Below are 56,543 nucleotides of genomic sequence, written 5' to 3' on the forward strand. Positions count from 1 at the left end.
AAACAAAAACTCAAGCGCTTCTGTAGTGAAAATAGTGCTTGATAATAGTTAATAGCGTAAAAATAAAATTGTAAAAAAAGTTGTATATACAGAAGAAACCAGAACAGAAGGAGCAGACTTGCTCAGAGGCCTAATTGATCAGATTGTGCTTACGCCCAAAGCGTCTGGAACAGAATATGCCTGCGACTTGCTTGACGACCTTGCCGGAATTTTAATAGTTGCGGCTGGTAAGCAGCAAAAGATCAGCGATAACGATCCATTGTTGCAGCAAGTCAAAATGATGACCGAAACAGGTGATCAAAACCTTGGTTGGCAGGATAAATCTTGTACTGACGAAAATTCAGAAGGAGGTTTTTTAGACAAGAGTGAGATGGTTAATCTAAATGCACATTCATTCCGTAAAGCTGAATTCTCTGGAAATCCGCATGAAACGGCTATTCACAGCAAGGATAAGCTGGTTGCGGGGGCAGGATTTGAACCTACGACCTTCGGGTTATGAGCCCGATTATAATAGTGTTTATTGGTGTTGATCGGTATTCGTATAAATAATTAAAACCTTTAATAACAATATAGTTATAAAAACTACCCTTTTATTTGCGTTGATTAATATTCAGTTGTATACTGCAAAAGCGGTTACAAAACGGTTACAAATCTTAGGGTGGAATAATGGCAAGAATAAAATTCACGGCTGGTCGTGTTAGTGGCTTTAAATGTCCTGATGATGCGACACAAGCATTTTTATGGTGCGATGAAGTGCCCGGTCTTGCTGTACGAGCTACACCCGGATCAAAGCGAAATCGTTATATTTTCCAAGCCAAGGTTAACAAGCAAACACGACGAATTACCATTGGTGATGTAAGCGTCTATAGCATTGACGATGCAAAAAAAGAAGCCCGTCAACTTCAAACCATGATTGATCAAGGTGATGATCCACGCGAAGTTAAGGCAGATAAAGCCGCTGCAAAAGCAGCCGCCGCCGCTATCAAAAAAGCGCAGGAAACACGCGAAACTCTGACGGTAAGTTCGGCATGGGTAAATTATCTAGATTACCAAAAAGACAAAATGCAGCATGCTCATATTGAACGCGGGAAACGATGGGGAGCGCGTCATTTAATAGATCATGAAAACCTATCACAAGCCGGAGGCGAACCAAAGAAGCGCGGAAAAGGATTAAAAGCACAAGGAGTGCTGTACCCGCTATTGCAGATGCGTATGGTTGATATTAAAGCCAATGTTTTGAAAGAATGGCAGAGGAAAGAAGCGCAAACACGAGCAAATAATACACGCCAAGGCTTTGAAATGTTCCGTGCATTTTGGCGTTGGTGTGCATCACAGCCGGAATATAGCGCGGTTATCGATCCGCAAGCCGTGGAAAGTAAAGATTTGCGTGATGAAATACCCAGCCGGAAAAGTAAACAGTTTGATGTACTGCAAAGGGCACACCTTCCCGGATGGTTTGCCGCCGTTCGATCACTTAACCCCGTTATTAGTGCATACCTTCAAGCCTTGTTATTGACCGGTGCGCGACGTGAAGAAATGGCAGGCATAACTTGGCAGGATGTAGACTTTCAATGGAGTAGTATATGGGTTAAAGACAAAGTACATGAAGAGGGCAGGAAGATTCCATTAACGCCCTATCTTGCCAACTTAATAACTGCTTTACCACGCCGCAATCAATGGGTTTTTAGCAGCATGTCCGCAGCCAATGGCCGGATAGCAGAACCACGCATTCCCCATAATCGAGCCTTATCAATTGCTGGATTGCCACCAGTTACCTTGCATGGGTTGCGACGCACTTTTGCCAGCCTTGCTGAATGGGTGGAAATGCCACGAGGTATTGTTGCACAAATCATGGGACACGCACCAAGTGCAACGGCTGAACGTCACTATATTAATCGCCCCCTTGAATTGTTGGCAGTATGGCACGGAAAGTACGAAACATGGATATTGCAGGAGGCAGGAATAAAATTTACACCTGGTAAGGCCGGTTTAAGAGCAATAACCGCCACCTGACGGAATCAGGCAAAAGCGGGGTTATCAAGTGTTATAGCACTTGAGCCCCTAACCACAACGCAACACTAATATGGAGTGTCAAATCATGGCTAGAAAAGATTTTACCTCAGAAGTACAAATCAGGGGAATTAATGGGGTATGTGATACTAACAATATATTGATGGAATTATGGAAGCGAGTCGCCCCATCATTAACTAAAGAAGAATTGCAGTGGTTTTCTGGGGCTTCTGATTATGCTGAAAGTATAACTATCTCATTACAGTAAACAATTGTTGGTATTGGTTGTTTGGTTTTTGCAGATGGTAGTGCTGGTAATTTTAAATCTAGCGAAGATATACCAGATTTACTTTTTAAAATTGATAATTCACTAAACCAAATTCGCTGTCTCTATAATGTTGGGAAAAATGCGGATGAACAATTGAAACACCCAGAGCTTTATCGTGACTCGAAAGATATCAAATCAGTTAAGTAATTTTTAGCGGCACACCTCCTTTAGCCTGACGGGGCGAAAAGCGGAGACCTTCACCGCCTGGGGGGGTTAATATGAAGGCGAACTGAAAGGGGTACAGTAATGGCAGAAAAAGATGGTTTGCAAGAATCTATCCGCATACTAACAAAAGAATGGCCGTCGGAAGATACTGATTTTTTTAACGTAAAGATTACGGCAATTGAATCTTATATACCCCCAGGAAGCCAACACAAAGATGCAATTAAAACCATGGAATCTGCCAAATTGGCTCGTAAGTATGGATATTCTGATAAAGGTTTGATGTACATATTAGAAGCTGAATCTGCAAGAAAAGATTTTTTGCTTTATGACGCGGCAGTCAAAGGAGGACTATTTACCCGTCCGCTACAACGTGGGATTGATAGGCTAAGCAAGATTCTGCTTGAGATTTTAAAGCAGTTGGGTAAGGAAGTATCTTCAAAGGATGTTTTAAAAGAATTGCGAAGAATAGCGGAAGACCGTTTGCCTAATGCAGTAATTTTAGAAGTTGATGATGATAACTCTGTTTGCTGGAAGAGTAAAAAAGGTATTACAGATACACCATTCAGACATCTTGAAAACCGTTTGTCAAAACTACGCAAAAAAATTTAATTTCATTTTCACGCTTTCCGACAAAGCGTGAAACCACTTCATTAATATACAAACATCAACACCGCAACATAGTTGAAAATACCGCTGTATTCATTAATAGCGTGACAGGTGAAACTAGATAGACAGCGGACACCAAGTCACGCAAAAACGCCGTGAGGCGCAGGAGAAATAAATGACCCTAAATGTTTTTCCACCATTAGATTCAAACACACAGCCCACTTTACCCACAGACGCAACCGCATTTTACTTAAATAGAAAATCGCAAACACTACGTTCCTGGGCATCCTTAGAGAACGGTCCCATACGTCCGATACGTATCAATGGGCGTCTTGCCTGGCCGGTGCGTGAGATTAAGAAAGTTTTAGGCGTGGAGGTGTAATATCATGGTTGAAAACACCGCCAAAGCGCAGCGTATGCGCATTCTTGCTTATCTCCATACCAAACCCCTTGATACATTAGCCGCACGCAAAGAGCTTGATGTGATGCACCCGGCCGCACGTGTAATGGAACTGCGTAAGGGTGGAATAGGAATCAACACAATTTGGATAGACCGGCCAAGCGATTGCGGAAAAATTCACCGTATTGCTTGCTATGTATTGGTTGGAGCGGGAACAACCGCACCAACCGATAAAGGCAAAATCGGAAAGGAAGCCGACAATCAAGAGCATAGCATAGAGGGTAATTTATGAAAACCTCCATTCAATTAATAAAAGATAAATCATTTTATCAGGCTGGCTTGATAAAACGTAGAAGACGTACAAAAGCACAGCTAGATCAGTTAGATAATCAGATTTTTGAGGCGTTAAAGAATGATCATCCTCAAAGTGTGAGACACATTTATTATCTAATGACCGATCCGAGATTAGCAGAATGTGTTCCCAAAACTGATGAGGGTTATAACCAAGTTCAAGATCGTTGCGTGAAGTTACGTCGATCAGGCCGCATTCCATATGCCTGGGTAGCTGACATGAGCCGACGAGGCTATTTTGTTAATACTTATTCCAATGCTAGCGAATTTATTTCCCGTATGGCTGGGCTGTATCGGTCTGATTTATGGGCAGATGCAGATTACTGTTGTGAAGTCTGGTGTGAATCCCGAAGCATTGCCAGCGTTATCCAGAAAGATTGTACCGAGCTGGCAGTTGATTTATTTCCAACAAGCGGTTTTGCAAGCTTATCGTTCGTTAACAATGCAGCAGAACAGCGCAATCGTTCCAATGATGAGCGCCCCTTAATTATTCTATACGTAGGTGATTATGATCAGAGTGGGGTACTTATAGATGTAAAACTGGAAAAAGAATTGCGCTTGCATCTTAATAGCAATATCGATATGCAGTTTATTCGTTTGGCAATTAATGAAAGTCAAATTAAGCAATATGACTTACCTACGAAACCCCGCAAAGTAAGTGATACCAGATCAAAACATGTAACCGCTACCGTTGAAGCCGAAGCAATGCCTGCGCATATTTTGCGTAAATTACTTAGAACCAACATTGAAAGCTTACTTCCAAGAGGTGCACTACAGGCTGCAAAAGTAGCTGAACAATCAGAACGTGAAGGGCTGAAAATTCTTGCAAAGAACTTGCGAGGTGCTCATGAGTAAGAAACCTAAAAAGCCAGCTGAAACCTTTACAGGAGGGTTTTCACGCATCCCTCATGCTGTTATGGATAGTCAGGCATTCATAGGGTTATCAGATCGCGGCAAATCGCTTCTATTCGCGTTGATAAGGCAAATCAATGGTAGTAACAATGGAAGGCTGCAATTAACATACAAATGGCTTTCTCAGCATGGTTGGCAATCTAATTCAGCAAACAGAAAAGCGATAGCCGAACTTATTGAACGAGGATTGATTGTATCTACTCGCCTGGGTGGCTTGAATGCTGGCTGCAATTGGTATGCGGTGACATGGCTTCAAATCAGCAGCTATGTAGGATTGGATATTTCAAATCAGACCTACAAGCAAGGTGCATGGGCTGACTGCAAATTGCCACCTATCGGCAGGAGAACCCCACCTCAAAAACAAAATACCCAGGCCGGTAGCCGGACTAGTGCAAGGCCGGTGGTCGGCTCAGGTGAGCAATTCACTAGGCCGGTGGTCGGCTCAGAAAAGACAGTTTTTGACCAATTCACTAGGCCGGTGTACGGACACAATGTATCTATACCATATACACCACGGGAACACAGTAAGAGAAGAGTAGTTGGTAAACCGCTGAAAGGGGTAATTCAGTGATGGCTAATTATGAAAAGTGCAAAAGATGCGAGATTCGATTCTTGATGGTTAGATTTCTGGATTACCGCACTTCTGGCTATTGCACATGGGAATGCTCAATTGGTGAACCGCCTGGAGCTCCCACGGCTGAAAGTATGGCATGGAAAGATAAAATTTCAGTGCATTCATTAAGGGAGAGAATGCCGGAACCGCCAAAGAATAATGTGGCCGTCAGGAAATGGAAATTTGACATGGTGCATTATCCACCGTCCAAAGGCTGGCAGATTGAAAATTGGAGGTGGGTAGATGAGGCAAAGAGGTCATGCCCCCTTCAGTCTTCAGAGTAAAAAACTCAAAGTACCGCCCTTAGCATTTCTTTTAATAATCATAACCAAAAAAAAATTCAGAAAGTGGGCGGCCTTGGATCTTTAGAGAAAAAAAACTTAAAGTATCGCATCGCTCCCATTTATTTGCACAGTCAATTGAAAAAAAGAGGTTAGTATGAGACCACGAAAGCCACAAACTTTAAAAATAGTTTCAGGGACCGCAAGAAACGATCGTCTTACTGAATCAGTTAAATTTCCACTTATTGTTGATATGCCGGTCTCACCTGATTGGCTACCTAATGCTTATGCTGTTAATGAATGGAATAGACTCGTACCGCTCTTAATGGCCAATAAACTGCTTACTGAGGGAGCTTTATCTGCTTTGGCAATACTTTGCTCACTACATGGGAAGATAGTCCAGTTATATTCGACTGGTGACACTCCTACCGGCCACATGATTTCACAGTATAGAAATCTTATTAATGATTTTGGTTTGACTCCTGTTTCACAAGGAAAGGTTAAAGCATTTGGGGGAGAGGATAAACCAAATCCATTTGCAAATAATGGTAAGCATCCTAGTGCCTAGTCTTGTAGGTTTTGATTTAACGCTAGCTAAAAATAAATAAAAACAAAACTACCACGTCAGATATTAAGCATGATTAATCTCTGAATTAGAGCGTTTAAGGGATGATAGAAGTATTAATTAGTGATATATTTTCTAAAGCAACATTCTTGAAAAGGAATTAACCGACTCAAGCTCCAATTCAGAAGAAGATGAAGCTCAAAAGAAGTAGCGGGCACAAGGAATCAATATATTTTCAAAAAAAATGTCACTGTCGCTGTAAAAACAAGAATAATTAGGGAGTCATTATGAATAAATTAACACTAGGGATCGTAGCTGCGATCCTCTCAACGTCTGCAAATGCGGAATATAAGTTTATTGATTTGCATTTCAATGGCGCTCATCCAAATAGCCAAGCATTAGCCATCAATGATCTCAATCAAGTTGTAGGGTTTGAGTGGGTTAAAGATGGCCCAGTTACCTGGCAAACTCCAACCTTATGGGATGTAGAAAGTAAAACATCAACTTACTTGTTAACACCGAGAAATAACCGTGATGCAAAAGCATTAGACATAAATAATAGAGGGGATGTGGTTATTAGGGCATCTGATAATTTTGATCCAAGCGTGTCTGGTTACATACATAGGTCTGATGGTATTGAAAAGCTCAGTTTCCCATCAGGTATGCCAAACGGAGTTTTGAATCTTGATCTTAATGAAAATGGATATTTCATAGGTACAACATCTAGATTCACAACAACATTATGGAATAGTTCAAACAAGCCAATAGCTGTATATAACATCAAAACAAATGCTTTAAATGATAGAAACCAAATGGTTGGTCAAATTGATATTGGAGGACCAAGCCATGAAACAACAGCGGCACTATTTGATGTCGGTGTAACCGTAAGTTTAGGCAAAGGATATGACTGGATATTTAGCTCTAGAGCGGTAGATATTAATAATAATAGTCAAGTTTTAGTTAACGGTATTGGTTTTTCTGGAGGATCAAAATCATTTATTTGGGATGATGGCGCCGTTAGATCGTTACAATCAATAGGAGGGCCATCTCAAGCAAATTCTATTAATGACTTCGGTATCGTTGTTGGAAATAAGTTTGTAGACAGAGGATATAATTCTGAGATATTGGATTCAGCAGCGGTTATATGGGATGGACATAATCAATACAATTTAAATGACTTTCTCGACCAAGAGACTAAAGATGCTGGCTGGATTTTACTTTCAGCGAATGATATAAATAATAACGGTTGGGTTGTTGGTTATGCGATTAATACGATAACAGAGGGAGGTCACGCCTACGCGTTATCAACCGATGAGATGCTTTCACCAATACCCGAGCCATCCACTTACCTCATGCTGCTGGCGGGTCTAGGTTTACTGGGGTTTGTGGGGAGAAACAAACAGTTATAAGTAAGTAATCTAAGAAGCATCGAACTAACCCTGACGAGCGGGTTTTTATTGCTTTATTTGATAAGTTTTTTCCTACACCAAGACTATTTTGAGCAAAAATGAGAAAAGTATTTATCAATTTAATCTTTAAGTGGTTTAATTTATTGGTTGGTCTGGCTGAATCCGAAACAGCGATCAAGAGATTATGAGTCCTATTTCAATCAGTATTAATAACTAATATCAAGATTGCAATCTAGGTATTTAAAGCAGATGATGGTTGTTATTGCTTTTCACTGATTCTTACTACAAGAGTAACCAGAGGGATTCTATTGAACCCCCCTGGCTTTCGTGGAGGGGTACACGAAGCGCAAATATAAGCGCATTCTTTATATCGGCACTGGATCGAAAAAATTATGCATTCAAGAGAATTAATAATTATTTTGAGATAAGTTAGCCACCGCACAGAAGATAATTAAGAATGACGGATAATTGCGGCTGTGATCATTTATATTCTTGCCCTATAAAAAATTCACTTCCCTTCCAAATGGCGCGTGTAAATCTCCCCCCAGATTGCACGCGCTATTTCTTATGGGCGAAACTGTGCTATGGGTTAAAAGAAGTTTAATCCTCCTTTAGGTTAACTCTTCCCTCACAGTTTTGCCCACTCCATTCAATCAGGTATAAATCAATATACCCTAGTGGCAAATTTGCTACAAATCGAAACAGGCAAGACTAGTGATAAACTATTTAGGAAATGCATAAATGCGGTTACAAAATGGTTACAATCCTCAAGAAATGAAAAAAGCACTTATGGTTATTATCCTATAAGTGCTTGTTTTATTTGGTTGCGGGGGCAGGATTTGAACCTACGACCTTCGGGTTATGAGCCCGACGAGCTGCCAGACTGCTCCACCCCGCGTCAGAAGCGGAATTATAACACAAGCAATTGCATAGCAGTCAATGAACATCTTTGTTCTATTCTTTTATTTTTGAAAAAATTCTCATCATTGTGAAAAAAAGCATTCCATTTCGTTTCTTTATGATGTTGCCAAGTGATTTCTTTTCTCAGTACTGAATCAATAATCTGAGAACACTACTAACAATCCCGGTTAAACGCGCTTGTGGCGACTGACCACGCCGGTAATAGGACCATAGGCAGAACGCCACAAAAAATTATAGCAATCGGAACAGAAGCTTTTCTGCAGTGGTTATACAATTCGGATGCTTAATCTAGCACCACACGTTCATGAAAATTCGTCTAAAATGACGTGAAAATTTATTGCCTTGCCTCAATAGATTCACACTCTTTGCTGAATGGGCGGAATAGCAAAGGCTTTACTGCCTCACATCTGATGGAAGGAATGTCATGCAATCGGAAGAAGATCTGTTTACACATCAGGACACGCTAGCCAATTTGCATGAAAATTTGCCGCTGACAGAAAAGTTGCGCTTCTTGCATCAGGTCATGCGTGAGGATTTTCCCTTCATTGATCGGCTCTCTATTGCTTTGTATGATGAAAAAACCGAGATGCTCAAGACCTATACGCATAGCACCGAAGGCAACGAAAGTCCGGTGACTACCTACGAGGCACCGCTGAGTGCAGCGCCATCATTGTCGAGTATTATCGAACATCGCCGCCCGCGCCTGGTGCAGGATCTCAATATTTTTTCTCAGGGTACACATGAACATACCAAACGAGTAGCTGCTAAAGGATATAAATCCAGCTACACGATGCCACTCTATCAAAGTGGTGTTTTCGTAGGGTTTCTTTTTTTTAATTCGCTGCAAGAACATCCATTTACCCCGCAGACACTGCGTCAGATTGATATTTACGGTCATTTGATCGCTTTGATGGTCATCAGCGAATTGACTGCCATTCGCACTTTATTGGCTGCAGTCCGTGCGGCTCGAAGCATGACGCATTACCGTGATCTTGAAACGGGTTCGCATATCGACCGAACGGCCCACTATGCACGCCTGATTGCACGTAAGCTCGCATCCAGTTATGGCATTACCGATGAGCAGATTGAACATATATTTCTGTTTTCACCCATGCATGATGTTGGCAAGATTGGAATTCCAGATAATATTCTGCGCAAACCCGGCAAATTAGATGCGGCAGAATTCGATATTATGAAAACCCATCCGGTAAAAGGGCGCGAAATCATCGATTCCGTGCTGGATGATTTTGGTCTGGGGGCGTTTGGCCACACCAACATTCTGCGAAATATCGCTGAATATCACCATGAGGCAGTAGATGGCAGTGGTTATCCCGATGGCTTGAAAGGCGAAGAAATTCCGATAGAGGCACGCATCAGCGCCGTTGCGGATGTGTTTGATGCATTGACTTCGCGCCGCTCGTATAAAGCACCATGGAGTAATGAAGAAGCTTTTGCGGTATTAAGGCAAATGTCCAATTCCAAACTGGATCGTGACTGCGTTGCAGCATTGATCAATAATGCTGATAAGGTTCTGGAAATACAGCAGCGCTTTCGTGACAATGATCTGATTTAGTAATCCCAAGAACTTAAACTATTTACCAAGCTTATCTTTATTGATCCAATGCTGCACCACCAGGCTTCCTACCATATCCCCTTCCACATTAACCGCAGTACGAAATGTATCAAGTATACGATCAACGGGTAACAATATTGCGATCGCTTCAACCGGTAATCCGACAGACTGCAATACTACTACCATCGTCACCATACCAGCGCTTGGAATGCCTGGTGCACCGATTGCTGCCAGCATGGCAGTCACAAATACAATCAGTTGTTGCGAAAAGCTGAGTTCAATACCAACCAGATTTGCAATAAACAAGGCAGCAACCGCTTCATACAGTGCTGTGCCATCCATGTTCATAGTGGCACCCAGTGGAATTACGAATCCGGCAACATCACGTTTGACATGCAAATGCTGTTCAGCGCAGCGTAATGTAACCGGTAACGTTGCGGCGCTGGAACTGGTCGCGAAAGCAGTGATCAATGCCTCGCGCGCGCCCAGCCAGAATTTGAGGGGTGTCATGCCGGTAGTGAGATAGAGAATCATTGGCAGCACTACCAATCCGTGCAGCAAAGTGGTTCCCAGCACTATCCCTACAAACTTAATCATCGTTGACAGCAATCCGGCATCTTGCGTAGCTATCAACTGCAATACCAAGGCCATAATTCCAAGTGGTGCGAGGCGCATAATCCAGCCAACCAGCATCAGTATCAATTCCAGAAACTCTTGCATCAATGTCAGGATGTTGCGATAACGTTCCCCACCCACTACCAAGGCAATGCCCAATAACAAAGCAAATAATACCACCGCTAGCACGTTGCTTTGCGCTAAAGCAGCGATCGGATTTTGAAACAGTGAACGCAGGAATTGTGCAAAAAAATCAGGTAACGACATTTGTGTTGCCTGAAAACCCTGCATCGCATCCTGGAACATTGCAATCTGTAATTCGCCCCCAGGCTGCAGCAAGTTGGCGGAGGTCAGTCCCAGAATCAGTGCAAGCATCATCGTAGAAGTAAAGAAAATCAGCGCTACCTGCCAGACGCGATTCATTTGCCGATGTGTACGTAAATTGGCCACCCCGACAACGATCGATGTAAACACTAATGGGATCAGTATCATACGCAATAAATCAGTAAATAATGTACCCACCAGTTTTGCAATATACAGCCCACTTTGTGTGATAGCCGATTGCTGCTCCAGCGCTGTGAACCAGAAACCCAGTAATGCACCCGCTACAACGCCGAGAAGGATTTGGTTATTAAGTGATATTGTGTGCATGGATTGATTACACCCAATCCTTACTAATCAGAAAGTCCGTATATAATTTTTCCTCAGCGCTACCTGCCGCTGGTTTCCAGTCATAGCGCCATTTTACAATTGGCGGCAAGGACATCAGGATGGATTCGGTGCGGCCACCGGATTGTAAACCAAACAAAGTTCCGCGATCCCATACCAGATTAAATTCCACATAACGTCCACGCCGATAAGCCTGAAAATCCCGTTCGTGATCGCCGTAAGACGTATCCTTGCGTTTTTCCAGTATTGGACGGTAAGCGTTGAGAAAGTTTTCACTCACATTACGTATGACCTTAAAGCAGGTATCAAAATCAGGTTGATTCAAATCGTCGAAGAACACACCGCCGATTCCGCGAGGTTCTTTGCGATGTTTCAAGTAGAAATACTCGTCACACCATTTTTTAAAGCGTGGATAACAATCATCGCCAAAAGGTTGCAGGGCGTCCTTGCAAGTTTGGTGAAAATGAATCGCATCTTCTTCATATCCATAATATGGTGTCAGATCCATACCGCCACCAAACCACCAGACGGGTTCTGCGCCTTTCTTGTGAGCTTCTAAATAGCGCACATTCATATGTACGGTTGGCGCATGTGGATTGCGCGGATGCAATACCAGCGACACACCCATTGCTTCAAATGAACGGCCTGCTAATTCAGGACGAGCCGCCGTAGCTGAGGCGGGTAATCCGGCACCATACACATGGGAAAAATTGACGCCACCGCGCTCCAGCACATTTCCTTCTTCAATGACACTGCTCATGCCGCCGCCACCTTCCGGACGATCCCACTGATCTCGTTTGAATGTTTTGCCGTCCAACTGCTCCAGTTCGCTGATGATATTGTTTTGTAAATTAATAAGAAATTCTATGACTCGTGGCGTATTCATGCAAAACCCTGATTTTATTGGATTAATCAAATCCCGTATGCGTCGGACAATAATTTACTTAAGATATTCATGCATCAAATTATTTCTGCATCGGTCAGTTAATCGCATTTTAGCGCAAGGTATAGCAAGAGGAATGAATTTCATTCCTGATCTGTTGCAAGTTTAACCTTGATGACTTACATAAATCAGGCAAGAGGCGAAGCTCAAATGCTCCTTTCAGAGCCAAAAAACTCAAGTACATATGATAGACTCGCACCATTATCCTTAACCCAACAATAGCAATTATATGTCTGGTAATACATTTGGCACGCTTTTTACTGTCACTTCATTTGGTGAATCGCACGGCCCTGCAATCGGGTGCATTGTGGATGGCTGTCCTCCCGGGCTAACCATCAGCACCGAAGAGATCCAACTTGAATTGGACCGGCGTAAGCCTGGAACATCGCGTCATGTCACGCAGCGGCGGGAATCCGATACGGTAGAAATTTTATCAGGTGTATTTGAAGGGCAAACCACTGGCACACCCATTGCATTGTTGATACGTAATGAAGATCAACGCAGCAAGGATTACAGTAAAATCATGGATACGTTTCGTCCCGGCCATGCGGATTACACCTACTGGCAGAAATACGGAATTCGCGATTACCGCGGCGGCGGCCGCGCATCGGCGCGTGAAACCGCGGTACGTGTCGCGGCCGGTGCGATTGCAAGAAAGTGGTTGCACGAAAAATACGGCATTGTGATTCGTGGCTATATGGCGCAACTGGGACCGATCGAAATTCCATTCAAATGTTGGGAGGATATTAGCCAGAATCCTTTTTTTATTGCTGACAGCAGTTATGTCAATCAATTGGAAACATTCATGGATCAACTGCGTAAGTCCGGCGATTCGGTCGGAGCCAAAATCAGCGTGGTAGGGCAGGGGGTGCCGGTCGGTTGGGGCGAACCAGTGTATGACCGTCTGGATGCTGAAATCGCCTACGCTATGATGAACATCAACGCGGTAAAAGGCGTCGAAATCGGTGCGGGTTTTGACAGCGTGACGCAAAGAGGCACCGAACATTCGGACGAAATGACACCGAATGGTTTCTTAAGTAACAATGCAGGCGGTATTCTGGGGGGTATTTCAACTGGTCAGGATATCATCGCTCATGTTGCGATCAAGCCTACATCCAGCATTCGCATCGGGCGGCGTTCAATTGATAAGAACGGCAATCCGGTCATCGTCGAAACGCACGGTCGACACGATCCGTGCGTGGGTATTCGCGCCACGCCGATTATCGAAGCCATGCTCGCACTGGTACTTATGGATCATGCTTTGCGCCACCGCGCGCAAAATGCCGATGTACAGTGCAAAACACCCAAAATTCCCGGTAGTCTGAATGCTGCACAACAATCTACAGCGGTTGCTCAAGCACTGGCGAGAGAAGACCCTGAGCCTGAAGAAGATATGTAGGCGTGAAGGGAGTGCATGGGCTCTGCTATTCAGGTAATCTTTCTAACTATTGATTTGGGAATAGTATTCAGCCTTGATTCCGGTTTGTTTTGCGAGCATTGTCCCGACCTCATGAGTTTACCGGTGATTTGACACCCTTGGTCACATCAGGTCATAAACCAACAGTGCAGGATAGTATGTTTGATGCTCCAGTGATTGCACAAAGCACCTTTTGTTAAGTGTTGCTCAACTTGTTGCGCCAATTGCCATACTGCCTACTTTAATCTTGCCATTCCAGGTCGCGCCATTGAAATTATAAGTCCATAATAAGCTATCAGTGCCGACAACAAACTAGTAGTCCTGAGATCATTTTGACGCAACTTGTAGCTGACCTGAAAATATCACTCAATAGACATCCGACTACTCTAATTCGCCGCACTCCAAGCACCTCTACTAAAACGATATACAAATCTTATGCAGTTAGCCACCAGCGCAAATAAGTTTTCAGAAATACAAACAAATCACTATCTTGGTACACTCTCCAAAATGGGAAAGTCGATTTTTTAATTGCGGCTTTAAGGACATAATGAACACCATTGATATTTTTTATTTTGCCTTCCGGTCGCTAATAGCCCATCGCCTGCGTACTATATTATCAGCGTCTGGAATCGCCGTTGGAATTGCCGCGGTCATTCTCCTGACTGCAATTGGCGATGGTGTGCAGCGTTTTGTGTTGGCTGAATTCACCCAGTTCGGCACTAATATCGTTACGATCACACCGGGGAAAATCAATACACATGGTGGTTCTCTGGGTGCTATCGGCAGCGCGCGATTATTGACGATAGAAGACGCGATGGCGCTGAAACAGAGCCGTTACGCAGAATATACTAACGCCAGCGTAATCGGCAATGCAGAAATACGTGCGCAGGGCCGGAGCCGACGTGTAACCGCATATGGTCAGGGGCCTGATTTTGCAAGAGCATTTAACATGCAGGTCGAAATCGGACAATTTTTGCCCGATGATGATCCGCGTAATCCTCGTGCGTATGTAGTACTTGGTGCCAAAGCACGCACGGAATTATTCGGTGATACCAATCCTCTTGGAAAACTGGTGCAAGTTGGGGGAACGCGCTTTCGCGTTATCGGTGTGATGGCATCCAAGGGTCAAGTGCTCGGCTTTGATTTTGATGACACGGTTTTCATACCCACGACTCGAGCATTAGAAGTGTTCAATCGGCAAGGTGTGATGGAAATTCAATTTTCATACTTATCTGATGCAACGGTGCAGATTGTTGTCGAAGATATCCAGCGCATCCTGATCGCGCGTCATGGACGCGAGGATTTTACAGTCAAATCACAACAACAAATGCTCAGTACCTTATCTACCATTTTAAGCATATTAAAGTTTGCCGTTGCTGCGCTGGGCGGTATTTCTTTGATCGTCGGTGCCGTCGGCATGGTTACACTGATGCATATTGCGGTTTCCGAACGTGTGTCGGAAATTGGTCTGCTTACTGCCTTAGGCGCGACACGTGCACGCATCCGCATCTTATTCTTGCTGGAATCTATTGCGCTTTCTACGTTGGGTGGACTGGCAGGATTGCTCATCGGCTCTGGTATTTCCTGGCTGCTCAAACTGCTGATCAGCGACCTGCCGGTGAATATTCCATGGGATTACGTGCTTGGCGCCGTGTGCATATCGATGCTGATTGGCCTTGCTGCGGGTGTAATTCCGGCCATGCAGGCGGCAAAATTAAATCCGGTCGATGCATTGCGCACGGACTAGCCGGCAAGAGCTATCTAAACATGATCCTTATCTGCACCACTTCAGGTACAGCAGCATTTGTGCTCTGAAGCTGAAATATATAGTCTGGATATGCTTTATTCGTTCTAAAATTCCAAGATGCCATTCGTCACAATCCAATTGGTATATGAAGCGTACTTTAAAGTTTTGTAGTCTCATAATACTGACAAATATGAGCATTGGCTCATGTCTTGCGGTTAATTTTACCTACAATGGTGGTCCTAGAATCAAGACCGATGATGGTAATTTTGAAATAGGGTTGAACGGTCGTGGACACTTCGATGTACATTCATTATATCCAGATCAGGAGAGCCCAGAATACCCGGCATTTGGCAGCCAGCTTTTGAATGACAATGATCGTGAGGGCTTCAATTGGCGTAGAACCTACGCCACGATCACCGGAAAAATATACGGTGTTAATTTCAAGTTCGAAAACGACTTTGCAGTCAATGCGACTACCGCCTTCCCGCACAGCCTTCGAGAAGCCTGGTTGGCAACCAAACTAGGGTCTGGCCAGCTTACCATCGGACAATTCAAGCCGTATCGGGGATTGGAAGAAATAACCAGCTCCAATGAAATTACCCTGATGGAGCGACCATCGACGTCATCTACCGGAATCTATAACAGTCGACAATTTCTAACCGGCATTGGCTACCGGGCAATGATCAAGGATAATCTGGGTTTTGGCATTCATGTGATGAGTCTGTCGCATTTTGGTTTACCTCTGGAAGGCATTAGCTTTGGCGGCCGCGCTGTCTGGTTGCCGATTGACAGACAAGGTCACATTCTACATCTTGGATTTTCTGCCAGTCGAGATACCGCGAACAAAGACTCGCTGGCAGCCGGAGCCGTCGATGTTTATGGCGGGCGTCAAGGTATCCATCAGTCCTTGGGAGTCGCTGGAACCAGTGTTGACTCACCCAGTCACAATAGCCAATCGACTTTTGCCGCAGAAACAGCGTATACCCTCGGGTCGCTCATGCTACAAGGCGAATACGTCATCTCAAAACTCGATAATACCCATCAAACATCTGGGAGCAGCAGGGATTCAACTGTTCAGGCTTTCTATGTGCAGGCGAGCTGGTTTCTAACCGGGGAAACTGCAGTTTACAAGAAAGAACGTGGGGCTTTTGGCAAGCCCCAGCCCAACGGTCAATGGGGTGCGCTAGAATTTGCAGCACGTTACGATCTTGCGGAAAACTTAAATCAAAGCCTCATCGCAGACCCATGCAGGACTGGCACGTCAAAATGTCAGATTCAAGTCGTCACGCTGGGTGTGAATTGGTACCCCCGTACGAATATCCGGTTTATGCTGAATTACTACTTGACCGATGCCCTGATTGGAAATGCCGGTATTGGTACACCAACACGTACAGATCATTTTTCAGTGCTTTCATTCCGAACTCAAGTTAGTTTCTAATATACTAATAAGATAGATACAGATACTCTCTGTTTTCTGTCTGTCCATTAATTAAGGAGGTGCCTCATGCGTATTTTATTCATTTTTATGATGATTTTTCTGATCAACCCCGTTTTTGCCTGTAGCTCACTATTGGATCAGAATTTTCGCAAGCTTGCAGGATCGGAAATGGTGAATTTATGCGAAGCCTACACAGGTAAAGTACTGCTGATTGTGAATACTGCCAGCAAATGCGGCTATACGCCGCAGTATGAAGGATTGGAGCAGTTGTACGATAAATATCACCAAAAAGGATTGATCGTACTGGGTTTTCCATCCAATGACTTCCTAGGGCAGGAACCTGGAACCGAAGCCGAGATTCAAGATTTTTGTCGCTTGACCTACGGTGTGAAATTCCCGATGTTTGAAAAAACCACGGTGAAAGAAGGACAGGCTCATCCATTTTATGTGCAACTGGCTGAATTGTCCGGCACCTATCCGACCTGGAATTTTCAGAAATATTTAATCGGTCGTGACGGCAAGTTCATCACACAATTTAGCCCACACACCAAACCTTTTGATCCAGTCGTAGTGACAGCCATCGAACAAGCCCTAAAACAATGAGTTAATGAAGAAACAAGCGCAATCTTCTGCTGACTCACCAGAAAAACAGGAACCGAAAATAAGCGTCTTTTCGATCCTGATCATGTCCTTGTTTATCGGGTTGATAGCCGGGGCGGGTGTAGACACGTCGTATATACTTCCGATAGCGCTCATCTCTGCGGTAGTGCTTATTGTCAATCGAAACAAAATCGTTACTGTAGATCAATCGGATAAAAATGCGCGGCCACACGTCAATCCAGTGCAAAGCTATTACACGTGGCCTGAATTGGATCAGTTTGCTTGTACTATTGCAGCAGCTCCGTTTCAGAAAGTGATTTCGCAGTTGATACAGGAAAATGTCATCAATCCAGATAACAATTCGATTACACAAACGCATATCTTGAAAGCTCATCTGATACCCGACAGTAGCAACCCTTTCGACACTGACGTGGTTCACATCGATATTAACGGCCGCTCTATTTGTTATCTAAGTCGAGAGGAATCCACAAGTTTATGCAGCAGATTGAACGAAAAGAAGCTCTCAAATCAGATTACTATTTGTAATGCAATTATTTCATGGAGTAGTGAAACGAATAAAAAAACTCTATGCTACACAGTAAAGCTCGACATAGAGCCATTTTTAAAAAAATAATGTCTAACATAGGGCTATCGAAACTGATCAATTAAAATCCCCGAATCTTTCGGGGGCATATCGGGCCATATCGTGTTCCAGCATTTGTAATTTTTCTCTCATCAAATTGCCTACAGACAATTGGGAATTTGAAGGAGTGAGATTTTCCGATTTTTCGCGTTGCTTGATTCTTTCTATTGCTTGATTAAAGCCGTCAATGAATTGGTATGATCTTCCTTCTACATTTTTAAACAACGCTTCGCCAAAATAAGTAAATTCATTCTCACTTGAGCATCCAAAAGATGCGCTATCAGCAGCTGTGGCAGTCAAAATTAAACTGGTTTCATTTTTTAGTGTCTCAATAAAACCGCCCGAGTAACATGCCGAAACCAGGATGATACGCCATTTGATCCCAGCATCATCCAGATAAGCACTAAGAACTTCCGGACCTATGTCGTTGAGCTCAAGCGGCCACATGTTCACTGCAAGCTCATGATCGTAGGAACCATGACTGGTTAAGTACAGCAACACAATATCTTCTTCAGGATTTATTTTGCTACCTAAATGATTCAATGCAATTCTTAGGTTTGTTGATGAAGCAAGCGGTGTGATGTCGATTGTTTTTAAGTTATTAATCAACGCAACTGAGCGACCTGTGGTTCCAAAATTATGGCTCATGACTTGCTGCACATTGTTAATTTCTTTCATAAATACATCTTGCGAGGAATCAGCGCCAAATCCAATAAAAAATAGATCGGTTACGCCTTCTACCCCGGGTTCAATAGAATTAAGCGCATTATTCAACAATTGATACTGATTATAGTAAACCTCCTCTTGATTAACGTAACTTAAATCATCATTATATGCAGTCAACGCTTCTGAATAATCAAAATCTTCATGCCAGAAACTCAATGGAACGTTAGCCAATGGATACGAAGCAAATATCCACAGCATGACAATCATTACAGTTTTAATCTTTTGCCAATCCAGTAATTGTAGAACAACGTAGAAACATACACATAGGATCCATAATGCATAAACCATATACCCGGTTTCAAAGTAGGCATCTGGCAAAAATGGTAATACCGCGATAGAAACGAGATAAAGAAAAGGTAGAATCGAGTAGGTGACAGTCAGAAATCGTAATAAGTGGTCTTGATGGTCACAGAGTTTTGTTAGAACAAATCCCACCAGAAGCACACCCAATAATTCCACTCCTATGTATCCTAGTCCGAATAGTCCGAAAACCGGATTAGGTGTCATGACATACGAAGCTACAAACGCTGTTATGCCATAAAAAAACAAGAGCAAGATGAATTGATCATGAGAAACTGTCACTTCGCCAATGATATTGCGACGAAACACAAGCAGTTTTATCCCACATGCAAGATTCATAAATAATATCTGAAGTTCTTTAATTATCCCAGGTTGCTTTAGTTCTTTGGGCATGCTTGCATCTAAGTCCATGTCTATCTCCGGGATTGATATCGGTTAATACAACAGACTAAGTACGGCAAAAATTTATCCAGATGAAGGAGTTGCCGAAACACTTGTAGTCATTTTCTAGCGAATTTGTCGCTCAGGCCCACTTGGAGCGATTCTCCAGAAATCAAAAAAATAATGAAAACAGTCCTTATTCAATCAATGAAAAGGCGCTTGCTGAGTTGATAATGTGTTGCAATAAAATTCACTGGAAACCGCTCCTGCCAACTCAAATAATTTGACAAGAAATGCCCCGATTGGTTGACAGTCATACAATTTAGTTCATGAAGGCGCGGATAAGCAAACATTTTGTCGTATTTTTCAAGATTCTCCAACTTTAGCCGATACCGCACACTTACAAATTCCGTCTTGCTTAACAAATATTGGAGTATATTCCATGAGTACAGCCTTGCATGATATTGACGAACGCACCAATCTGACTGCCAACAACAAGTTCGAATTATTATTGTTTAGATTAGGCGAGGCTCCTGGTGCCCATCATCGTGAGTTATTTGGCATTAACGTTTTTAAAATTCGTGAAATAATGGTTATGCCTAGCATCACTGAGATAGCTAATGCGCCTCCCAATGTAATGGGCATAGCCAATATTCGCGGCCAAGTTATTACGGTCATCAATCTACCTGGAATTGTAGGTTGTACGCCAAGGAAAGGAACTTCGATACTCCTGGTTACCGAATATGCGCGGTCGACGCAAGCTTTTGCAGTTGAAGAAGTCAATGAAATAGCACGTCTGGATTGGAATCAGGTAATCGCTGCAGAAGGCAAGGGCGGCAGCCTGATAACCAGTATCGCACGGCTCGATGGGGATAAAGAAGGTTCCCGCCTGGCCCAGGTGCTGGATGTTGAGCAGATTCTGCGTGATGTACTGCCCAGTGCTACCGGGAATATGATGCCTGGAATTATTGCCAGTAAAATAAAGCTCCCTGCTGGGAAAGTTGTATTAGCTGCGGATGATTCACCTTTGGCACGCAGCATGATTGAGAATGCACTGAATGCATTAAATGTGCCTTATGTAATGACTAAAACCGGGCTCGAGGCTTGGTCCAAAATTCAATCCATGTCGGATATCGCCGCGACCGAAGGTAAAACTATTCAAGATAAAGTTGCTTTAGTCTTGACCGATTTGGAAATGCCAGAAATGGATGGATTTACGCTTACACGCAATGTCAAAAACGATCAGAGATTTAAATCTATTCCAGTGATTATTCATTCATCACTCACGGGTGAAGCAAACGAAAATCACGTTAAATCGGTGGGTGCAGATGCTTATGTTGCTAAATTCGCCGCTGAGGAACTGGCCGATGCAATGCGAAAGGTGTTGGCGTAGCAAGAGTAAGCATCTGCTTTCTTACAACCAAGCAATATTCGAGCAGGCAGGGTTGCCGCTCATTGCCAGCCTGTAACTTCGTAGCCTTTCTCCTCCAAACAACGTGACACAAAGTTGGCATAAGCTTGGCTGGGTTGTGATGGCCTGGCCGAGAACAGGATTCCCCGCAGCAATCCGGCAACAGCCCCGCTGGCAGCACCAATCAATGAGCCTTGACCTGCCGATCCGTATATGGCTCCCCCCGCAGCACCACTCGCAGCACCAACACCTGCACCCATGGCTGTACTGGTTGCAACATCCCCCGCTTTACCCTTGCCTTCTCGAGCACCCGCCGATTCGGCTAACTGTTTACAAACATCAACATCCTGCTCAGCAGAATCTTTTCCTACGGATAAAAAATGCGTGTTGGGGTATAGCACTGGCCCAGTACTAGAACAAGCCGATAGTCCAATAAAAATTAATCCGATCAAGAATATCATTGTGAATTTCATCGTTTAATCCTCGTTTCATAAATATTTTTATCTGAATAAGCAGTATAACTGGAATGGATTTAAGTATTCTTAAAGCGGATCAGCCGATAGGCAAAACCAAAACCAAAACCAAAACTATTGATCTATCTCTGCACAAGGCTATTTACCCATTATGAATTTTTATGCCGCATGGAAATCTGATTGTGACTTACGACTGAACTGGTAAATTTATTAGTAAGTGCTGGCCTCAATAAGTCATTACTCAGAAACCTTAAGTTGGTTAGCTTTTAGTCATATTCGATTATACGGATTAATTTTTATGACAAGTTGTTATATAAAATAAACTGACTGAATGATCTAATCTTTTTTGACATAATGATCCGAGCTATCGGAGACTTGTTCTAACTCAGGCAATGATTTCTGGGTGGTATTATTGGTTGTGGTAGCCTGATCATTAGCCCCCTCCATCGGCAATTCAAACCAAAAAGTACTTCCAATTCCCAGTTCACTTTCTGCACCGACGTGACCACCCATCAATTCAATAATTTGACGCGTAAGCGACAATCCTATTCCTGTACCTTCAATAGTGCTTCCTGCAGCATCAAGACGATTAAACGGTTGAAACAATTCTTTCATTCTATTGGCAGCAATACCGATTCCTGAATCGGTAACAATTATTTTCAAGTACCCTGGATGATCGGATTCACCGAGTTCGATATGAACCCAGCCTCCTTGGCGATTGTATTTAATCGCATTGTTAATCAAATTAAGAGCGATTTGTTTGAAACGGACTCGATCTGTATATAATACTTTATCCGTCGTACCACTTTGTGTCAGTTTGATATTTTGCTGATCGGCTTGTATTTTTACCAAGCTGATGCACTCCTCTAAAATAGAATCAATCTCAACCCACTCCAGTCGCAAATCAATGCGTCCCGACTCAATCTTTGCTGAATCAAGCACTTCGTCAATCAATGCTAGTAAATGAATGCCCGCCGACTTGATTTCTTTGATGTATTTCAGATGCCGATCATCAAAGCTCTCTAGTTCAAGTAATTGACTAAAACCAAGAATCGCATTCATCGGTGTCCGCAATTCATGACTCATGTGGGAAAGAAATTCGGATTTTGCCTTACTTGCCCGTTCGGCTTCATATCGGGCCTTAATGAGCGCCTGTTCAACAGCTTTGCGTTCGGTAATATCTTCAACCATCGACCAGATTAATTTTCGACCCGAAGTATCGTGAATCATAATTCCGTTTAGCTGGACCGGATAGCGACTGCCATTCTTGCGAATATATTCTCTTTTATAAGGACCAAATCTACCTTTTATTTGCATGCTCTCACGTTGTTGAGCTTCCTGTTTTATGTAGTCTGCTGGCGTAATGTCCCAATATGTAAGACTTAATAACTCCTCTCGCGAGTAACCGGTCGGCGCCAACAGTGCATCATTGGCTTCGATAAATTTTCCGGTTTCAAATTCATTCAAGGCAATGCCGATAGGCGACATTACAAACAGCGCTTCAAGCCGGGCTTCACTATCGCGTTTCTTTAATTGGATTTTTCCGATCAGAATGATCGGCAACAACATCAAAATACCTGTCAGTATCAAGCCCAAACGAAAAATTGCACTATCATAGTTTGTGTTAACCCATCCTCCTTTCGGAATGGCAGCTATCTGCCAAAAGCCATTCGGTAGAGAAATATCCAGCAATACGGGGTGCTGTTCAAATATTTGATCATCGCCAAAAAACACTTCACCCGCTTCACCTAAACCATCTTTTCCACGGATCGCAATATCTAATTCTTTTGCAGAATCCAGTAAACCGCTTGCCTGGAATAGCTGGTTCACATCAATCACGGCTGAAATTATACCCCAGAAAGCTCTCTTCTTTGCTGCAGTATTTTCGAGAAATAGCGGAATTCGTGCAATAAATCCCTGTCCGCCCTGAACCAAATTTACCGGTCCGGCAATAATAAGATTCCCGCTATCTCTTGCGCGTCGGACTGATTCGAGCTGCTGAGGGTGTTTTCGGAAATTGAAACCAACCGCCGCTTCATTACCTTTAATCGGATACATATAACGTATTATCAAATCAGGGGAAGCACTAATATTGCGTAACTGCGCCCCATCATTAAACAAATACCGTGCTAATTGGGTAAATTTTTCTACCGATAAATCCGGCTCAACAGAGAAGGATGCTGCCAGACCCTGCACCAGTTGAGTATTGCTGGTAATTTTACTTTCCAGGTTTGTGCGCAACAGACTTAATCGGTTAAAAACCGAATCACGTTTTTCGCGTTCGAGGTTACGTGAATGCAGGTGATCAGCATAAAATCCCATCATTAATAAACAAATGCCGATGAGAATGGCAAGAAAAAAAATGAGCCGTCTGCTTTGCAAAAAATTCTGGAGATGAGCTGCATTATTCATAAACTGAAGCTTAATAGGCTAACATTGCGGTTCTTTCCGAGAAAGTTATTAAAGATCTGAGTTTTATTTTGCGTTTTGTCAGACATCCAATGAAGAGTCTTTCTTTAAGTTATGCTTGCATCCCTGCCGCAGATGATATGAACACAAATTGAAGTGTTAATTATCGTAATTCCTAAAATTTCCATAATACCGGACAATATATACCTATCCCTCCTGATTTCTAAAATAAACCATAGGTGTTACCCAGTTTTGGGGATGTAATGTAATCATAAAGCATTAAAATCAACCATCGCTCTGACTGTTTATAAGAATGCTAAATTAATTTTAAAGCAATTCGTTGAGCATGTTCATATACTGCCTGACATCCCGATTATTGCAAAAGAAAATGCTTGAATTAGCATTGGGTACTGACGAAGGCGAAACTCAATTACTCAAACTCGTCGCAAAGATCCACAGATTTTTGCACGTATCATCCTGCTGTCAGATTCTTCCATATTTGGTTCACCAGTTATGATTTTTACAATTAGTGATGCTACCTGACTTGGCAGGCCGTTGAAAAACTATCTGCGTGGCTGCTACGGTGTTAACAACAGGCTCAAAATGCTGATTTATTATGCATAAGCGCGCTTATCCGCCTATTTTTGCCTTGTATCACCTGCCTCTAAAACGTTTTTCAACGGCCTGTCTGCGATTACTGAGCAGAAATGGGTCATTCTTCGGTATCGATCCGGGCGAAGCCGATACGACTGTCGAAGAGATTGGAGTCATTAATGAGCAAGTCACATAGTTTACCAATGCTGCTTGATAAATTTGAATTGATAAGAATTTACTGATTTTTCCATGCATATTCAGATGAAAGTAATCAGGAGATAATGAGCCGCGAAAATAAATAGTCATTGGCTATATAATGATTACTCAATGAGTAAGTAGTATTAATCTTCCATTTTTACCTTTCTCTTCGAAGCATAAACATATCCTCCGATCGCTCCCAAAATCACCCCTATTGGTGCAGCAATAAAGATTCCGATCATGGGGCCCTGGCTGGTATCTTTGGCGATAAACATCGGCGCTAAAAAAACGAGTGTAAAAAATACCCCACCAAGAATTAACGCGCCCCCGATGACGGCAATGAGGGTGTGTGTTTCTTCCCCAGTAACCAGTTTCCAAGTAAACCAAGCGGCCAGCGATGCGCAGGCTAATGAAAGAATCGTGTTATGCCAGCTTGCAAAGCTGGTTGTGATTGTGAGCAGCGTGTTGACAAAAAACAGCACAATTAAAAACATTAGAAGCGATACAATTGGTTTTAATATTTGAATCATTGTCTGCTACTTTCATCCAATAAATATGAAACGACTCAGCATTGTAAACTATCTCGCATCATATAACTTTGAGTCTATCATGAGATTCGCTGCATAAGGTACAAGTAGGATGAAAACATCAGATCTGAATCGTCGTAAGCTATTGAAGTTTGGAATCATGAGCTTGGGTGCGTTTGTCGGTAACATTTTGCTACCCTCACCAGTTAAAGCTGCTGCTTTATCATTATCGCTAGTTGCACGCGGTGAGCTTTTACCGCCGGATCATAATGGAGTTCGTTTACCTGCAGGGTTTACGTCTCGTATCGTGGCCCATTCGGGTCAAAACCTTTTTGGCTATACTTGGCACGCAGCACCTGATGGCGGTGCTACCTTTACTTCTCCGGAAGGTGGATGGGTTTATGTCTCCAATAGTGAGCTGGAAAACCAGGCGGGTGGGGTAGGGGCATTACGTTTCAATGCACGAGGAGAACTGGTTGATGCATATTCGATTCTGAGTCAAACCAACCTTAACTGTGCAGGCGGACAAACGCCATGGCAAACGTGGTTATCATGTGAAGAAACCGATAATGGGCAGGTGTGGGAATGCGATCCATTCGGTCACAAACCTGCACAAGTTAGAAGCTCTCTGGGCTTGTTCAAGCATGAAGCGGTGGCGGTGGATACCCGCGACAAACGGCTATATCTGACCGAAGATCAATCAAATGGCTGTTTCTATCGCTATATTGCACGTTCATTTGATATTGCCGGTAATCCCAATCTGGATGACGGTATTCTTGAGGTTGCCGAGGTAATTGAAGGCAGTAATGGGGCAGTCCGTTGGCATGCTCTGGCCGATCCGTCAGCAACCACCATGCCGACACGCAGGCAAGTTCCTGCTAGAACCGCTTTTGATGGCGGTGAAGGTATATGGTATCACCAAGGTATTGTTTATTTTACGACCAAAGGGGATGATCGTGTGTGGGCATATGACGTACAACAGCAGCGCCTAAGTATTTTCTATGATGCGGGATTATATCACTCACCGGTATTAACTGGGGTGGATAACATTACAGGCAATACCGCAGGTGAATTGCTGGTGGCTGAGGATGGCGGTAATATGCAAATTGTGGTGCTATCTGGAGGAAACGTTCTGCCTTTATTACAAGTGGTTGGCCATGAGCGGTCAGAAATAGCCGGCCCCGCTCTAAGTCCTGATGGATCATGTTTGTATTTCAGCTCACAGCGTGGTAAAACTGGAAAAAGTGAGGATGGCGTAACGTTTGAAATAACCGGTCCATTCTGAGGTTACTTTGCGCGACTTTCATGAGTAAGGCAAGACATCTGGCGCTTGATTGTCTTCCAGTACTCACCTGTCGGCAATTGTTGCAAAACTATTGCCGGACTGAGCGCATTTGAATAAAAATGTTTCATTGATACCCTCATCTTCATGAGTTGTTGAAAAACTGCCGCTAAATATAAAGCAAAGAAAAAACACTTCCCCATGCCTAGAAAATAGCGGCATTAACGCCGAGTGCCCGTCATCGGGTTCTGCAGCCTATTGTTTTTTTAAGTAGCAGCAGTATTTTTATTGTAGTCAAATTACTATTCGGATATTTGTAGAGTACGTCCTTGATAATTTGAATGCGTTTGCGCGTGGCAATCTGTAATCAAGCATATTCCACCGAAATCTTTCATTGCAGGTCGCAATTCGTCAAGCATTTTTTGTGCTAGATCTTCATTGCAAATAAAAACTGTTACAGTATTTTCATCGGGTAGTAGTAAATCATCGGGGTTTCGTATGCCTGGTGCTCCCAGACCTCCTGCGCTCTTCATCACTGTGTATCCGAGTATTCCGGATCTTTTTAGCAGTTCAGTTAACGGATCATGATGTTCTAATTTTACAACGATTTCGAATCTTTTCATTACGATTAAATCATTCATTATTGTCTCCAAAAAAGAAAATCGTCAAATATCATTAGGAAATTCTGATTAAGTTTCTTGACAAACTTGGGGCGAACGATAGTTTATTGATTACGTTTTCTGCGAGACTGTCGAGCCGAGAATATAATCAACTTATTCAGAACATCTTTTAGTTCTTTTATCTCCTCGATTCTATGAAACTACTTCTCTCATCTCCCGGTAAATCGATATGCCAATGAGATATGTGTATGGGAGGTTACAGGCTTTTTATGAGAGTGCTGAATCGGTATAAGTAACAATGATAATGAAGTACCGACATCAAATTTATCGACAGACACAACATTCACTTAGATATATCACATATTCATTGTGCGCTCTGATAATTCATTCCTGACAGTAAGGCATGACTCAATCTTAATACAGTCGACACTATGCGCCTACTAAGGAAACCATTGTTTTTTCTTAATGGAAACCATTAAATAAGGCAATCCCACTGCGTGGCAACTGGATTGCTAAAGAATTTATTAAGCGAAATGGAGACTTTAATACTATTTTCTTGATCCAAAGCTAGAGGATTCAGATGTGAGATACTCAAATATCGATGCAAGTTACATCGGCTTGTGAGTGTTCTAATTTTTCTTGGAATAAGTTGCTTCTGCTACTTAAGTTGTGTTGTAACTGTGCTTTGAAACCAGCAAGATATCTCCTTTGGAAGGATCAACTTTAACTTTAAGGAATTATTCCTGCGCAATGAGTTAATTTAGTAAGCTAGTAATGCAGCTTTATATATTTAATGTCAACTAATAAATGAGAAACTAGGCTGTAGTATTGATATTTCTACCCAGATGTGCGGGTAGATTTTGTGCAAGCTGAGTAATGTCAGGTATGGCTTCAATTAAAGCGAGAGCTCCCGCAGCGTTAATTTCTATCGTCTTTTTAAGAACTGCAATGCCTACTGTTTGCTTGGTACCGAAGTCCGCCATTTCAGTTGCTATTTTTGCTATACCTGTTATGTCCATACAATCTCTCCTGAACTTTTACATTAGTTATAACGACATGCAAAGCCAAATTTTTAGGTGTAGCAAGAATTTCTCTCTTTTAGATTTAAATTGTTTGCCGCTCGATAGCGATACAGGACATTTTATGGGACCACTAATCTTTTCTTAGGAATGTTGAGAAAAGTTTTTTAAAGTGATCTTTCCAATCTGATCCGACTTTTATGGGAATCTTCACTTGAATATTTGTATTTTTAATGTTTTTTCCTTCCAAATATAAAATATATTGCCCTGGTTCGTTCAGCTTGAAGGCCTGGGTAATTACACCTGATGGATGTTGTTGAGCGGATATCGATAGTATTTTTTGTTCTTTCTGATTATTATCAATAGCGTCTACCTTAACTAAGCGTTGAGCTAACAAATAATCCCGTGCTGATTCTGGATACAGCAAGTCAATCGAGATATTCAATGTTGCAGGCTCGGGTACATTTCCACATTGAACAGGAACATAGGGCGACCGTAAGGTATTTTCAGGCGATTCAAAATCTGCTGGGAGGTAGTATCCTGAATAACCAATGATTAGGTTTTCGGTTTCGATGGTACAGGCGCCACCGCGAAAACCTTTAGGATAGGTGTCGGCTGAGTCACCTTGTGAACTTGCGCGAAACAGCATGCCGAATGCAATAAAGGAAACCAAGACTCCAGTCAAAATTAAGAATAGAAATTTATGGGATGAAAATTTTGAAATGATAGACATAGTAATTTCTATTCATTTAGAAGAAATGGTGAAAATTATATCAGCCAACGTTGCTTGACGATACCGCTGTGCTTGTTGCCGTGGATTACTGATGTAGTCATTGTAATAATTGATTGAGCGATCACGCATTAATAGCCTTAATTGCAAATTATTTAGTGCGTTTACCCAATAATTGGTGTTTTAATGGCATGGCAAGCCGCCCTTCAATTTTGAAGGCACTGCAATCAGTCATGCTTTGCATAAATTATATTACTAAACCAATGAGGCAAGTCGCTATGGTCATGTTATAGCGCCAATTATGATTTGTTGTGAACTAATTCAGAATTACTTACAGCTAGCCAGTAATGATCAGATTGTTGTTTGTTGTTTGTTGCTTGTCTTAACTTAACCTTCAGGTACAAATTTGTTAAGTTAACTCATTCAGTATAAAAATATCATGGCGTTCTGCTGACGGTGTCGAGCAGAACGTAGCAGATTGATATTTTCTCAATTGGAGTGGTCAGGCAAGGATTCTGGCGCACTACTTAGAAGCCAAGGCTAGCCAATAAATCATCAACCTGGTTTTGATTACATACGACATCTTTTCTTTTCTCGGGATTAGTAACTGGGCCATTCATGAGCCCTTCATCATCTGCGGGAGCCTTCTTGGCAGGCACATTGGCAAGCAAAAGATCAATTAGATCTTTCTCCAGACTTTGTACCATTTGTATGACTTTTTTGATTACCTGACCTGTAAGATCTTGGAAATCTTGAGCCATCATAATTTCAAGCAATTGTGTGTTGGTTGCATTAGTATGTTCCGGTACCTTGTCAAGGTATTGCAGTGTATCAATAAGCAATGTTTTAAATATTTCCGTATCTGGATTTGCTTGTTGTGTTTCGAGAGCTTGCTTCCATTGTTTGGCTAGATGGATTGCATCGTTTGAAAGTTTTTCTTGAATCGGCATTGCAATCTCAGTGGCACTGAGTGTGCGTTCAGCAGCTTGTTCTGTTTTGGCGGCCACATAAGTAAGCTTGTTTTGAGTTTCTGGAACTTCGAGGGCAATTGACTGAAGCCGTTTGTCATATCCCAACTCGCGCAAACTATCGTGCAAATTTCGTGTTAACAATCCGATTTGATCAATAACTTTCTTGTCGGTTACTATTAGTTCTTGCTCTTCATTGACATTATTTTTGGACACCTTTGGTATATCAGCCATTTGAAACGATTTTTTAGAATTTTTTTGAGGTGGAGCTTGATCAGTTTCACTAGCCTTTACTTTCATATGATGCTTAGTATTCATATTGTATCCATCAGTTTGTTATAAAAAGAAATATTATGCTTTCGCAGCCAACTTGGCTTCCATATTCTGGAAAATTTTATTTAGTTTTTCCTCGAGCACGGCGGCAGTGAATGGTTTAACAATATAACCACTTGCACCGGCTTGAGCAGCAGCAACAATATTCTCTTTTTTTGCTTCAGCAGTGACCATAAGAACGGGAATATCTTTTAACGCAGAATTGGCGCGTACCTTCTGAAGCATGGTTAATCCATCCATATTGGGCATATTCCAATCGGATACAATAAAGTCAAAGTTGCCATCTTGCAGCTTACGCAACGCAACTGCGCCGTCTTCAGCTTCGTCAACATTGACAAACCCAAGTTCTTTCAAAAGATTGCGAACGATTCTACGCATAGTAGAAAAATCATCTACTACCAAAAATTTTAAATTTTTGTCGGGCATATATTTCTCCGTTAATGGCTATATTTTGTAAATTTTTTGAAGCACCTATTCATAGCTGACTAATCAAATGGCTTCGCTTGATACTCATATTGTCGGTGTTTTTACGACAAATGGTTTTGAAAGTTTAGTTAAGATTTGGAAAATAAATTCTGTCACAGAGATTGTTACTATAAATTTAGATTGAGGTATCTAAATTCAATCAGAATCAGAATTAGAAGTTGAGTTGGTGACGGCATGATTTGTTGAAAAGAAGTGCAACACTATATCTATATAATTAGGGTGTAATAAGTTAAGTGCGTTTGTAGGAGCTTGCTTGTGATAGTTGGAATCGTCTCTTGTCTATGTCATTTTTATGTTGTTTTCATCAATAAAATCACTGACCAATTGCTATTTGCGTGATATTAATCAACAGTAACATCCAAGGGGTTAACTGCAAAAAAACTTTTATAAATTGGGGAGTTGTCAGTTGCTGTAGCCATTTTCTTTGAACCAGAGAATTGCATCTCTAATTGCTTCAAATGCTGGGCGGTATTGATAACCTAATTCATGTTGTGCTTTTTTACTGGAGAAGAACATAAGTTTTCTGGCCATACGAATGCTATCCAGTGTTGCACGAGGCTCAGAGTGTGTAAATTGTGCAATTTTTTCCATACACCATGCCATAGGTAGCATTACACTGATAGGTAAGTTGATGCGATTTATTTTTGTTCCATTAATTACATCAATGGTTTGCAGGATTTGCAGTAGAGTCATGTCATCGCCACCCAAAATGTAGCGTTCCCCTTGTTTCCCATGCTGATATGCTAGTAAGTGGCCATATGCAATGTCATCGACATGAGCAACGTTGAGTCCGGTATTCACATAAGCAGGCATGCGCCCCATGAGTGTATCCACTATAATGCGTCCGGTTGGGGTAGGGCGAATATCTCCAGGGCCTATCGGAGCCGAAGGATTAACAATGGTTAAGGGTAAATGGTGCTCATCGGTTAATTGTTTCACCATTTGTTCGGCGAAATATTTGGAGCGTTTATAGTATCCGGTAATCGCAGAAATATCGGATGGAGTTTCTTCGTTGGCCGGTGATCCATCAGGGTTCAGACCCAGCGCTGCAACACTGCTAGTATATACGATGCGCTTAATACCTTCCTGATGAGCGGCTATGATGAGCGCGCGAGTACCATTGATGTTGATGTCATACATGGTTTCTGGATCAGGAACCCAGAGACGATAATCGGCCGCAACGTGGAAAAGATTGTCGCAACCATGAACTGCACGTTGAAGGGATTTATGGTCACGTAGATCACCTTCGGAAATTTCGACCACAAAATTCTTTAGATTCCTTCGGTCACTTTCTGGCCTAACCAAAACCCGGACGTCATGGCCAGCTGTTAGCAAACAGCGCATAACCGCAGAGCCAAGAAATCCAGTCGCGCCTGTAACCAATGATTTCATGATAATGTAATTGTTCAGCTAATTTCTGACAGCGCTGCTTCGTGTGAACTAGCTTCGGGAAGGTTTCTGGAAGTATACTTGAATAATAGCGCAAGTATCCAGTTGTGACTGGCAAACAAACTAGTTGTTACGATGGTCGCTTTAACGCTGCGGCGACTGATCTTCACTTGCGCTCCTTCAGAAAAATTCCGGTGTTGATTAATTTTATTCAGAGTCAGGATGGCCATGCCAATTGCCCATAAACAAAATCGGCGGATGCCTTTTTCGTTTGGGGGTATCAGGCTAGTGTAGACCAGAGCGTTAAGTAAATGCCCTTTGGCAACCCCCAATAGCTCTGCCAATCCAGCTTGAAATTTGTCATCACTCATGCCTGGCTGTAACTTTTTGAGATCGAATCCATTTTTTAGAAAGATATCTTGTGGCAGCCAGCATGCACCACGTGCACGGTCATCCCATATATCTTTAAGAATATTTGTCATTTGTAAACCCTGTCCAAATGATACTGCAAGCTTCATCAAAGTGGCCTTGTGTGCATTGATTTCAGCTGAGTAATCACAGAATAATTCTGTTAACATTTCGCCGACAACACCTGCGACGTAGTAACAATACTGATTCATGGCGGATAAATCTTTGAGTCCTTCCAAAGATTCGGTTTCCTGATAATCTGCCATACCTCGTGCCATGATTCTTACACATCGTTCCAATGCCTTACGTTGCGCGAGATTAAAACCGTGCGTGATGCGAATAACTGCAGGTGTGTTTTTAATTAAATCATGTTCTGCAGGAATGGTTTGGACAGAAAGAAGAGGGCTCAATTTTTTTGCAAATGCATCGGCGGATGCATTTCCGCATACCACCTCCGCAAACATGTCCGATAGCTGTCGAGTTTGATCTATCGTCAGAGCATTATCATCTTCAATTGTGTCAGTGATTCGGCAAAGTAGATATGCATTACCTATGACGCAGCGTAAAGCTTCCGGTAATTGTGGGATGGTTAGTGCAAAAGTACGCGAGACGCCCTGTAGGATGTGGTCTTGATATTGCTTATCTTTGATACGGGAGTGACTTGTCATTACGAAATTATCATAAAGCAATACAACGTATTATTTCAATTAATTGTATCTCCTGATTCATGCTGCTCAGTAAGATAAAGTGTGCTCGTTAGAAAATAACTGATCAATTGTTTCACGTTGCCGGATAATATGGGAAGTATTTTTATCCACCATAATTTCAGCAGCGCGCGGTCTCGAATTGTAATTCGAGCTCATGCTCATACCATACGCACCGGCTGACATGATGGCCAGAAGGTCACCATTATTCAGACCGAGATTACGATCATGACCTAAAAAATCACCCGTTTCACATACGGGTCCAACGATCTGATAATTTTTGATTTCTCCGGAATTTTTATTAACGGGTAAAATTTCATGATAGGCATTATAAAGTGCCGGGCGCATCAGATCGTTCATGGCTGCATCGACAATGGCAAAGTTACGCGCAGGGGTATGTTTTAGATACTCAATGCGCGTCAGAAGGATGCCTGCATTGCCAACCAACGAGCGACCCGGTTCAATTAAAAGACGTTGTTTTAATTGATGCGTGCTGGTACAAAGTGCGGAAACATAATCACTAATTGATGGCAAAATTTCATCGTTATAGCGAATACCTAATCCTCCACCTAAATCCAGATGATCAATTTCTAGATTCTGCGCCTGCAGAGTTTTAAGTAAGTTGAGCATTTTTTTACTGGCCTGCATAAAAGGTTCTAGTTTTGTAAGCTGCGAACCAATGTGACAATCTAAACCAACAAACCGAATATTTGAATATAAGTGCGCGGAATGATAGATCCTTTCAGCTTCACTGGTTGGAATACCAAATTTATTTTCTTTGAGGCCGGTGGAAATGTATGGGTGTGTTTTTGCATCGACATCTGGATTTACACGTAGACTGACAGGTGCAATTTTGTTCATTTCTTTAGCAATATGATTTAAAGAAATTAATTCAATCTCAGATTCTACATTGAAACATAAGATATTGGCGTCTAGCGCCATGCGCATTTCAAACAAAGTTTTACCAACGCCGGAAAAGACCGTTTTACCCGGATCTCCACCTGCTTTAATAACACGCTGCAATTCTCCGCCTGATACGATATCGAAGCCGCTGCCAAGTTGAGCGAACAGATTGAGTATGGCAATATTTGAATTGGCTTTTACTGCAAAACAAATTAAATGATCACGATTTGTGAATGCCGCATCGAATTCTTTATAAGCCTCAGTCAATGCTGACCGAGAATAGACATAGCACGGCGTTCCGAATTCCTCAGCTATTTCCTTTAGAGGTACTGATTCGACGAAGAGCTCATCGTTGTAGTAGACAAATTTAGAAAAACCACTCATTTTCTTTCAATTTCATCTGGAGTTGCGCGACTAGCTTCATCAGTCTGAGGAAGATAAAGCGGCCCTTTAAGACCACATGCACTTAAAGCATAAGCTAATAGGATCACGGTACAGATTAAACGCATGGATAAACCTTTAGTGAGAATTTACCGGATACTATCATAAGCGAATAACAAATTAATCAAACTTGTGATTAATATTGTCAGCCGTAGTAAGGTTAAGCGAGAGGCAATTCTAAGGTCAGCCAGCTTACTAATTCATCAATTAACTTATTACTGGCAGAGCTTAGAGCAAATACCGCGCCTGCGGCATCAGCTGAGGGAGCGTTTTCTTTAGCGCTGAAGTCTTTTTGAGCAAGTAGTTTCCGTGAACTACGTTCAATTAAGCTAACACGAATGCTAACAACAACATGACTAGAGTTTGTAGTGTCAAACAGCTGGGTAAATTCGTCCAATTCGATTTGCAACGAATAATCAGCTTTTGCTGCGCTGCTGTCAATTATGACTTGCTCATGCGTATTGGTAACGATGCGGTTTCGTATCTGTTGAGTAAGCAGCGTAGCAGGTGCCGCTATCCAGCGGCTATTGGCGTAGGCATGCGATTGTGCAGAATTGTGATACAGCAATCGGTAATGAATCGCGGTATTATCCAGCCAGGTGGGTGCTGTCGCATCGGAAACTAACAGACTTCTTCGGTATGGTTGCGGTTGTTTTGATAATTGCTCAGACAGAGGTGAATGCTGTATACCAAAATTGTAGGTCGATATTGTAGATTGAGGTTTGTGCAATATAGAGCATCCCGTAAGAAAGAAAATAATAAGGATCAACAATAGCATTTTCTTCATGGTTTATTTCCTTTGGGGTGGAGTAAAGCCAGCTTCACCCGGACCAGGAGGTGAAGAGGTCCGGCCAAATATTAAGCTTTGCGGGTTTTCTTCTAATTGGTGGAGTACTTTATCCAGATTATGAGAATTACGAGCTATGCTGAGACTCAATTTTCGCAGCTCAGGAATTGTAGTTGCGAGCTCCTGGGTACTTTGCGACAAGCTATCGAAAATACCTTCTTTTTGGTTGGCATTGGACACCGTAAGACTGAGTTCACCCAGGAGATGATCCAGGCGCTTAACTAAGGTACCTGATTCTATGGTTAATTCAGTAAATGATTTTAATACCGGTTGTAAGTGACCAGCAATGCCATCAAAATTTTTGGTGGCTATATCGATATTCTGCAAAATTTGCGAAACATGATTTTGATTTTGTTCGTTTAACAATTGGTGCATTTTCAACACTAACTGGTTGACATTGCTGAGTAAATCCTGTCCGGAGCCCGTCACTTCATCCAGCAGTGATCGGCGCATCGGAATGCGATCTTCGCTGAGTATCTCATTATCAACGCCATCATCATTTAGCTGAATATAAGCGAGTCCTGTGACACCCTGGTACCCTAATTGTGCATAAATACTTTTTCTCAGGGTAACATTCTCGTTCACTGCAATATGGATGAGTATCTGGTGTGGATTATCGGGATCAAATTCAATCTTTTCCACTTTGCCAATATTAACGCCGCGATAGTGTACGGCAGATTGAGGGCTAAGCCCGCTTACCGATTCCTTGGTTACCACGAGATAATCTGTACGCTTGGTGTTGTTGCCACTGAACCACATAGCAACTAAGGCCACAGAAATACTTAATATAATAACAAAGATGCCGGCTATGAGGGCATGGGCACGGTTTTCCATGTTTGCTCCGAGTGATTTTTTTGCTCAATTTTATGTTGTATGGTTTTAAAAAAACTGGTAATAAATGGGTGTTGGAAGCGGCGTATCTCATCCAAGGTTCCCGTTATGATAACTTGCTGATCTGCCAGGACAGCGATGCGATCTGATAATGCAACGAGTGTATCAAGGTCATGGGTAACCATAACAATTGTAAGATTCATTTCACTTCGCAAAGCAAGAATCAGCTCCACGAAACTTTGACTTAGCTCAGGATCCAGTCCGGCAGTAGGTTCGTCGAGAAATAATAGTTCTGGGTCTAATGCCAGTGCACGAGCTAAAGCGACGCGCTTGATCATTCCTCCGGATAAGGCTGATGGCATCTTATTGGCATGTTTTGGTTCTATCGCCACCATATTGAGCTTAACCATTACCAAATCACGAATCATGTCTTCACTGAGCGCATGCAATTCACGTAAAGGTAGAGCAACATTATCGAATACAGTCAATGCACTAAATAACGCTCCTTGTTGAAAAAGAACGCCGCAATGGCCGCGTACATTTTTTTCTTGAATATTGGAGCGGATGTTATCTAAAGAGTTGCCAAAGACTCTTACTTTTCCCTGGGAAGGTCTTTCCAGTCCCAGCATTTGTCGCAGCAATGTCGTTTTTCCACTCCCTGAGCCGCCGATCAAAGTCAGTATCTCGCCACGATACACGTCTAAATTAATATCGCGATGGACAATATGATTCCCAAAGCGAGTAGATAGTGATTCAATCTCAATGATACATTCCGGCTTGTTCATTAATCTAGGCGATCCCCACGTCAGAGAATAACACTGCAAAAATCGCATCTATGATAATGACCATGGTGATGGCGGTGACGACAGAGGAAGTGGTTCCTTCACCAAGACTTTCAGTGTTCGGTTTAATTCTTAGGCCAAAATGGCATGCAATCAAGGCTATTACCATTCCGCTTACAATTCCTTTTCCTAATCCTAACCACAGATTCCCTATCGGCACAGAATCTGGCAGTGAAGTAATGAAATAATGATAGTGTAAGCCCAACTGTATCTCGGCTGCGACCATTCCGCCCAGTAATGCTACTGCACTGGTCCACAGTACCAGCAACGGCATTGCAATACCAAGGCCCAAAACTTTGGGTAAAATTAATCGTTGACTATGAGAAATGCCCATTACAGTTAAAGCATCCAGCTCCTGGGTTACACGCATGACACCGAGTTGTGCGGTCATGGATGAGCCAGAACGGCCCGCTACCAGTATCGCCGCCAGCATTGGGCCTAGTTCGCGGATAATACTGATTCCCAAAATATTGACAATAAAAATGTCGGCGCCAAATAATTGCAATTGTTTGGAGGAGAGATAACTCAATACAATACCGATCAGAAAACCAACTAATGCAGTGATGCCCAGTGCTTGAGCACCTGTTCTATATAAATTCGCGGAGATTTCGCGCCAAGGAATATAGGCAGGATGCCGGATTAAGTAAGCCACATCAAGTATTAGCTGACCAACCATTGCAATCAGGCCTACCGCATGTTGCCATAAAGCTAGCGCTGGTTTTCCTAACGTAGTGATCGGCCATAGTAAGTCCCGTTGTTTGGTTTCTAATTGAAGAGTGGGGAGATGTTCTAACCGTTCAAACATCTTTTCATGTTCGGGACGTAACTGTAAATGTTCGGGACGCTTTGTTTTCCATGCACTCCAAAGCATGAGGATGCCAGCAGTGTCGATCTGTTCAATGCCAGTCAAATCCCAAGAAAGATTCTGATTTTCAGCTTGTCGTGACAATTCATCCTCAAGGGATTTTAACAAGGTATTCAATGCCACCAAAGTATAACTACCCGTCAAAATAATGTGAGGAGAGCCATCTTTAGTACAGAGCTGATACCAGTGATTCATCGTTTTATGAGCATGATTTACAGATATTAATTTAGGTTTGGTCTTATTGACAGGCATACCAGGCATGTTTAAAACCGACAGAGGTAAATCTATAATATTTACAGACAGAACTGCTTATCTTAGATTGGCCGTGCTTATTGTGATCTGTATATAACAGAAGATGCTATTGTATATGGTTATATCAGAGCGGGTTCGCCAGATTTTTCACCTTTCTGTCTGTGGCCCAGCAAGTTTACTGTGTTTGTGCAACCGCCGTGCGGGCTAATGCCGGATTATCAGCAAAATATTTCTTGATCCCTAAAAACATCGCATCTGCCATTTGGTTTTGATAATTTCCACTGCGTAATTTTACTTCTTCTTTAGGATTGCTGAGGAAAGCTGTTTCCACCAGAATTGAAGGAATATCCGGTGATTTGAGTACTGCAAAACCTGCCTGTTCTACATTTCTTTTATGTAAGTGATTGATATTGCCAAGTTGATTTAGAACATAATCAGCCAGTTTGACACTGTCGCTGATGGCGGCATTGAGTGACAAATCAAGTAACAGTTCTTTGATGTCTTTTGATTTTGATGTGATGTCAATTCCTCCCATCAAATCGCCATCGACGCTGTTTTCCTGGTTAGCGAGCCAACTGGCTGTGGTTGAAGTTGCGCCATGTTCAGACAAAGTAAATACTGAAGAACCATGAGCATGTGATTTAGGGTTAGCATCTGCATGTATTGATACGAACAAGTCAGCGTTGGCACGTCGTGCATTAATCCGTCGTTGCGGAAGCGAAATGTAATAATCTCCATCGCGTGTTAAAACAGCTCTCATATTGGGTTCTTTATCAATCTTTTCCTTGAGTCTCCTGGCTATTGCCAACGTGACATCTTTTTCGTATGTGCCCTGTTGACCGACCGCCCCAGGATCCTTGCCACCGTGACCGGGGTCAATTGCAACGATGATAATTCGCGGTACCATGATTTTTTGAGGGGTCGTGCTGGGTTTGCGGTTTTTTGCTGCTTGAAAACTGCCTGAATGCTTGACCGGATTCGATGGCTGAAGTTGGAGTCTTGGTTGATGTTGGAGAATCTGCTGCGCTGAGTTGGGCTTTGGTTGATTGCTACCCTGTATTAATGAGACAACCAACTCATCCAAAACATCCGTTTCAGAATCAGCATTGGCAGCTAGATCAGCCCGAGCGTTAAGATCGGTTCTGGCTGCTTTATCCGGGTTATAAATATCCAATATTAATCGATAAGTTGAATTTTCCTTGGGTGGTACAACGAATGTGCGCGGTACGACGTGTGCTTTTAGATCGAATACCAGCCGGATAACATGCGGTGTAAACTGACCAATACGAATGTTTTGCACAAAAGGATCGATAGCATCCACTTTCTGCGGTAAAGTATGCAGTATCGGATTAAGCTTAGTATTGTTTAAATCAATAACTACGCGATGTGGGTTTTCCAGCATGCTAAGTTCATATTCAAGCGGCCGGTCGGATTCAAGTGTAATGCGTGTATAGTCAGGTGTTAATCCAACGCGAACGGATTGAATTATGGCATCTGCAGCCAGAACGGATTGGCTCAGCAATATCCAGAAGCAAAAAAGGATTAGTAACAGGGGCGTCAGAAATCGATGTTTCGCGGTAGCATTGCTGGAGTTGCTAAAATGAGCAATCAGATATTTTTTTCTGTATTCCAATGTATCAAGCATTGTTTTCCTGTTTCTGTACTGCTTCTGATTTCAATATTTCTGCCCGAATCAAACATGTTGAGAAAGCACTGTAGATCAGCTTTTGGCAATAGATTCCCTGCTTTTTCAGGCCATTCCACCAAACAGATCGAATCTGAATTAAAATAATCGCGGAAACCTGCTTCTTCCCATTCAGAATAATCATTGAATCGATAAAAATCAAAGTGATACAAGTATAACCCAGAGATTTTGTAGATTTCAACTAAATTATATGTAGGACTTTTTACGATATGCGAATATCCAAGGCCATGTAGAATACCTCGCGTTAATGTGGTTTTGCCAGCGCCTAGGTTGCCAAACAGATGAATTATCAAACCAGAATGCAGGCAAGCTGCTAATTTTTTGCCGAATTTCAGAGTTTCTTCTTCATCGGCAAGATAGCGTGTAAGGTTTTGTGCTGATTCAGCATCTGTCGAATGAATGCTATGCAAGAAAATACCTCAACAAATAAAATATCAGATTATGCAGCCTTGGCAATTGCCATCAAAGCATGGGGCAAGGAATTGGGTTTTCATGATATCCGTATCGCCGATGCCAATGCGGATGTTACCGCTACCGAATCTGGTTTGTTCGCATGGTTGGACAAAGGATATCACGGTGACATGGATTATATGGCAAAACATGGTACCAAGCGTACTCGTCCTGCCGAACTTGAACCAGGCACACTACGGGTTATTTCGGTGTGTATCAATTATGCACCACCTGCAGTCAGAAATAGCTGGGATGTAATCCATTCGGGAGAGCAAGCATTTATTTCACGCTATGCGCTGGGGCGTGATTACCATAAGGTTCTGCGTTCCCGGTTGCAAAAATTGGCAGATAAAATTATAGCGGAAATAGGGCCATTTAATTATCGGGTTTTTTCCGATAGTGCACCTGTGATGGAGGTGGCGTGGGCGCAGAAATCTGGACTGGGCTGGCGCGGAAAGCATACTTTGTTGTTGTCGCGTCAGGCGGGCTCGATGTTCTTTCTCGGTGAAATGTATGCTGACCTTCCGCTGCCTGTCGATGAGGAAACTGAAAATTATTGTGGCAGTTGTACCCGATGTATTGATATATGCCCGACACAAGCAATTGTTGCACCGTATGAAGTTGATGCACGGCGCTGCATTTCTTACTTGACCATCGAATTGAAAGACAGTATTCCCGAATCGTTACGCCCATTGATTGGCAATCGCATTTATGGTTGCGATGATTGTCAGTTGATATGCCCATGGAATAAATTTGCCAAAATAACGAATGAAAATGATTTTCATGTGCGCAATGGGCTGGATGATGTGTCGCTGATTGAATTGTTTGGCTGGGATCAAGAGACATTTGAAACTAAATTGGCTGGCAGTGCAATACGTCGTATTGGTCATGTGCAGTGGTTGCGTAATATCGCGGTCGGTTTGGGAAATGCGCCGTATTCGCTGGAAATCGTTCAAGCGCTTCAAGCACGGGTGGATGATGCTTCAGCTGTGGTGCGTGAACATGTGCAGTGGGCGTTAGAGCAACAAGATATGAAAAGAAAAGCAAAGTAACTAAGGAAAACATATGATGAATAAACGATCAGTTATCGGCACACCGCTGAGTCCGTCAGCGACCAAAGTCATGCTGCTGGGCAGTGGTGAGCTTGGTAAAGAAGTGATTGTTGCATTGCAGCGTTTCGGTGTCGAAACCATTGCGGTAGACCGCTATGCCGATGCGCCGGGGCATCAGGTTGCGCATCGTGCGCATGTGATCAATATGGCGGATGGTCAAGCACTGCGCGCGCTGATTGAGCAGGAGCGCCCTGATATCATTGTGCCGGAAATTGAAGCCATTGCAACCGATATGTTGGTTGAAATCGAGCAGGCGGGGATTGCAACGGTGATTCCGACCGCACGTGCTGCTAAACTCACGATGAATCGTGAGGGGATTCGCTGTCTGGCAGCCGAAACATTAGGTTTACCAACTTCACCTTATGCATTTGCCAATAGTCTGGATCAATTGCGCGCAGCAATTGATGCCAAGATCGGTTATCCCTGTATCGTAAAACCGGTGATGTCGTCCTCGGGCAAAGGACAATCGCGTATCGAAAATTCAGATGAAGTTGAAACAGCATGGAATTACGCTGCGAGTGGCAGCCGGGTGAATCAAGGGCGGGTAATTGTCGAGGGTGTGATTCAATTTGACTACGAAATTACGCAACTGACAGTACGTGCTTTGGATGCCGGAGGTGAAGTAAAAATACATTTCTGTGAAGCGATAGGTCATTTGCAGGTGCGGGGTGACTATGTTGAGAGCTGGCAACCGCAGGGAATGTCACCGCTGGCATTGGAACGTGCACGTGAGATTGCTAAGATAATCACTGATGATCTGGGCGGTTTAGGTGTTTTCGGTGTGGAGTTGTTCATCAAAGGTGATGATGTCTGGTTCAGCGAAGTAAGTCCACGGCCGCATGATACCGGCATGGTAACCATGTGCAGCCAGAAGCAAAGTGAATTTGATTTGCATGCACGCGCTATCTTGGGGTTGTCGGTGGATACAACTTTGCTCGCACCAGGTGCCAGTGCAGTGATTTATGGTCAATTGGAAGCGCAAGGTATTGCATTCTCAGGCGTGGTTGAAGCACTCAGCGTACCGCACAGTGATTTGCGTTTGTTCGGCAAACCAGAATCATTCAAGCACCGGCGCATGGGCGTCGCACTGGCGAATGGCGCTAATGTAGACGAAGCCCGAAGCCGTGCTAAACTCGCGGCCAGCAGGGTGATCCCTATCAAAGCATAATAAGCAGAATAACCAAAAATTTAATAAGGAAAATTATGACTATTGAACAACTTAACGCAAATTACAAAATCGCAGGTCAACTTGAATTTGTCGATGGTAAGGGCGGTTTGCCGATGATTCAGGTGAATAGCGCCAAAGCCAGAGCGCTGATTTCAATTCATGCGGGACAAGTGTTGTCGTATCAGCCAGTCGGCGAGCCGGAAGATCTCATGTTTCTGAGTGAAAAAGCATATTACCAGGACGGCAAAGCGATTAAAGGCGGTGCGCCAGTTTGCTGGCCATGGTTTGGCGCCGATCCGGAAGGCAAGGGCCGTCCAGGTCATGGCTTTGTGCGCAATCGTGCGTGGAATGTCGTGGCAACCGAAGCTATGAGCAATGGCGATATCAAGGTCAAACTGGGTCTGGTGGACACGCCAGAAACGCGCGCGATCTGGCCGCAATCCTTTAGTCTGCTGCAAGAAATTATTATTGGTGATGCGCTGAATCTGTCCCTGGTCACGCGCAACGCCGGCAAAGAAACTTTCTCAATTACGCAAGCGTTTCATACTTACTTCAAAGTAGGTGATATTGCGCGAACCAAAGTGCTTGGCCTGGAAGGTTGTGAATATATCGACAAGGCAGGCGGTAATGCGCAAAAGCAGCAATCGGGAGCAGTGACTATCGAATCCGAAGTCGATCGCATTTATCTGGATGTCGGGAATACCATAACGATCGATGATAGTGCGCTGAGTCGCCGTATCCAGATTACTTCACAAGGTAGCAAAACCGCAGTGGTTTGGAATCCATGGGAAAAAATTTCCAAGGAAATGGCCGATCTGGATGACGCCGACTATCAACGCTTGCTTTGCGTTGAAACCACGAATGCCGCGAATAATGTGGTGGAAGTGACTCCTGGCGGTGAATGCCGATTAACGGCTAACTACCGAGTGGTCCGCAACTAACCCGGGGAAATGGGAATAATGCGGTATATTTCGCCGCATCATGGTAAATTTTTGATTGTACTGAAGAACTTCTCATTGCCTAGGTTCAACTTATACTTATCCCAATCGAAACAAGGCCCTGGATCTGTTTTGCGGTCAGGTGCGATATCCGAGTGCCCGACAATATGCCGGATGGGATATTGTCGGCATAGGCAGTGCGTCAGTGCAATTAATGATGAGTATTGATTTTCAGTAAACGGTTCGGTGTCACTGCCTTCAAGTTCTATGCCGATCGAAAAATCGTTGCAACGTGTTTTACCTTGCCAATGGGAAATACCTGCATGCCAGGCGCGTTTAGTGCAGGGTACAAATTGAATGATCGTACCCTCGCGGCGAATGAAAAAATGCGCCGATACTTTCAAGCCCTGTAACGATGGGTAATGTGGATGCGCTTGCGGGTCGAGTTGGTTAGTAAACAATTCTATCACGCCACTGCCACCAAATTCGTTGGGTGGAAGACTGATGTTGTGAATAACCAATAAGCTGATTTCCGTATCCGCTGGACGTTCGTCACAATTGAGGGAGGCGATAAATTCGGCGGTATCAAGAAAACCTGATGCATCGATTTGCATGCGTTAGAATTGCTGAAATTGAATGTTCCTGCATGGTAACTTACCTTAACAAAACTTGAAAATCGGAATCGCATGAAGCAAGGCAAATTCATTACGCTGGAAGGCATAGACGGTGCGGGAAAATCGACCCAACTGGCGTGGATTGTCGAACTATTGCAAGATGCGGGAAAGCCCGTCGTGGTGACACGCGAACCGGGTGGAACGACTTTGGGCGAGCAGTTGCGCGCGTTGTTGCTGAATAAGACCATGATCATGCATGCGGAAACCGAAGCGCTGTTGATGTTCGCCGCGCGACGTGAGCACTTGGATAAAGTCATTTTGCCTGCACTCACGCAAGGTCAATGGGTGATATCGGATCGTTTCACGGATGCCAGCTTTGCTTATCAGAGTGGAGGCAGGGGATTGGATAGCGGTAAACTGGCCATTTTGGAACACTGGGTGCAGGGCGATTTGCAGCCTGACTTGACGCTCTATTTCGACGTGCCGGTGGAAGTCGGGCAGCAGCGTGTCTACCAATCTAAGAGCAAGGATCGTTTTGAGAAAGAACAAGCCGATTTTTTTCAGCGCGTGCGTGCAGCGTATCAGGATAGAGCAAAGCAGTTTCCTGAGCGCATCAGAATCATCGACAGCAGCCGATCTTTAGCCGATGTTAATGCTGCGGTTGAACAGACGTTGCAGCCTTTGCTGAGTCATGAGTGAAATTTATAGTTGGCAACAGGAAATATGGCGAAAATTGCTGCGCAGCCGTCAATTCTGGGGTCATGCGTTGCTGCTCAAAGGTAAACAAGGCATCGGCAAGTATGATTTCGCGTGCCAATTGGCGAAATCATTGCTTTGCGCCGCGCCAATGGCTGACTACAATGCTTGCGGGAAATGTTTGAGTTGCGGCTGGTTTGAGAAAAACAGTCATCCCAATTTTTATCCAGTAATACCGGAAGCATTCGCTGTCATGTTGAGAGGGAGCAGCGAGAAGGAAGAGAGCGAAGAAAAAGCAAGTAGAGCGGCAACCAAAAAAAGCGCCAGCCAGCAAATCAGTATCGAGCAAATCCGCAAATTATCCGATTTTGTTTATCTAACCGGCCATCAAAGTGGTTACAAGATTATCCTGATCTATCCTGCTGAAACGATGAATACAGCCTCTGCCAATGCATTGCTGAAGAAACTCGAAGAACCACCGCACAATGTGTTGTTCATCCTGATTACGCACCAAGCGCAGCATTTGTTGCCGACAGTACGCAGCCGCTGTCAGCAGATTGCGATGCCAATCCCGGATGTTGAAACTGCCGTGGCATGGCTGAAACAGCAGGCGGTCGATGATCCACAATGTCGTCTCGCCGCCGCCGGTTACGCACCATTATCTGCATTATTGATGGATAAGGGCGAATACGCAGCGCACTATGAACAATTTCTCCAGCATATTGCCAATCCCAAGCAATTTGATCCTCTGTGGTTGGCCGGAACGTTACTGCAAACGAATCTGTCCGTTGTTGTCAATTGGCTGCAAAAATGGTGCTACGATCTGGTCAGTTATCGCACCACTGGAAAAATCCGCTACTATTTGAATCAGTTGTCGACCATTCAAGTGTTAAGCGAGCAGATCAATTTGCCTGCGTGCGTGACTTTCACACGTGAGCTCAACACCAAACAACAACTGTCGCATCATCCACTCAATCCGCGCCTGTTTCTGGAGGAAATGTTCATTGCATATGCCACCATGATGCGGAGAGAATAATCACTTTTTCTCAAACGTATCGTCTGCTTTTAGAACTTTTAGTGCCGCGCTGGCACAAGCTTCGTCATATTCAATCCCTGGAGCACCGCCGACGCCTATTCCGCCCACCACTTCTCCGCCGATCTTGATCGGAAAGCCGCCACCCAATAACAGAATGTTTTCATTCATTCGCGTCAAGCTTTGCAATTCCGGTTTTTGCGCCACCAGCACGGCAAATTTATGCGTCGAATCGCGCAAGCTGTTGGCGGTGTAGGCCTTGCGGCGGCTGCTATCGAGCGTGTGCGGCCCGGCGCCATCGGCTTTCAACTGCACTTTGAGTAATCCGGATTGATCCACAATGGCCACGCTGACTCTGAATCCATCGTCATGACATTTTTTGATTGCCGCCATCGCCGCCTGGGTTGATAATTCAAGTGGTAGAGTTTTTTGTGTAGGAAAATCCTGCGCTGAGATCTGAGCGGATGCTGCACACAGCGTGAGCGCTGAAATGCCGGTTAAGAATGATTTGAGTGTATGGGTCATGATCGAATCCTTTGAATGAGTTTCCATGCAAATACATTAACATTGCACAATAAGATTATCACTGTTTTAATTGACAACAAACCCTATCATTTGCGAGAAGAGGTAATTATATGATTACACAAACAATCGATTATCAGGATGGCAACACAGGTTTGGAAGGCTACCTGGCTTACCACGAAACAGGAAAACATAAACCCGTTGTGCTGGTTGCACATGATTGGAGCGGGCGGCGCGAAATGGCGTGCAAAGCAGCAGAAAGAATCGCCGACATGGGCTATGTCGGTTTTGCGCTGGATATGTACGGAAAAGGCATATTCGGTGCCGATGGTGATGCAGAAAAGAACGGTGCCTTGATGGCACCATTTGCCCAGGACCGGGCCTTGCTGCGGCACAGAATTAACGCCGCACTTCAAGCAGTACGACAATTGCCGCAGGTCGATATCACCAAAATTGCCGCGATGGGTTTTTGTTTTGGAGGCATGTGCGTATTGGAATTGGCGCGCTCCGGTGCAGATGTGCAAGGCGTGATCTGCGTTCACGGCATTTTTGCGCCTGGCAATATCGCCAATGCAAACATCACTTCAAAGGTACTCTGCCTGCACGGTCACGACGACCCGATGGTCCCGCCGGAACAGGTGCTCGCGTTTGAAACCGAGATGACTCAAGCCAACGTGGATTGGCAAGTGCACGTCTACGGCGGCACGATGCACGCGTTTACCAACCCGAAAGCCAATAATCCGAACTTTGGCACGGTGTACAAGGAAGTGGCGGCGAATCGGGCGTATCGGTCGATTGAAAATTTTTTGAATGAGGTGTTTGTGTAAAATTTTAAGCATTCGGCCTGACTGTCTCGCTCCGTCTCAACTGTCTGACCGAAGGCTACTAATTTGAGGCCTACCGGCCTTCGTGCTTGTCTACCTTTTCAACTTGAGGCCAGGCGAAAACCGATGAAGGCGAAGTGATCGTCAGGCACGATTCTGATGCTGCTTAGCTTTTGTCCAGAAAAATGTTGACAATCTTAATTACGTCTCTGATAGTCAGATGTCTCTGCTTTGAAAGTTAACGGGACAGTAGTGGTTATGGTTATTTGATTTTCTTAAAATAAATTTTCCTTGACCTCTATATCCTTTCAAGCAAAATCTGCCTGATTTCTTCATCTTCCAACACAATCGGATTGGTTTTCATGCTGCTGCCGCGACAGTTGGCTATGACCTTGTCCAATGCGGTTTCTTGCAAACCGTAATGCGATAGCCGTGGCAGAGCGAGCTCGCTGGTCCACTGCGCCAGCAGATTAATTAATGCGTTGTATGCGGATTGAGGATCAACGAAGCGTTTCTGGCAGAGAATTTCGGCAACATGCAGGTACTTTGCTAGTGCCTTGTTGCCGGGTTCGCGTGCCAGCATGCTTTGAATATTGATTCGTGTAGCGGGCGCGACCAGGGTGCCGCAGACGACACCGTGCGGAATCGGATAAAAAGCGCCTAATGGGGAGGCCAGTCCATGTACTGCACCAAGACCCACTTGCGCCAGCGTGATGCCGGAGAGCAGGGCGGCATAGGCCATTTTTTCGCGATGTGTTTGCAGTTCTCCTTCCTGACGGTAGAGTGGGATCAAAGCATCTCGGGCGGCGTGCATGCCGCTGATCGCTAATGCGTCGGTGAAGGCTTTGGATTTGGCCGATACATACGATTCCAGCAGTTGCGTTAACGCATCCATGCCGTTGGCGGCGATAACATCGGGCGGACAGCTGGCCAGTAAATCCGGATCGATGATGGCGTATTCAGCGACCAGTTTGTCATGTCGGAATGATTTCTTAAAACCGTTTTTACCTTGCACACTGAGTACGGCATTTTTGGTGGCTTCGCTGCCGGTGCCAGCGGTGGTGGGGACGGCAATAAACGGGATGGATGGGCCCTGGTATGGTAATTCCGGCCCTACGCCTTCCAGGTAATCCATTACAGATCGTTGAATTTTCACTAGGCCGGCGATGGCTTTTGCGGCATCCAAAGCACTGCCGCCGCCGATACCCACCACCACATCCAGAGGATGGTCTGCATATGTTTTTACCAGATCATCAATCAGCGCAGGAGAAGGTTCTTCAGCAACCACGCAATGCTGCCAGTTGATCGTGCGTTGTTGGAGTTGATCAATCAAAGCTTGCCAGTGACTGGTGTTAATGAACGAGCGAGCGCCTGTAACGAGTAAGATGCGCGAGCCATAACTTGCTACAATGTCCGGCAGTTTTTTGATAACACCAGTGCCAAATTCGATGCGCGGCAGTCGAGCAATAGAGAAATTAAACATTAGCCGTTTACGACCGGATACAAGCCTTGATAGGGAACGCCTTGACGCGGTTCCGCCATCCAGTCTGCGACGGTATTCCGCCATGCCAGGTAATGTGCGGTCTCTTTATGGGCGAGTGCATCCTGCTGAGTTTTATAGGCTTCGTAAAATACAAACTTCGTTGGATCATCCGTGGATTGCAGAATATCAAAACGCACATTGCCCGGTTCAAGAATGGAGTTTTCGTGGTTGAGTCGACAAGCTTTCTTAAATGCCTCTACTTTTTCTGGTTTGACTGAAGCATAAACGATGGTTACATGCATGATTTTTTTCCTTTCATCAATTATTTTCTGCTTAACTGATTGTTAAGTTTTTTGCTATAAACCCTGACAGGTAGATCTGGTGGTACTCTACTACTAAGTCTACTGTAGTCTCTGTAGTTGTCTGCAGCCTACATAAATTCTCAATCGCTAATTCCTACATGAGTCTGATAGTTTTTTACAGCGATTTTAAACCCTTTTTATTGATATTGAAGTTTCACCCATCTAAATAATATAGATATAATCACGATATTGCCTTGTCATCCCAATCTTCCACATGCTTGATAAAAAAGACGCTGGACCACCTTCTTTGCTCAATAAATTAGTATCTCTGACTACGATTCGAGACATAGAATTGTTTGAGTTCAGTTTGTTGAAAACATTGGCTGAGCTTTTAAGAATTAATCAGATTTCAATGTACAGCCTTAATCAAACCGATACCACGTGCTGGTTTTCGACGTATTCAGCTAATCTGGCTCAAGATGACAATAAAAGGCAGTTTTCAGAATCACAGGAGATTTATACAACTGAAATAACGATTCCTGAGGAAATCAGAACTGCTCAGTTATGGATAGAGACAACGAAAAAACCTTATATTCATCACCAGGTAGACCGTTATCTGGTAGTTTATCCCATACTGGCTGTCAATAAAATTGAGGGGATGTTGACTTTTGAACTATCTCACTCATTAACTGAAGACGAAATGCTGATTATTTCCAGTTTGTTGAGTATTACGCATAATTTTCGTAGTTTGTTGGATGAAAGTCAGAAAGACAAGTTAACGGGTCTATTGAATCGTCAAACTTTTGAAGAAAATATCAAGAAAATAAGCGTGCATACTTTAAGTTCTGATATGAATCAGGAACAGGTTGGGAATGAGCCAAATCGGAGAAAGTCTTATGCAGAAACAGAAAGATTCTGCCTTGCCATAGTCGATATAGATGATTTCAAATCGATCAATGATCGGTTTGGACATATTATGGGGGATGAAGTTTTACTACTGTTATCTTATGTGATGAAGCAAAATTTCCGTACAAGGGATTTATTATTTCGTTTTGGTGGAGAGGAATTTGTAGTAATTTTTCGCGCTTCCAATAAAGAAGAAGCTCATAGAGCGCTGGAGCGTTTTCGCAATAAGATTCAGGAATATCGTTTTCCGCAAATTGATACCGTGACAATCAGCATGGGCGCGACCTTGATTAACGAGGTGAACTACCTGGCGTCCGAAATCATCGGACGTGCAGATCAGGCGCTTTATTATGCAAAACAAAATGGCAAGAATCAGTTGCATTTTTACGAGAATCTTCTGCAGAATGGGCATGTTGTTGACAAAAAAGAGGTCATTTCAATTGATTCCTTTTAACATTTATGGGCGCAGCATGGGTGGTTTTTCATGTTGCTGTTAGAAATACTGTAGGTTCCCAGCGGTATTAATAGGGTCCGCTATTTCTTCCCCGGAAAAAAGGGTAGGAACCGGGATTGGTGGGATAGCCAAAATAAGGATGCGCATAACCACGGTTGTCATAGTAGTAGGGATAGATTGGCCAAAGGTGTATAGCTGTTGCCGATAATAGCGGAACTCGAATAATTCTTTTGCCAACAGTCCGTTCAATATCTCCAGAAATGATCCCGGCAACAGTAATTTCTCTATCTTTTGCATAGAAAACAGGATCTAGAAACTCAGCGCTTTTAATTACAAAGCGACCTTCTCCCGTTTTGTGTAACTGTGGGCGACCATTGAAATCGAGAGGATAATATAAAACTTGCATCAGACTTGCATGTTCTTCATTTTTCACTTCAATAATCACCCCTCCCCAGCGAACGGGTATACCCTTATAATTATTGATGTCATGACTAATCTGAATATAGGAAACGTTGGTTGCTGGCGCATTTTTGATAGCCGATGGTAACCCCGCGCAGCCAAACAAAAGCAAAGTGGGTAATAGTAGTGTAAATTGTTTCATAACTCTTCTCCTGTGATTTATCTGCTGGATCTGGTTCGGTTTTGCTTAAAATTCAATTTCTAAACAACCGTACTTAATAAGTGAAATCTGTTGTTATGATGTTTAGATTCCTTGCAAGCTATAATTTGAATTGCAGGGTTGATCTATAGAAATACTTATACAGTTACTACTGAATCAAAAGTTGAAATTGAGATTCTAATCCGATTGCTGATGTCAGTCAGACGTATGATTCTTAGGCAAATATTTGGACAGAAAATTTCTGGTTGGGTATTTATTTTTGTTCGAACTGTTTATTCAGTCAAAGGAAAAAGCATTGTACCCACCGCTACTAAAACAGCTTTGGCATACGCCTTTGGCGAATGCACCCGAGCAAGAAATTGTTTATCGTGATTATTTGCGTTTGAGTTATTGTCAAGTGTACGCACGAATTCAGCAATTCGGTGCGGCATTGGCAGTCGATAATGTTCAGCGAGGTGATGTGATTGCGGTCATGGATTACGATAGTCATCGTTATCTTGAACCCAGATTTTCCATTAGAACTTTCTAAGGAGAGAAGACGGGCTTAAATTTCATGGGCAAATCGAAGGACTTGGACTTGTCCCAGAGTCCTTCAAACCACTCACGATGTTGCATAGCAACGGCCATATTTATGATTTTCTTTCGCCCGTCATTTGTGATGTAAGCTGCTTTGGCAAAGAGCTTGTAGCGTAGCGTTTTTAGGGTGTGCTGAACATCCGGCTTACCAGAAACGGTGTTGCTTCTCATTACCCCCTGACGAAACAGGCTCATTAAATTGTAAGCCATCATGACCGTTAACAAAGCCGCCTCGGTAGCCCAGAAGTTCTTGAGATTGAGGCTATCTCCGCCAAAGTCATATTTCAGTTCCTTGATGCGGTTTTCACAATCTGCATACCTCATATTTATAACAATTTATTATAATGGCTTCCATTAGAAATCAAACCTAATGGGAAATCTGGGATAAATAATTTTTATTAAGATGTTTTGAAGTTTGCAGCAAATGCTTAATGTGGAGTGATGAGATACGAAGCTAGCTGCCAGACACATTCATGATGTCAATTGGCGGATGATTATCTTAGTTTGCGGAGCGATGGTGATGGTAGTGGTTGAAAAATCGTCTCAACAGATAGCTGCGCGCTATTGAAACAGCCGTGAAAATCAATCCAATTTGAATGTTTTGATTGATGCTGACTTCTATTTCATAAAGTGGGAACACGATCATTTGTGCAGCCAAAGCTACAAAATAGCCGATGGTAACATTAGCGGATGACTCTATGAGTGACTGGGTCTTGGTTTGCATATATTTAATGAGGCTTCGGTTTCTGTAGCTATTTTTCTGTCAGCAACATCATTGCACAAGTAAAGGAAACAAGGAGGCCAAGCAATATGGGCGCCAATACTATTTCATCACCAGTGATTGCATAATATCCATATAGAATCAATGAAAGTATTAGTGCGGTTATCAAGATTTTTTTTTTCATGTTCAGATCCGTTTGAGTAGTTAAAGATTAATCAGATTATCTTTATTTCTTTAAAACATTGTTTTCCCGGATTGCTCGAGCCAGGATTTATCGATTCTAGACGTATCCCAGGCTGATTCAATATGAAATCGTGCGGCTATTTATGTCTATGCAGTAATCGGACCAATGACTGTGACGAAAATTGGAAATGAGTAAGGATTGATATTCAATTGGAATATAAAGCGTATCTTGGAAGCAATTGTAGGTCACTACCTTGGCTCTTCTATCACGAAATACTGTATGGTCAATCTTATTTAAAATGACATCGATTAGAATTAAGGAGCATTACACTGCATGAGTGGTTTTCTGAGCGGGCATATTATTTTCTAAATTTCTCATTGATAAACTGTGCAACAAGTAACCCAGCAATCAGTGCAATTGCAGAATATAAAACAATTTCTATCATATTAGACATTTTTAGAATCACTCCATGTTAATTAAGTTGGCTTCAATCATACTATATTCGATATTATTCATTAAATGTTTCAAAGGATTCATCGCCGCTATTGTTTAAAACTATAAGGAGATAATTAATAATGAGAACAATCAAACAATTAGCTCTAATAATACTGTTATGTTTTATTTTTTCGACGCAGGTTCAGGCAATGGAAGAAATTACAGGCAGAGTTTATTTTAGCAGAGCAGGTACGAAGATTCTAAGTGGAGTTGCTAATGTAGCCACCGGATGGATGGAACTGCCTAAAAATATTATTTTGTGGAGCCAGAGGGATAAGAATGTAGTAATTGGTGTTGCTGAAGGATTGTTATGGGGAGTTTTTCATACCGCGAGCCGTACTGGAAATGGAGCATTGGATCTTGCCACTTTTTGGCTTCCAACCTATCCAACTCCCGATCCATTGTTTATTTGGGATGACTTCTCGAAAGATTCTGACTATTTCGGATGGCGCATGGCTAGATGATAAACTGTATTGGTTTCACACTATCCTGTCTCATTGGCAAATTTTGTTGATTAAGAATGTCCAATTCCAGGACTATCACTAGATGAAACGGCAAAAGCTATTGGCTGTTTTCTATTAGACTCGTACGTCGTACTTGTAAACCTTACACTTTAGCAAAGCTCCTGCTAAGAAATGTCGCCACAAACGAAACAAGCGCTTCTTAACTTGTGCTACGGCGGTGTCTGAACGAGAAGCGGAATTCTTGCTCAGAATCTGGAAGAGACCGATCAAACAGACTTAAAGTTGCTCTTCTGTGCAGAACGCCTTAATTTATTTCATTTTTCTATTTTGTTCTTGTTTAATAATATAGCGTTGTATCATAGCTTCCATACCGGCGGCTAGATTAATAAACTGACATCCGGCGCGCATGCAATTTTGACCGTTACGTAAAGTGATTTCATAAGTATTTTTTACCTGAATGTTAACAGTGATAATACCAATCTCTGGAAGGGAAATTTGGCAATTGTTATAAATTATCCCTGGGTCAAAATTGATAATTGGATGTTGATCAATGACAGCAGTGCCGCCACAACTTATATCAAGAAGTGCGACTTCGGCTTTGTGATTTGCCGCATTTTTTCCAGGTATTGGTATAACACATTTCAGTGGTTTTACGATCGGAGTAGTAATACGGAAATGGTTTCTTCTTTGTATACGTAGAAGCATTTTGGGAATATTAACTAAAAATGCATCTTTATTATTAAATTGTATTTTCTTGATTTGATCGCAGACAAATTCTATTTTTACTCTATTTTGTGTAGTGACAAAAACTAATTCCTTAGAATGGAGCGCTTTTTGGCAGTGTTTATCATTAATGCCATAATCGATCAACATTTCTTTCTTGTCAGAGTTTATGGCTAAAATGGATGTTAGTATAAAGTCGCTCTCATAGTCGGGATAAAGCGTAATTAGTGAATCTGCTTGCATGATTCCGCGAAGTATAAAGAGAATATCAATTTCTGAGTTAATGCGAAATTTCTCACTCTTTTCTTCTGGGGATAGTTTAGTGGGCTCTAATACTTCATATGTTTCAGTATTTTTATCTGATGCGAGCATTATAAATTTCCCTCTAAAATTTTTTGTGTGATCTTGCTGTCAAGACTATTTGCAGTCAAGGGTGTTTTCGCTTTTTCCAGGTGATAAAGCCATGCTAGTAATTCGGCGACTGCGACATAAAGTTGTGGTGGGATGCGATCGTCGAGATTTACCTGCATCAATAATGCGACCAATTCACTTGATTCATGAACATAAACTCCTGCTTCTTTAGCACGCCTTATAATTTCTTGAGCAATGAGGCCACGGCCTTTAGCAATTACTTTAGGTGCAGTCTGTCCTTCTCGATACGCAAGTGCGACCGCAGTTGGGTAAGATTCATTCATTGTCATTGTATTGAATCTCTACTGTTTGGATAGTCAATCCGGCGGATTGCATATCAGTCGTGAGCAGTGATTGATTGTTTTTTAATAAACTAGTTGTATCTACTTGTGATGTTTCCAATTTAATATTAATGCCTTGAGCGTTAAATAAAATGTTGGCGGAGATTTCTCCGAGCTCTGGCAATGATAAGTGAAGCTGTGTGCGCCACAGCGTTGCATGATCGGATTCACTGGTCTTACTTTCGTCATTGGATTGTTCATAAATATCCCATTCCATTGCTTGTCCATGCCAAACCTCACCTCGCCAGAACAGATGACCTGATTCGAGTGTATTTAACTGCTGTTGAACTAAAGGTATCGTCTGAGCGTGTACTGGCATTTCAGGATCTAGTGAAGCTGAAATAGCTGTCTTAGCAACAGGTAACTCAGGCATAGCTAACATTAATTTGCCTTGTGGTTCTTGTTGTAAATTTTCCAGTGTATTTTCTCCATTAATCCATTGAGCAAGATGTGATTCATAGAATAACCCACTTTGGGAAATTGTTTTTTGCAATAAGCCGGGTAATTCAGTGCTATTTGTTGGTGTTCCACTCATCATGGGAGAAGAGCTTGTAAGCGGTGGATTTGTATTCGCTGAGGCATTTCTTAAAGTATCCTGCATTAAAAGACCGATAAGCTTCCCCGTAGTGCTTATTGAAGTATTATTTTCCTGAGATTGTGTGGCTGTTTCGTTAGGAATAAGGAATTTTAGATTTGGCTGGTGCGATATGAAAACTAATTCTAACTTGCTGCCGGGTTGAAATTTTGCTGGTAGGTCTATCTGAAGTAGCTTATCGTTCACCAGAACTCTGGAGTTTCCATTAGGTAAGCGTGCTTCAACGAATGCCTGATATTTCTGCCCTTGTTCAAATTTGTTAGCAGAATTTTGTGAATCAGGAATTGCTGTTACAGGGGTTATCGGTGACACAGATTTTATCTGTGTCAGGGGTGTGATTAAATCTGTTTTGATTATAATTGGATTCACGACAGCTTGTATTTAAGTTGTTTGTATTTATCCAGTAGGAGCGACATGTTCTGATTTACTTTTTGGAGGTCTATATATTGCTAATAGGCTGATATGTTTGTTGAAGATTGCGTGTGCGTCTATTAATGCTGAGCATATCCTGTAGTTTTGCCATCCAGGGTTCAATAATCGCCCTAATCTGCGCATCATTATCCAATATTTGGTGTATAATTTTTACCTTCTCTTGCTGTAATTCCTTATCTAGTAAAGGCTCTGTATCATTATTTCTGAGTCTATCGGTTAACTGCCTACATTCTTGCTCTAATACAGTCAATTGCTCCCACTCGCTATTTTGAGCAGCAGTCAGCATTTTTCCAGTGGTTGCTAAAATGGCATCGTAGATTGATATTACTTGAGTATGATTTATTCTTTTACATGTCCTCATTTTCGAATTCCAGAATTTTAATTAGATATTGATTGCTTTTATTGCGGCTTGAGTTCCATTGGACTGTCCAATTTCTTTCCAGGCGCTATATAGTTCAGACAGAAGCATATTTACTTCATCGATTATTTCAAGATTATTCTGCATATTAGCCACCAATAATCGATGTGTCATATAATCGTAAAGTGCTTTGAGCTTAATCGCTAAATCGCCACCTGCATTCATGTCCAGGCAAGCACTTAAGCCTTCGTCAATTATTATTATAGCCTTTG

At 42.9% G+C, this 56,543-nt stretch carries 63 protein-coding genes and 1 tRNA gene (1 of these 64 running past the window's edge); 29 read left to right on the forward strand and 35 right to left on the reverse strand.

Features of this window, described 5'->3' with window-relative positions:
- Nucleotides 1-118: 118 nt before the first annotated feature.
- The 9 genes from C7H79_RS02875 to C7H79_RS02910 all read left to right on the forward strand — a co-directional run bounded on the left by C7H79_RS02875 (nt 119) and on the right by C7H79_RS02910 (nt 5,343).
- Nucleotides 119-499, forward strand: coding sequence for a hypothetical protein (locus C7H79_RS02875; protein WP_197714584.1), 381 nt, complete (start codon nt 119-121; stop codon nt 497-499).
- Between the two features lie 167 nt (nt 500-666).
- Nucleotides 667-2,013 carry a tyrosine-type recombinase/integrase gene (locus C7H79_RS02880; RefSeq protein ID WP_106705794.1) on the forward strand — a complete coding sequence of 449 codons (1,347 nt, stop codon included), beginning with the start codon at nt 667-669 and terminating at the stop codon, nt 2,011-2,013.
- Nucleotides 2,014-2,098: 85 nt separating this feature from the next.
- Nucleotides 2,099-2,278: a hypothetical protein gene (locus C7H79_RS02885; protein ID WP_106705795.1), complete on the forward strand. Its 180-nt coding sequence runs from the start codon at nt 2,099-2,101 to the stop codon at nt 2,276-2,278.
- Nucleotides 2,279-2,299: 21 nt separating this feature from the next.
- Nucleotides 2,300-2,485, forward strand: coding sequence for a hypothetical protein (locus C7H79_RS17630; RefSeq protein ID WP_147383559.1), 186 nt, complete (start codon nt 2,300-2,302; stop codon nt 2,483-2,485).
- A gap of 99 nt (nt 2,486-2,584) precedes the next feature.
- Entirely contained in the window at nt 2,585-3,112 is a 528-nt protein-coding gene (locus tag C7H79_RS02890) for a hypothetical protein (protein WP_106705796.1), read from the forward strand.
- Between the two features lie 172 nt (nt 3,113-3,284).
- Nucleotides 3,285-3,491, forward strand: a complete 207-nt coding sequence (locus C7H79_RS02895) for a hypothetical protein (protein WP_106705797.1) — start codon at nt 3,285-3,287, stop codon at nt 3,489-3,491.
- A gap of 4 nt (nt 3,492-3,495) precedes the next feature.
- Entirely contained in the window at nt 3,496-3,801 is a 306-nt protein-coding gene (locus tag C7H79_RS02900; RefSeq protein WP_106705798.1) for a helix-turn-helix domain-containing protein, read from the forward strand.
- On the forward strand, nt 3,798-4,715 hold the full coding sequence (locus C7H79_RS02905) for a hypothetical protein (RefSeq protein WP_106705799.1): 918 nt from the start codon (nt 3,798-3,800) through the stop codon (nt 4,713-4,715). The genes C7H79_RS02900 and C7H79_RS02905 overlap by 4 nt, the downstream gene beginning before the upstream one ends.
- Nucleotides 4,708-5,343 carry a hypothetical protein gene (locus tag C7H79_RS02910; RefSeq protein ID WP_106705800.1) on the forward strand — a complete coding sequence of 212 codons (636 nt, stop codon included), beginning with the start codon at nt 4,708-4,710 and terminating at the stop codon, nt 5,341-5,343. Before C7H79_RS02905 ends, C7H79_RS02910 begins: the two co-directional genes overlap by 8 nt.
- Nucleotides 5,344-5,419: 76 nt before the next feature.
- On the opposite strand, the gene C7H79_RS17840 is transcribed toward C7H79_RS02910, so the two are convergent.
- Complete coding sequence (locus tag C7H79_RS17840; protein ID WP_172592335.1) at nt 5,420-5,575, reverse strand: hypothetical protein; 156 nt, start codon at nt 5,573-5,575, stop codon at nt 5,420-5,422.
- Nucleotides 5,576-5,823: 248 nt separating this feature from the next.
- Between C7H79_RS17840 and C7H79_RS02920 the strand changes: the two genes are divergently transcribed.
- Both C7H79_RS02920 and C7H79_RS02925 read left to right on the forward strand, forming a co-directional pair.
- Entirely contained in the window at nt 5,824-6,234 is a 411-nt protein-coding gene (locus tag C7H79_RS02920; RefSeq protein WP_106705802.1) for a P27 family phage terminase small subunit, read from the forward strand.
- Between the two features lie 284 nt (nt 6,235-6,518).
- Nucleotides 6,519-7,640 carry a PEP-CTERM sorting domain-containing protein gene (locus tag C7H79_RS02925; protein ID WP_106705803.1) on the forward strand — a complete coding sequence of 374 codons (1,122 nt, stop codon included), beginning with the start codon at nt 6,519-6,521 and terminating at the stop codon, nt 7,638-7,640.
- Nucleotides 7,641-8,461: 821 nt separating this feature from the next.
- On the opposite strand, the gene C7H79_RS02930 is transcribed toward C7H79_RS02925, so the two are convergent.
- Nucleotides 8,462-8,538, reverse strand: a tRNA-Met gene (locus C7H79_RS02930).
- Between the two features lie 447 nt (nt 8,539-8,985).
- Here C7H79_RS02930 and C7H79_RS02935 point away from each other — a divergent pair.
- The gene (locus C7H79_RS02935) at nt 8,986-10,134 is read left to right on the forward strand and encodes an HD domain-containing phosphohydrolase (protein ID WP_106705804.1); all 1,149 of its coding nucleotides are present in this window, start codon (nt 8,986-8,988) and stop codon (nt 10,132-10,134) included.
- A gap of 18 nt (nt 10,135-10,152) precedes the next feature.
- Here the strand turns inward: C7H79_RS02935 and C7H79_RS02940 are convergent, their stop codons facing one another.
- Nucleotides 10,153-11,400: a dicarboxylate/amino acid:cation symporter gene (locus tag C7H79_RS02940; RefSeq protein ID WP_106705805.1), complete on the reverse strand. Its 1,248-nt coding sequence runs from the start codon at nt 11,398-11,400 to the stop codon at nt 10,153-10,155.
- A gap of 7 nt (nt 11,401-11,407) precedes the next feature.
- A complete protein-coding gene (gene hemF, locus C7H79_RS02945) occupies nt 11,408-12,304 on the reverse strand; it encodes an oxygen-dependent coproporphyrinogen oxidase (RefSeq protein ID WP_106705806.1) in 897 nt (298 codons plus the stop codon).
- A 286-nt stretch (nt 12,305-12,590) separates the two neighbouring features.
- Between hemF and aroC the strand changes: the two genes are divergently transcribed.
- The 5 genes from aroC (at nt 12,591) to C7H79_RS02970 (ending at nt 18,197) form a co-directional block, all read left to right on the forward strand.
- Nucleotides 12,591-13,760 carry a chorismate synthase gene (gene aroC, locus C7H79_RS02950; protein ID WP_106705807.1) on the forward strand — a complete coding sequence of 390 codons (1,170 nt, stop codon included), beginning with the start codon at nt 12,591-12,593 and terminating at the stop codon, nt 13,758-13,760.
- Nucleotides 13,761-14,325: 565 nt separating this feature from the next.
- Nucleotides 14,326-15,525 (forward strand): ABC transporter permease, encoded by a 1,200-nt coding sequence (locus C7H79_RS02955; RefSeq protein ID WP_106705808.1) that lies wholly within the window; start codon nt 14,326-14,328, stop codon nt 15,523-15,525.
- A gap of 190 nt (nt 15,526-15,715) precedes the next feature.
- Nucleotides 15,716-16,963, forward strand: coding sequence for an OprO/OprP family phosphate-selective porin (locus tag C7H79_RS02960; RefSeq protein ID WP_242447110.1), 1,248 nt, complete (start codon nt 15,716-15,718; stop codon nt 16,961-16,963).
- Nucleotides 16,964-17,029: 66 nt separating this feature from the next.
- Nucleotides 17,030-17,566, forward strand: coding sequence for a glutathione peroxidase (locus C7H79_RS02965; protein WP_106705810.1), 537 nt, complete (start codon nt 17,030-17,032; stop codon nt 17,564-17,566).
- Nucleotides 17,567-17,570: 4 nt separating this feature from the next.
- Nucleotides 17,571-18,197: a hypothetical protein gene (locus C7H79_RS02970; protein ID WP_106705811.1), complete on the forward strand. Its 627-nt coding sequence runs from the start codon at nt 17,571-17,573 to the stop codon at nt 18,195-18,197.
- A gap of 27 nt (nt 18,198-18,224) precedes the next feature.
- Here the strand turns inward: C7H79_RS02970 and C7H79_RS02975 are convergent, their stop codons facing one another.
- Entirely contained in the window at nt 18,225-19,643 is a 1,419-nt protein-coding gene (locus C7H79_RS02975) for a C13 family peptidase (protein WP_106705812.1), read from the reverse strand.
- 412 nt (nt 19,644-20,055) lie between these two features.
- Here C7H79_RS02975 and C7H79_RS02980 point away from each other — a divergent pair, with 412 nt between their 5' ends.
- Nucleotides 20,056-21,006 carry a chemotaxis protein gene (locus C7H79_RS02980; protein WP_106705813.1) on the forward strand — a complete coding sequence of 317 codons (951 nt, stop codon included), beginning with the start codon at nt 20,056-20,058 and terminating at the stop codon, nt 21,004-21,006.
- Between the two features lie 59 nt (nt 21,007-21,065).
- Here C7H79_RS02980 and C7H79_RS02985 read toward each other — a convergent pair whose 3' ends face one another.
- Together C7H79_RS02985 and C7H79_RS02990 are read right to left on the reverse strand one after the other, a co-directional pair.
- Nucleotides 21,066-21,497 carry a glycine zipper family protein gene (locus tag C7H79_RS02985; RefSeq protein ID WP_106705814.1) on the reverse strand — a complete coding sequence of 144 codons (432 nt, stop codon included), beginning with the start codon at nt 21,495-21,497 and terminating at the stop codon, nt 21,066-21,068.
- Nucleotides 21,498-21,833: 336 nt separating this feature from the next.
- Complete coding sequence (locus C7H79_RS02990) at nt 21,834-23,909, reverse strand: ATP-binding protein (RefSeq protein ID WP_106705815.1); 2,076 nt, start codon at nt 23,907-23,909, stop codon at nt 21,834-21,836.
- Nucleotides 23,910-24,522: 613 nt separating this feature from the next.
- On the opposite strand from C7H79_RS02990, the gene C7H79_RS17845 reads away from it, so the two are divergent.
- Nucleotides 24,523-24,696 (forward strand): hypothetical protein, encoded by a 174-nt coding sequence (locus tag C7H79_RS17845; protein ID WP_172592336.1) that lies wholly within the window; start codon nt 24,523-24,525, stop codon nt 24,694-24,696.
- A 145-nt stretch (nt 24,697-24,841) separates the two neighbouring features.
- On the opposite strand, the gene C7H79_RS02995 is transcribed toward C7H79_RS17845, so the two are convergent.
- Entirely contained in the window at nt 24,842-25,228 is a 387-nt protein-coding gene (locus C7H79_RS02995; protein WP_106705816.1) for a multidrug ABC transporter permease, read from the reverse strand.
- A 109-nt stretch (nt 25,229-25,337) separates the two neighbouring features.
- Between C7H79_RS02995 and C7H79_RS03000 the strand changes: the two genes are divergently transcribed.
- Complete coding sequence (locus tag C7H79_RS03000) at nt 25,338-26,510, forward strand: alkaline phosphatase PhoX (RefSeq protein WP_106705817.1); 1,173 nt, start codon at nt 25,338-25,340, stop codon at nt 26,508-26,510.
- A 299-nt stretch (nt 26,511-26,809) separates the two neighbouring features.
- On the opposite strand, the gene C7H79_RS03010 is transcribed toward C7H79_RS03000, so the two are convergent.
- The 15 genes from C7H79_RS03010 to tsaE form a co-directional block, all read right to left on the reverse strand.
- Complete coding sequence (locus C7H79_RS03010; RefSeq protein WP_106705819.1) at nt 26,810-27,148, reverse strand: P-II family nitrogen regulator; 339 nt, start codon at nt 27,146-27,148, stop codon at nt 26,810-26,812.
- Nucleotides 27,149-27,942: 794 nt separating this feature from the next.
- On the reverse strand, nt 27,943-28,146 hold the full coding sequence (locus tag C7H79_RS03015) for a YjfB family protein (protein WP_106705820.1): 204 nt from the start codon (nt 28,144-28,146) through the stop codon (nt 27,943-27,945).
- Between the two features lie 133 nt (nt 28,147-28,279).
- Complete coding sequence (locus tag C7H79_RS03020) at nt 28,280-28,795, reverse strand: hypothetical protein (protein WP_242447111.1); 516 nt, start codon at nt 28,793-28,795, stop codon at nt 28,280-28,282.
- Between the two features lie 608 nt (nt 28,796-29,403).
- Nucleotides 29,404-30,162, reverse strand: a complete 759-nt coding sequence (locus C7H79_RS03025; RefSeq protein ID WP_106705822.1) for a protein phosphatase CheZ — start codon at nt 30,160-30,162, stop codon at nt 29,404-29,406.
- Nucleotides 30,163-30,195: 33 nt separating this feature from the next.
- A complete protein-coding gene (gene cheY / locus C7H79_RS03030; protein WP_106705823.1) occupies nt 30,196-30,603 on the reverse strand; it encodes a chemotaxis response regulator CheY in 408 nt (135 codons plus the stop codon).
- Nucleotides 30,604-31,065: 462 nt separating this feature from the next.
- Nucleotides 31,066-32,055 (reverse strand): hopanoid-associated sugar epimerase, encoded by a 990-nt coding sequence (gene hpnA, locus C7H79_RS03035; protein WP_106705824.1) that lies wholly within the window; start codon nt 32,053-32,055, stop codon nt 31,066-31,068.
- A gap of 14 nt (nt 32,056-32,069) precedes the next feature.
- Nucleotides 32,070-33,128 carry a phytoene/squalene synthase family protein gene (locus C7H79_RS03040; protein ID WP_106705825.1) on the reverse strand — a complete coding sequence of 353 codons (1,059 nt, stop codon included), beginning with the start codon at nt 33,126-33,128 and terminating at the stop codon, nt 32,070-32,072.
- A gap of 66 nt (nt 33,129-33,194) precedes the next feature.
- Nucleotides 33,195-34,451, reverse strand: coding sequence for a diaminopimelate decarboxylase (lysA, locus tag C7H79_RS03045; RefSeq protein WP_106705826.1), 1,257 nt, complete (start codon nt 34,449-34,451; stop codon nt 33,195-33,197).
- A complete protein-coding gene (gene lptM / locus C7H79_RS03050; protein WP_106705827.1) occupies nt 34,448-34,576 on the reverse strand; it encodes an LPS translocon maturation chaperone LptM in 129 nt (42 codons plus the stop codon). Before lptM ends, lysA begins: the two co-directional genes overlap by 4 nt.
- A gap of 92 nt (nt 34,577-34,668) precedes the next feature.
- Entirely contained in the window at nt 34,669-35,295 is a 627-nt protein-coding gene (locus tag C7H79_RS03055; RefSeq protein WP_106705828.1) for an ABC-type transport auxiliary lipoprotein family protein, read from the reverse strand.
- 3 nt (nt 35,296-35,298) lie between these two features.
- Complete coding sequence (locus C7H79_RS03060) at nt 35,299-36,189, reverse strand: MlaD family protein (protein WP_106705829.1); 891 nt, start codon at nt 36,187-36,189, stop codon at nt 35,299-35,301.
- Nucleotides 36,162-36,971 carry an ABC transporter ATP-binding protein gene (locus C7H79_RS03065; protein WP_106705830.1) on the reverse strand — a complete coding sequence of 270 codons (810 nt, stop codon included), beginning with the start codon at nt 36,969-36,971 and terminating at the stop codon, nt 36,162-36,164. The genes C7H79_RS03060 and C7H79_RS03065 overlap by 28 nt, the downstream gene beginning before the upstream one ends.
- A gap of 4 nt (nt 36,972-36,975) precedes the next feature.
- Nucleotides 36,976-38,088, reverse strand: coding sequence for an MlaE family ABC transporter permease (locus tag C7H79_RS03070; protein WP_106705896.1), 1,113 nt, complete (start codon nt 38,086-38,088; stop codon nt 36,976-36,978).
- Between the two features lie 232 nt (nt 38,089-38,320).
- Nucleotides 38,321-39,790, reverse strand: coding sequence for an N-acetylmuramoyl-L-alanine amidase (locus C7H79_RS03075; protein WP_106705831.1), 1,470 nt, complete (start codon nt 39,788-39,790; stop codon nt 38,321-38,323).
- Nucleotides 39,754-40,260, reverse strand: a complete 507-nt coding sequence (tsaE, locus tag C7H79_RS03080) for a tRNA (adenosine(37)-N6)-threonylcarbamoyltransferase complex ATPase subunit type 1 TsaE (RefSeq protein WP_106705832.1) — start codon at nt 40,258-40,260, stop codon at nt 39,754-39,756. Before tsaE ends, C7H79_RS03075 begins: the two co-directional genes overlap by 37 nt.
- On the opposite strand from tsaE, the gene queG reads away from it, so the two are divergent.
- The 3 genes from queG to C7H79_RS03095 are packed head-to-tail and all read left to right on the forward strand — an operon-like array spanning nt 40,255 to nt 43,521.
- A complete protein-coding gene (queG, locus tag C7H79_RS03085) occupies nt 40,255-41,352 on the forward strand; it encodes a tRNA epoxyqueuosine(34) reductase QueG (protein WP_106705897.1) in 1,098 nt (365 codons plus the stop codon). The genes tsaE and queG overlap by 6 nt on opposite strands.
- 16 nt (nt 41,353-41,368) lie before the next feature.
- Nucleotides 41,369-42,580 carry a formate-dependent phosphoribosylglycinamide formyltransferase gene (purT, locus tag C7H79_RS03090; protein WP_106705833.1) on the forward strand — a complete coding sequence of 404 codons (1,212 nt, stop codon included), beginning with the start codon at nt 41,369-41,371 and terminating at the stop codon, nt 42,578-42,580.
- A gap of 35 nt (nt 42,581-42,615) precedes the next feature.
- The gene (locus C7H79_RS03095; protein WP_106705834.1) at nt 42,616-43,521 is read left to right on the forward strand and encodes a D-hexose-6-phosphate mutarotase; all 906 of its coding nucleotides are present in this window, start codon (nt 42,616-42,618) and stop codon (nt 43,519-43,521) included.
- 38 nt (nt 43,522-43,559) lie between these two features.
- Here the strand turns inward: C7H79_RS03095 and ampD are convergent, their stop codons facing one another.
- The gene (ampD, locus tag C7H79_RS03100) at nt 43,560-44,132 is read right to left on the reverse strand and encodes a 1,6-anhydro-N-acetylmuramyl-L-alanine amidase AmpD (protein ID WP_106705835.1); all 573 of its coding nucleotides are present in this window, start codon (nt 44,130-44,132) and stop codon (nt 43,560-43,562) included.
- Nucleotides 44,133-44,204: 72 nt separating this feature from the next.
- Between ampD and tmk the strand changes: the two genes are divergently transcribed.
- Nucleotides 44,205-44,831 (forward strand): dTMP kinase, encoded by a 627-nt coding sequence (gene tmk, locus C7H79_RS03105; protein ID WP_106705836.1) that lies wholly within the window; start codon nt 44,205-44,207, stop codon nt 44,829-44,831.
- Nucleotides 44,824-45,864, forward strand: coding sequence for a DNA polymerase III subunit delta' (gene holB / locus C7H79_RS03110; protein ID WP_106705837.1), 1,041 nt, complete (start codon nt 44,824-44,826; stop codon nt 45,862-45,864). Before tmk ends, holB begins: the two co-directional genes overlap by 8 nt.
- Here holB and C7H79_RS03115 read toward each other — a convergent pair whose 3' ends face one another.
- On the reverse strand, nt 45,865-46,386 hold the full coding sequence (locus C7H79_RS03115; RefSeq protein ID WP_106705838.1) for a GlcG/HbpS family heme-binding protein: 522 nt from the start codon (nt 46,384-46,386) through the stop codon (nt 45,865-45,867).
- A 110-nt stretch (nt 46,387-46,496) separates the two neighbouring features.
- Here C7H79_RS03115 and C7H79_RS03120 point away from each other — a divergent pair, with 110 nt between their 5' ends.
- A complete protein-coding gene (locus C7H79_RS03120) occupies nt 46,497-47,210 on the forward strand; it encodes a dienelactone hydrolase family protein (RefSeq protein ID WP_106705839.1) in 714 nt (237 codons plus the stop codon).
- A 295-nt stretch (nt 47,211-47,505) separates the two neighbouring features.
- Here the strand turns inward: C7H79_RS03120 and C7H79_RS03125 are convergent, their stop codons facing one another.
- Nucleotides 47,506-48,690, reverse strand: coding sequence for an iron-containing alcohol dehydrogenase (locus C7H79_RS03125; protein WP_106705840.1), 1,185 nt, complete (start codon nt 48,688-48,690; stop codon nt 47,506-47,508).
- Nucleotides 48,690-48,992: an antibiotic biosynthesis monooxygenase gene (locus C7H79_RS03130; RefSeq protein ID WP_106705841.1), complete on the reverse strand. Its 303-nt coding sequence runs from the start codon at nt 48,990-48,992 to the stop codon at nt 48,690-48,692. Before C7H79_RS03130 ends, C7H79_RS03125 begins: the two co-directional genes overlap by 1 nt.
- A gap of 274 nt (nt 48,993-49,266) precedes the next feature.
- Here C7H79_RS03130 and C7H79_RS03135 point away from each other — a divergent pair, with 274 nt between their 5' ends.
- Nucleotides 49,267-50,352 carry a GGDEF domain-containing protein gene (locus tag C7H79_RS03135; protein ID WP_106705842.1) on the forward strand — a complete coding sequence of 362 codons (1,086 nt, stop codon included), beginning with the start codon at nt 49,267-49,269 and terminating at the stop codon, nt 50,350-50,352.
- Between the two features lie 67 nt (nt 50,353-50,419).
- Here C7H79_RS03135 and C7H79_RS03140 read toward each other — a convergent pair whose 3' ends face one another.
- On the reverse strand, nt 50,420-50,953 hold the full coding sequence (locus C7H79_RS03140) for a Slp family lipoprotein (RefSeq protein WP_106705843.1): 534 nt from the start codon (nt 50,951-50,953) through the stop codon (nt 50,420-50,422).
- Between the two features lie 244 nt (nt 50,954-51,197).
- On the opposite strand from C7H79_RS03140, the gene C7H79_RS03145 reads away from it, so the two are divergent.
- Nucleotides 51,198-51,500: a hypothetical protein gene (locus C7H79_RS03145; RefSeq protein WP_197714585.1), complete on the forward strand. Its 303-nt coding sequence runs from the start codon at nt 51,198-51,200 to the stop codon at nt 51,498-51,500.
- Here C7H79_RS03145 and C7H79_RS03150 read toward each other — a convergent pair.
- Together C7H79_RS03150 and C7H79_RS19660 are read right to left on the reverse strand one after the other, a co-directional pair.
- Complete coding sequence (locus C7H79_RS03150) at nt 51,497-51,871, reverse strand: transposase (RefSeq protein ID WP_106705844.1); 375 nt, start codon at nt 51,869-51,871, stop codon at nt 51,497-51,499. The two genes, C7H79_RS03145 and C7H79_RS03150, sit on opposite strands and share 4 nt — an antisense overlap.
- Before the next feature lie 175 nt (nt 51,872-52,046).
- Nucleotides 52,047-52,271: a DUF7220 family protein gene (locus C7H79_RS19660; protein WP_445164645.1), complete on the reverse strand. Its 225-nt coding sequence runs from the start codon at nt 52,269-52,271 to the stop codon at nt 52,047-52,049.
- A gap of 756 nt (nt 52,272-53,027) precedes the next feature.
- On the opposite strand from C7H79_RS19660, the gene C7H79_RS03160 reads away from it, so the two are divergent.
- Nucleotides 53,028-53,411: an exosortase system-associated protein, TIGR04073 family gene (locus C7H79_RS03160; protein WP_106705846.1), complete on the forward strand. Its 384-nt coding sequence runs from the start codon at nt 53,028-53,030 to the stop codon at nt 53,409-53,411.
- 309 nt (nt 53,412-53,720) lie between these two features.
- Here the strand turns inward: C7H79_RS03160 and C7H79_RS03165 are convergent, their stop codons facing one another.
- From C7H79_RS03165 to fliS, 5 genes are all read right to left on the reverse strand, one after another.
- Entirely contained in the window at nt 53,721-54,506 is a 786-nt protein-coding gene (locus tag C7H79_RS03165) for a flagellar brake protein (RefSeq protein WP_106705847.1), read from the reverse strand.
- Nucleotides 54,506-54,835, reverse strand: a complete 330-nt coding sequence (locus C7H79_RS03170; protein WP_106705848.1) for an EscU/YscU/HrcU family type III secretion system export apparatus switch protein — start codon at nt 54,833-54,835, stop codon at nt 54,506-54,508. The genes C7H79_RS03165 and C7H79_RS03170 overlap by 1 nt, the downstream gene beginning before the upstream one ends.
- Complete coding sequence (gene fliK, locus C7H79_RS03175; protein WP_242447112.1) at nt 54,822-55,793, reverse strand: flagellar hook-length control protein FliK; 972 nt, start codon at nt 55,791-55,793, stop codon at nt 54,822-54,824. The genes C7H79_RS03170 and fliK overlap by 14 nt, the downstream gene beginning before the upstream one ends.
- A gap of 127 nt (nt 55,794-55,920) precedes the next feature.
- Nucleotides 55,921-56,274 (reverse strand): flagellar protein FliT, encoded by a 354-nt coding sequence (locus tag C7H79_RS03180; RefSeq protein ID WP_242447113.1) that lies wholly within the window; start codon nt 56,272-56,274, stop codon nt 55,921-55,923.
- A 21-nt stretch (nt 56,275-56,295) separates the two neighbouring features.
- Nucleotides 56,296-56,543, reverse strand: partial view of a flagellar export chaperone FliS gene (gene fliS / locus C7H79_RS03185; RefSeq protein ID WP_106705850.1) — the 3' portion only. It continues 178 nt past the right edge of the window; only the last 248 of its 426 coding nucleotides appear in the window; the start codon falls outside the window, past its right edge; it ends in the stop codon at nt 56,296-56,298.

Source organism: Nitrosomonas supralitoralis, from assembly GCF_003011925.2.
Classification (GTDB): Bacteria; Pseudomonadota; Gammaproteobacteria; order Burkholderiales; family Nitrosomonadaceae; genus Nitrosomonas; species Nitrosomonas supralitoralis.

Bases quoted from the DNA above. Each gene is read 5' to 3' on its own strand.
- C7H79_RS02880 (WP_106705794.1), top strand. From the start codon at position 667: ATGGCAAGAATAAAATTCACGGCTGGTCGTGTTAGTGGCTTTAAATGT.
- C7H79_RS02885 (WP_106705795.1), top strand. From the start codon at position 2,099: ATGGCTAGAAAAGATTTTACCTCAGAAGTACAAATCAGGGGAATTAAT.
- C7H79_RS02890 (WP_106705796.1), top strand. From the start codon at position 2,585: ATGGCAGAAAAAGATGGTTTGCAAGAATCTATCCGCATACTAACAAAA.
- C7H79_RS02895 (WP_106705797.1), top strand. From the start codon at position 3,285: ATGACCCTAAATGTTTTTCCACCATTAGATTCAAACACACAGCCCACT.
- C7H79_RS02900 (WP_106705798.1), top strand. From the start codon at position 3,496: ATGGTTGAAAACACCGCCAAAGCGCAGCGTATGCGCATTCTTGCTTAT.
- C7H79_RS02905 (WP_106705799.1), top strand. From the start codon at position 3,798: ATGAAAACCTCCATTCAATTAATAAAAGATAAATCATTTTATCAGGCT.
- C7H79_RS02910 (WP_106705800.1), top strand. From the start codon at position 4,708: ATGAGTAAGAAACCTAAAAAGCCAGCTGAAACCTTTACAGGAGGGTTT.
- C7H79_RS17840 (WP_172592335.1), bottom strand. From the start codon at position 5,575: ATGTCAAATTTCCATTTCCTGACGGCCACATTATTCTTTGGCGGTTCC.
- C7H79_RS02920 (WP_106705802.1), top strand. From the start codon at position 5,824: ATGAGACCACGAAAGCCACAAACTTTAAAAATAGTTTCAGGGACCGCA.
- C7H79_RS02925 (WP_106705803.1), top strand. From the start codon at position 6,519: ATGAATAAATTAACACTAGGGATCGTAGCTGCGATCCTCTCAACGTCT.
- C7H79_RS02935 (WP_106705804.1), top strand. From the start codon at position 8,986: ATGCAATCGGAAGAAGATCTGTTTACACATCAGGACACGCTAGCCAAT.
- C7H79_RS02940 (WP_106705805.1), bottom strand. From the start codon at position 11,400: ATGCACACAATATCACTTAATAACCAAATCCTTCTCGGCGTTGTAGCG.
- hemF (WP_106705806.1), bottom strand. From the start codon at position 12,304: ATGAATACGCCACGAGTCATAGAATTTCTTATTAATTTACAAAACAAT.
- aroC (WP_106705807.1), top strand. From the start codon at position 12,591: ATGTCTGGTAATACATTTGGCACGCTTTTTACTGTCACTTCATTTGGT.
- C7H79_RS02955 (WP_106705808.1), top strand. From the start codon at position 14,326: ATGAACACCATTGATATTTTTTATTTTGCCTTCCGGTCGCTAATAGCC.
- C7H79_RS02960 (WP_242447110.1), top strand. From the start codon at position 15,716: ATGAGCATTGGCTCATGTCTTGCGGTTAATTTTACCTACAATGGTGGT.
- C7H79_RS02965 (WP_106705810.1), top strand. From the start codon at position 17,030: ATGCGTATTTTATTCATTTTTATGATGATTTTTCTGATCAACCCCGTT.
- C7H79_RS02970 (WP_106705811.1), top strand. From the start codon at position 17,571: ATGAAGAAACAAGCGCAATCTTCTGCTGACTCACCAGAAAAACAGGAA.
- C7H79_RS02975 (WP_106705812.1), bottom strand. From the start codon at position 19,643: ATGGACTTAGATGCAAGCATGCCCAAAGAACTAAAGCAACCTGGGATA.
- C7H79_RS02980 (WP_106705813.1), top strand. From the start codon at position 20,056: ATGAGTACAGCCTTGCATGATATTGACGAACGCACCAATCTGACTGCC.
- C7H79_RS02985 (WP_106705814.1), bottom strand. From the start codon at position 21,497: ATGAAATTCACAATGATATTCTTGATCGGATTAATTTTTATTGGACTA.
- C7H79_RS02990 (WP_106705815.1), bottom strand. From the start codon at position 23,909: ATGAATAATGCAGCTCATCTCCAGAATTTTTTGCAAAGCAGACGGCTC.
- C7H79_RS17845 (WP_172592336.1), top strand. From the start codon at position 24,523: ATGCATAAGCGCGCTTATCCGCCTATTTTTGCCTTGTATCACCTGCCT.
- C7H79_RS02995 (WP_106705816.1), bottom strand. From the start codon at position 25,228: ATGATTCAAATATTAAAACCAATTGTATCGCTTCTAATGTTTTTAATT.
- C7H79_RS03000 (WP_106705817.1), top strand. From the start codon at position 25,338: ATGAAAACATCAGATCTGAATCGTCGTAAGCTATTGAAGTTTGGAATC.
- C7H79_RS03010 (WP_106705819.1), bottom strand. From the start codon at position 27,148: ATGAATGATTTAATCGTAATGAAAAGATTCGAAATCGTTGTAAAATTA.
- C7H79_RS03015 (WP_106705820.1), bottom strand. From the start codon at position 28,146: ATGGACATAACAGGTATAGCAAAAATAGCAACTGAAATGGCGGACTTC.
- C7H79_RS03020 (WP_242447111.1), bottom strand. From the start codon at position 28,795: ATGCTGTTTCGCGCAAGTTCACAAGGTGACTCAGCCGACACCTATCCT.
- C7H79_RS03025 (WP_106705822.1), bottom strand. From the start codon at position 30,162: ATGAATACTAAGCATCATATGAAAGTAAAGGCTAGTGAAACTGATCAA.
- cheY (WP_106705823.1), bottom strand. From the start codon at position 30,603: ATGCCCGACAAAAATTTAAAATTTTTGGTAGTAGATGATTTTTCTACT.
- hpnA (WP_106705824.1), bottom strand. From the start codon at position 32,055: ATGAAATCATTGGTTACAGGCGCGACTGGATTTCTTGGCTCTGCGGTT.
- C7H79_RS03040 (WP_106705825.1), bottom strand. From the start codon at position 33,128: ATGACAAGTCACTCCCGTATCAAAGATAAGCAATATCAAGACCACATC.
- lysA (WP_106705826.1), bottom strand. From the start codon at position 34,451: ATGAGTGGTTTTTCTAAATTTGTCTACTACAACGATGAGCTCTTCGTC.
- lptM (WP_106705827.1), bottom strand. From the start codon at position 34,576: ATGCGTTTAATCTGTACCGTGATCCTATTAGCTTATGCTTTAAGTGCA.
- C7H79_RS03055 (WP_106705828.1), bottom strand. From the start codon at position 35,295: ATGAAGAAAATGCTATTGTTGATCCTTATTATTTTCTTTCTTACGGGA.
- C7H79_RS03060 (WP_106705829.1), bottom strand. From the start codon at position 36,189: ATGGAAAACCGTGCCCATGCCCTCATAGCCGGCATCTTTGTTATTATA.
- C7H79_RS03065 (WP_106705830.1), bottom strand. From the start codon at position 36,971: ATGAACAAGCCGGAATGTATCATTGAGATTGAATCACTATCTACTCGC.
- C7H79_RS03070 (WP_106705896.1), bottom strand. From the start codon at position 38,088: ATGAATCACTGGTATCAGCTCTGTACTAAAGATGGCTCTCCTCACATT.
- C7H79_RS03075 (WP_106705831.1), bottom strand. From the start codon at position 39,790: ATGCTTGATACATTGGAATACAGAAAAAAATATCTGATTGCTCATTTT.
- queG (WP_106705897.1), top strand. From the start codon at position 40,255: ATGCAAGAAAATACCTCAACAAATAAAATATCAGATTATGCAGCCTTG.
- purT (WP_106705833.1), top strand. From the start codon at position 41,369: ATGAATAAACGATCAGTTATCGGCACACCGCTGAGTCCGTCAGCGACC.
- C7H79_RS03095 (WP_106705834.1), top strand. From the start codon at position 42,616: ATGACTATTGAACAACTTAACGCAAATTACAAAATCGCAGGTCAACTT.
- ampD (WP_106705835.1), bottom strand. From the start codon at position 44,132: ATGCAAATCGATGCATCAGGTTTTCTTGATACCGCCGAATTTATCGCC.
- tmk (WP_106705836.1), top strand. From the start codon at position 44,205: ATGAAGCAAGGCAAATTCATTACGCTGGAAGGCATAGACGGTGCGGGA.
- holB (WP_106705837.1), top strand. From the start codon at position 44,824: ATGAGTGAAATTTATAGTTGGCAACAGGAAATATGGCGAAAATTGCTG.
- C7H79_RS03115 (WP_106705838.1), bottom strand. From the start codon at position 46,386: ATGACCCATACACTCAAATCATTCTTAACCGGCATTTCAGCGCTCACG.
- C7H79_RS03120 (WP_106705839.1), top strand. From the start codon at position 46,497: ATGATTACACAAACAATCGATTATCAGGATGGCAACACAGGTTTGGAA.
- C7H79_RS03125 (WP_106705840.1), bottom strand. From the start codon at position 48,690: ATGTTTAATTTCTCTATTGCTCGACTGCCGCGCATCGAATTTGGCACT.
- C7H79_RS03130 (WP_106705841.1), bottom strand. From the start codon at position 48,992: ATGCATGTAACCATCGTTTATGCTTCAGTCAAACCAGAAAAAGTAGAG.
- C7H79_RS03135 (WP_106705842.1), top strand. From the start codon at position 49,267: ATGCTTGATAAAAAAGACGCTGGACCACCTTCTTTGCTCAATAAATTA.
- C7H79_RS03140 (WP_106705843.1), bottom strand. From the start codon at position 50,953: ATGAAACAATTTACACTACTATTACCCACTTTGCTTTTGTTTGGCTGC.
- C7H79_RS03150 (WP_106705844.1), bottom strand. From the start codon at position 51,871: ATGAGGTATGCAGATTGTGAAAACCGCATCAAGGAACTGAAATATGAC.
- C7H79_RS19660 (WP_445164645.1), bottom strand. From the start codon at position 52,271: ATGCAAACCAAGACCCAGTCACTCATAGAGTCATCCGCTAATGTTACC.
- C7H79_RS03160 (WP_106705846.1), top strand. From the start codon at position 53,028: ATGAGAACAATCAAACAATTAGCTCTAATAATACTGTTATGTTTTATT.
- C7H79_RS03165 (WP_106705847.1), bottom strand. From the start codon at position 54,506: ATGCTCGCATCAGATAAAAATACTGAAACATATGAAGTATTAGAGCCC.
- C7H79_RS03170 (WP_106705848.1), bottom strand. From the start codon at position 54,835: ATGACAATGAATGAATCTTACCCAACTGCGGTCGCACTTGCGTATCGA.
- C7H79_RS03180 (WP_242447113.1), bottom strand. From the start codon at position 56,274: ATGAGGACATGTAAAAGAATAAATCATACTCAAGTAATATCAATCTAC.